This window comes from Bacteroides sp. ZJ-18 (assembly GCF_011038705.2).
GTDB classification, from domain to species: Bacteria; Bacteroidota; Bacteroidia; order Bacteroidales; family Bacteroidaceae; genus Bacteroides; species Bacteroides hominis.
Window position 1 is genome coordinate 4,440,709 of sequence record NZ_CP072198.1, and the last position, 57,671, is coordinate 4,498,379.

Annotated in this window: 44 protein-coding genes and 2 rRNA genes (1 of these 46 running past the window's edge); 14 read left to right on the top strand and 32 right to left on the bottom strand. The window is 43.8% G+C overall.

Features of this window, described 5'->3' with window-relative positions:
* Positions 1-266 precede the first annotated feature (266 nt).
* The 7 genes from G7Y45_RS17925 to G7Y45_RS17955 all read left to right on the top strand — a co-directional run bounded on the left by G7Y45_RS17925 (position 267) and on the right by G7Y45_RS17955 (position 8,383).
* A complete protein-coding gene (locus tag G7Y45_RS17925) occupies positions 267-1,466 on the top strand; it encodes a FimB/Mfa2 family fimbrial subunit (protein WP_165017774.1) in 1,200 nt (399 codons plus the stop codon).
* 33 nt (positions 1,467-1,499) lie between these two features.
* Positions 1,500-2,633 carry a hypothetical protein gene (locus G7Y45_RS17930; protein WP_032529992.1) on the top strand — a complete coding sequence of 378 codons (1,134 nt, stop codon included), beginning with the start codon at positions 1,500-1,502 and terminating at the stop codon, positions 2,631-2,633.
* 13 nt (positions 2,634-2,646) lie between these two features.
* Positions 2,647-3,780, top strand: a complete 1,134-nt coding sequence (locus G7Y45_RS17935; RefSeq protein WP_165017777.1) for a DUF5031 domain-containing protein — start codon at positions 2,647-2,649, stop codon at positions 3,778-3,780.
* A 14-nt stretch (positions 3,781-3,794) separates the two neighbouring features.
* Positions 3,795-4,877 (top strand): hypothetical protein, encoded by a 1,083-nt coding sequence (locus G7Y45_RS17940; protein ID WP_032540254.1) that lies wholly within the window; start codon positions 3,795-3,797, stop codon positions 4,875-4,877.
* 80 nt (positions 4,878-4,957) lie between these two features.
* Positions 4,958-5,776, top strand: a complete 819-nt coding sequence (locus G7Y45_RS17945; RefSeq protein ID WP_005821337.1) for a hypothetical protein — start codon at positions 4,958-4,960, stop codon at positions 5,774-5,776.
* Positions 5,777-5,800: 24 nt separating this feature from the next.
* Positions 5,801-7,837 carry a M48 family metallopeptidase gene (locus G7Y45_RS17950; RefSeq protein ID WP_165017779.1) on the top strand — a complete coding sequence of 679 codons (2,037 nt, stop codon included), beginning with the start codon at positions 5,801-5,803 and terminating at the stop codon, positions 7,835-7,837.
* A gap of 3 nt (positions 7,838-7,840) precedes the next feature.
* Positions 7,841-8,383, top strand: a complete 543-nt coding sequence (locus G7Y45_RS17955; RefSeq protein ID WP_005780814.1) for a DUF3575 domain-containing protein — start codon at positions 7,841-7,843, stop codon at positions 8,381-8,383.
* A 91-nt stretch (positions 8,384-8,474) separates the two neighbouring features.
* Here G7Y45_RS17955 and G7Y45_RS17960 read toward each other — a convergent pair whose 3' ends face one another.
* The 7 genes from G7Y45_RS17960 to G7Y45_RS17990 form a co-directional block, all read right to left on the bottom strand.
* The gene (locus G7Y45_RS17960) at positions 8,475-9,356 is read right to left on the bottom strand and encodes a polyphosphate kinase 2 family protein (protein ID WP_005780815.1); all 882 of its coding nucleotides are present in this window, start codon (positions 9,354-9,356) and stop codon (positions 8,475-8,477) included.
* Between the two features lie 40 nt (positions 9,357-9,396).
* Positions 9,397-9,558, bottom strand: coding sequence for a hypothetical protein (locus G7Y45_RS17965; RefSeq protein WP_005780817.1), 162 nt, complete (start codon positions 9,556-9,558; stop codon positions 9,397-9,399).
* Between the two features lie 129 nt (positions 9,559-9,687).
* On the bottom strand, positions 9,688-10,266 hold the full coding sequence (locus tag G7Y45_RS17970) for a hypothetical protein (protein ID WP_005780818.1): 579 nt from the start codon (positions 10,264-10,266) through the stop codon (positions 9,688-9,690).
* A 9-nt stretch (positions 10,267-10,275) separates the two neighbouring features.
* Positions 10,276-10,749: a sigma-70 family RNA polymerase sigma factor gene (locus G7Y45_RS17975; RefSeq protein ID WP_005780820.1), complete on the bottom strand. Its 474-nt coding sequence runs from the start codon at positions 10,747-10,749 to the stop codon at positions 10,276-10,278.
* 985 nt (positions 10,750-11,734) lie between these two features.
* The gene (locus tag G7Y45_RS17980) at positions 11,735-11,896 is read right to left on the bottom strand and encodes a hypothetical protein (RefSeq protein WP_005780825.1); all 162 of its coding nucleotides are present in this window, start codon (positions 11,894-11,896) and stop codon (positions 11,735-11,737) included.
* 82 nt (positions 11,897-11,978) lie between these two features.
* A complete protein-coding gene (locus G7Y45_RS17985; protein WP_165017784.1) occupies positions 11,979-12,998 on the bottom strand; it encodes a lysylphosphatidylglycerol synthase transmembrane domain-containing protein in 1,020 nt (339 codons plus the stop codon).
* Between the two features lie 30 nt (positions 12,999-13,028).
* Positions 13,029-14,180 (bottom strand): glycosyltransferase family 4 protein, encoded by a 1,152-nt coding sequence (locus tag G7Y45_RS17990; protein WP_165017787.1) that lies wholly within the window; start codon positions 14,178-14,180, stop codon positions 13,029-13,031.
* A gap of 296 nt (positions 14,181-14,476) precedes the next feature.
* Between G7Y45_RS17990 and G7Y45_RS17995 the strand changes: the two genes are divergently transcribed.
* A complete protein-coding gene (locus G7Y45_RS17995) occupies positions 14,477-16,660 on the top strand; it encodes a GH92 family glycosyl hydrolase (protein WP_165017789.1) in 2,184 nt (727 codons plus the stop codon).
* A 23-nt stretch (positions 16,661-16,683) separates the two neighbouring features.
* The gene (locus G7Y45_RS18000; protein ID WP_165017792.1) at positions 16,684-19,221 is read left to right on the top strand and encodes a S9 family peptidase; all 2,538 of its coding nucleotides are present in this window, start codon (positions 16,684-16,686) and stop codon (positions 19,219-19,221) included.
* 255 nt (positions 19,222-19,476) lie between these two features.
* Here the strand turns inward: G7Y45_RS18000 and hisS are convergent, their stop codons facing one another.
* Positions 19,477-20,841, bottom strand: coding sequence for a histidine--tRNA ligase (gene hisS, locus G7Y45_RS18005; RefSeq protein WP_165017795.1), 1,365 nt, complete (start codon positions 20,839-20,841; stop codon positions 19,477-19,479).
* Positions 20,842-20,936: 95 nt separating this feature from the next.
* On the opposite strand from hisS, the gene G7Y45_RS18010 reads away from it, so the two are divergent.
* Positions 20,937-22,325 carry a transglutaminase domain-containing protein gene (locus G7Y45_RS18010; protein WP_165017797.1) on the top strand — a complete coding sequence of 463 codons (1,389 nt, stop codon included), beginning with the start codon at positions 20,937-20,939 and terminating at the stop codon, positions 22,323-22,325.
* A 151-nt stretch (positions 22,326-22,476) separates the two neighbouring features.
* Here G7Y45_RS18010 and G7Y45_RS18015 read toward each other — a convergent pair whose 3' ends face one another.
* From G7Y45_RS18015 to G7Y45_RS18030, 4 genes are all read right to left on the bottom strand, one after another.
* Entirely contained in the window at positions 22,477-23,163 is a 687-nt protein-coding gene (locus G7Y45_RS18015) for a zinc metallopeptidase (protein ID WP_005780840.1), read from the bottom strand.
* Between the two features lie 117 nt (positions 23,164-23,280).
* Positions 23,281-24,585 carry an alpha-L-fucosidase gene (locus tag G7Y45_RS18020; RefSeq protein ID WP_165017800.1) on the bottom strand — a complete coding sequence of 435 codons (1,305 nt, stop codon included), beginning with the start codon at positions 24,583-24,585 and terminating at the stop codon, positions 23,281-23,283.
* 136 nt (positions 24,586-24,721) lie between these two features.
* Positions 24,722-25,993, bottom strand: coding sequence for an adenylosuccinate synthase (locus G7Y45_RS18025; RefSeq protein ID WP_005780843.1), 1,272 nt, complete (start codon positions 25,991-25,993; stop codon positions 24,722-24,724).
* A complete protein-coding gene (locus G7Y45_RS18030; RefSeq protein WP_005780845.1) occupies positions 25,990-26,478 on the bottom strand; it encodes a Fur family transcriptional regulator in 489 nt (162 codons plus the stop codon). Before G7Y45_RS18030 ends, G7Y45_RS18025 begins: the two co-directional genes overlap by 4 nt.
* Positions 26,479-26,573: 95 nt before the next feature.
* On the opposite strand from G7Y45_RS18030, the gene G7Y45_RS18035 reads away from it, so the two are divergent.
* Entirely contained in the window at positions 26,574-28,232 is a 1,659-nt protein-coding gene (locus tag G7Y45_RS18035) for a glycosyltransferase family 39 protein (RefSeq protein WP_165017802.1), read from the top strand.
* A 142-nt stretch (positions 28,233-28,374) separates the two neighbouring features.
* Here the strand turns inward: G7Y45_RS18035 and G7Y45_RS18040 are convergent, their stop codons facing one another.
* The 3 genes from G7Y45_RS18040 to G7Y45_RS18050 form a co-directional block, all read right to left on the bottom strand.
* Positions 28,375-29,037 carry a DNA alkylation repair protein gene (locus tag G7Y45_RS18040; protein WP_165017805.1) on the bottom strand — a complete coding sequence of 221 codons (663 nt, stop codon included), beginning with the start codon at positions 29,035-29,037 and terminating at the stop codon, positions 28,375-28,377.
* 3 nt (positions 29,038-29,040) lie between these two features.
* Entirely contained in the window at positions 29,041-31,092 is a 2,052-nt protein-coding gene (locus G7Y45_RS18045) for a dihydrofolate reductase (protein WP_165017808.1), read from the bottom strand.
* Between the two features lie 94 nt (positions 31,093-31,186).
* Positions 31,187-31,651 carry an AraC family transcriptional regulator gene (locus G7Y45_RS18050; RefSeq protein WP_005780854.1) on the bottom strand — a complete coding sequence of 155 codons (465 nt, stop codon included), beginning with the start codon at positions 31,649-31,651 and terminating at the stop codon, positions 31,187-31,189.
* A gap of 233 nt (positions 31,652-31,884) precedes the next feature.
* Between G7Y45_RS18050 and recQ the strand changes: the two genes are divergently transcribed.
* Positions 31,885-33,690, top strand: coding sequence for a DNA helicase RecQ (recQ, locus tag G7Y45_RS18055; RefSeq protein WP_165017811.1), 1,806 nt, complete (start codon positions 31,885-31,887; stop codon positions 33,688-33,690).
* 394 nt (positions 33,691-34,084) lie between these two features.
* On the opposite strand, the gene G7Y45_RS18060 is transcribed toward recQ, so the two are convergent.
* Together G7Y45_RS18060 and cysK are read right to left on the bottom strand one after the other, a co-directional pair.
* Positions 34,085-34,954 carry a lipopolysaccharide assembly protein LapB gene (locus G7Y45_RS18060; protein ID WP_050550260.1) on the bottom strand — a complete coding sequence of 290 codons (870 nt, stop codon included), beginning with the start codon at positions 34,952-34,954 and terminating at the stop codon, positions 34,085-34,087.
* Positions 34,955-35,086: 132 nt separating this feature from the next.
* The gene (gene cysK / locus G7Y45_RS18065) at positions 35,087-36,037 is read right to left on the bottom strand and encodes a cysteine synthase A (protein WP_165017814.1); all 951 of its coding nucleotides are present in this window, start codon (positions 36,035-36,037) and stop codon (positions 35,087-35,089) included.
* A gap of 90 nt (positions 36,038-36,127) precedes the next feature.
* Here cysK and G7Y45_RS18070 point away from each other — a divergent pair, with 90 nt between their 5' ends.
* Positions 36,128-37,966 (top strand): LTA synthase family protein, encoded by a 1,839-nt coding sequence (locus G7Y45_RS18070; protein WP_165017817.1) that lies wholly within the window; start codon positions 36,128-36,130, stop codon positions 37,964-37,966.
* 23 nt (positions 37,967-37,989) lie between these two features.
* Positions 37,990-38,655 (top strand): phosphatase PAP2 family protein, encoded by a 666-nt coding sequence (locus G7Y45_RS18075; protein WP_165017821.1) that lies wholly within the window; start codon positions 37,990-37,992, stop codon positions 38,653-38,655.
* Positions 38,656-38,812: 157 nt separating this feature from the next.
* On the opposite strand, the gene G7Y45_RS18080 is transcribed toward G7Y45_RS18075, so the two are convergent.
* The 15 genes from G7Y45_RS18080 to G7Y45_RS18150 form a co-directional block, all read right to left on the bottom strand.
* Positions 38,813-40,432: a RagB/SusD family nutrient uptake outer membrane protein gene (locus tag G7Y45_RS18080; RefSeq protein ID WP_165017824.1), complete on the bottom strand. Its 1,620-nt coding sequence runs from the start codon at positions 40,430-40,432 to the stop codon at positions 38,813-38,815.
* A gap of 12 nt (positions 40,433-40,444) precedes the next feature.
* Complete coding sequence (locus G7Y45_RS18085) at positions 40,445-43,624, bottom strand: TonB-dependent receptor (RefSeq protein ID WP_165017827.1); 3,180 nt, start codon at positions 43,622-43,624, stop codon at positions 40,445-40,447.
* 1,017 nt (positions 43,625-44,641) lie between these two features.
* Positions 44,642-44,926 (bottom strand): hypothetical protein, encoded by a 285-nt coding sequence (locus G7Y45_RS18090; RefSeq protein WP_005780879.1) that lies wholly within the window; start codon positions 44,924-44,926, stop codon positions 44,642-44,644.
* Between the two features lie 150 nt (positions 44,927-45,076).
* The gene (locus G7Y45_RS18095) at positions 45,077-46,087 is read right to left on the bottom strand and encodes an NAD-dependent epimerase/dehydratase family protein (protein WP_005780881.1); all 1,011 of its coding nucleotides are present in this window, start codon (positions 46,085-46,087) and stop codon (positions 45,077-45,079) included.
* A gap of 13 nt (positions 46,088-46,100) precedes the next feature.
* Positions 46,101-47,654 carry a glycosyltransferase family 39 protein gene (locus tag G7Y45_RS18100; RefSeq protein ID WP_005807863.1) on the bottom strand — a complete coding sequence of 518 codons (1,554 nt, stop codon included), beginning with the start codon at positions 47,652-47,654 and terminating at the stop codon, positions 46,101-46,103.
* Positions 47,644-48,291, bottom strand: coding sequence for a lipid-A-disaccharide synthase N-terminal domain-containing protein (locus G7Y45_RS18105; protein ID WP_005807865.1), 648 nt, complete (start codon positions 48,289-48,291; stop codon positions 47,644-47,646). The genes G7Y45_RS18100 and G7Y45_RS18105 overlap by 11 nt, the downstream gene beginning before the upstream one ends.
* 4 nt (positions 48,292-48,295) lie before the next feature.
* Positions 48,296-49,030, bottom strand: a complete 735-nt coding sequence (locus G7Y45_RS18110) for a glycosyltransferase (RefSeq protein WP_005807866.1) — start codon at positions 49,028-49,030, stop codon at positions 48,296-48,298.
* 217 nt (positions 49,031-49,247) lie between these two features.
* Positions 49,248-50,309 (bottom strand): 3-isopropylmalate dehydrogenase, encoded by a 1,062-nt coding sequence (gene leuB, locus G7Y45_RS18115; protein ID WP_005807868.1) that lies wholly within the window; start codon positions 50,307-50,309, stop codon positions 49,248-49,250.
* A gap of 12 nt (positions 50,310-50,321) precedes the next feature.
* Positions 50,322-51,851: an alpha-isopropylmalate synthase regulatory domain-containing protein gene (locus G7Y45_RS18120; protein ID WP_005821377.1), complete on the bottom strand. Its 1,530-nt coding sequence runs from the start codon at positions 51,849-51,851 to the stop codon at positions 50,322-50,324.
* Positions 51,830-52,420, bottom strand: coding sequence for a 3-isopropylmalate dehydratase small subunit (gene leuD, locus G7Y45_RS18125; protein ID WP_005780891.1), 591 nt, complete (start codon positions 52,418-52,420; stop codon positions 51,830-51,832). The genes G7Y45_RS18120 and leuD overlap by 22 nt, the downstream gene beginning before the upstream one ends.
* Before the next feature lie 102 nt (positions 52,421-52,522).
* Positions 52,523-53,917 carry a 3-isopropylmalate dehydratase large subunit gene (gene leuC / locus G7Y45_RS18130; protein WP_032535603.1) on the bottom strand — a complete coding sequence of 465 codons (1,395 nt, stop codon included), beginning with the start codon at positions 53,915-53,917 and terminating at the stop codon, positions 52,523-52,525.
* A gap of 47 nt (positions 53,918-53,964) precedes the next feature.
* A complete protein-coding gene (locus G7Y45_RS18135; protein ID WP_005807874.1) occupies positions 53,965-55,461 on the bottom strand; it encodes a 2-isopropylmalate synthase in 1,497 nt (498 codons plus the stop codon).
* 401 nt (positions 55,462-55,862) lie between these two features.
* The gene (locus G7Y45_RS18140; RefSeq protein ID WP_005780897.1) at positions 55,863-56,135 is read right to left on the bottom strand and encodes a hypothetical protein; all 273 of its coding nucleotides are present in this window, start codon (positions 56,133-56,135) and stop codon (positions 55,863-55,865) included.
* Positions 56,136-56,262: 127 nt separating this feature from the next.
* A 5S ribosomal RNA gene (gene rrf / locus G7Y45_RS18145) occupies positions 56,263-56,373 on the bottom strand.
* Between the two features lie 89 nt (positions 56,374-56,462).
* Positions 56,463-57,671: ribosomal RNA gene (locus G7Y45_RS18150) — 23S ribosomal RNA — on the bottom strand; it runs 1,679 nt beyond the window's last position.

Genomic DNA, 57,671 nt, shown 5'->3' on the forward strand with positions numbered 1-57,671 from the left:
CCCGTAAGAGCATATGTCCATAAAATAAATTCTCTTACCTATTAAGTATGAGAAAAGTCTTTTCCTAATCTTTATTATTACGTTATCGTATAACGCCTCTGTAAGAGGTAAGAGCGTAGCGTGCCTTATCAACAAATCATTTTTTAATTTCTTATCAAAACGCTTTGTAACCTCAACATTGCTGTTTTTGTATTACGCCAACTTACACAAGGGGGGAGTATCTCCCATTCGATTATTCATCAAAGCAATAACAAATACTCAACATTATGAAAACATTAAAACTATTGTTTATTACTGCATTGTCTGCAATGACTCTAAGTTGCAGCGAAAAAGCTACAACAGAAATTCCTGAAACAGAATTGAGAAACATCAGTTGTACCACTCAATTAACAACTCATTCTTCCGCCCAAACAAGAGGATCCGCACCAACAAGTCTGGACGAGGACCATTTCGTGCTGTATGCATTCAAAAAAAACGGAGAAGGTAACTTTAGTTATGAAGACGCAAAACACCCAGCAGCTGCCATTAATGGGGAAACCTGGAAATATAATGCTGCATTTCCGGTAGGTACCTATAAATTTATTGCATTTTACAATCTGGACGAAAGCAACCGAACTAATCTCAATGAAATTATAGAAAACATAAAAAATATAAGTTGGGAGACTGTATTAAAAAGTATCGTAATTACCCATTACCCCTCTACCACTTCCCAATACCAAACGGACATGAATGAAATTTTCTGTGGTAATACGGAAGAGATAAATATTTCCAGTGGTGTAGGCGGAGATGACAATGAAATAAAAATAGAATTAACTTTGGCACGTATTGTATCACGCATAGATATTAAGTTTATCAAAGTAGCGTCAAACGATCCCACAATAGAAGTACCATATAAAACAGGTAATATATTTGGAAGTACAGAGGCGAACCCATTGACATCGTTGATCTTCAAGCCAACAAATATCCCTCTCAAATATAACCTTTATGGAGAAAATCCGGACTATACAGCAGGCATCCCATGTGAAGTAACCTACAATACTCCTACATTTCGATATGGAGAATCCGGCGCGGATGCAGTAAAGTCAACAGAGTACCAACCATTCCCTAAAGATGCAGATGCAATCAACCAAAATATGGAAACTAATATCAAAAATGGTATAGCAAACGGTGGAGCCTACTTTATGGGATCTTACTTACTACCATTTTCACCATCTGTTTCTCAAACGCTGAACGCCAACATTCAACTTAACAAAGCAAATCAGGAAAGAACGATCAAAGTCCCTTCGTTCACAGTCACCAAAAACTATGTTTCTGTGATTACCATTAAATTAAATTCTTCGACTGAAGCCGAAAACAATGGTGAAGGTAATGATGACGAACATCTATTCAACCCAAAATCTACTTTCATTGTAGAAATAGAAAAAACTTATGACGGTATCCATCAAACGGATGTTGATGTCGAATAAATCCACTAAAATCCTTCTGCAGAGCCTAATATGATGAAACACTACATCGGACAATTACTTTTGGGAACACTTGTGCTGGGAAGTGCCTGTACTAACCACCGGGAAATAATCGAAGGAGATACTTCCGTCAATGTCACATTTAAGGCCCAACAGTCACCTTCCACCAAAGGAGGAGATGACGACGAAATGTCAGTTCTCATATTTAAAAAAGAAGAGAACCAATTTACCAAAACAGAAAGTATCCAAGAGAGTCCATGGTTTACCGAGAAAGAACACTTGCAAAAAAACATCTTATTGCCAACAGGAATCTATCGATTTCTGTTGGCAAAAGGATTTTCTCAAAATGCGGTAAGTTCTGAAAAAATTTCATTCGTGACCGAAGATAATCCGGAAAATCTAATTTCAACTTCATATGACCGGAACTATTATTTTCAGTATCCTACCCATGTTGTAAACGAACAAACGGAACTCAATCACTGCACAACAGCCCTCTTTACGGACTCAGACCAAGAAGAGATCCAAGACAGTCAGACAGAATATGATTTATCAACAACGAATCAAGCACAAATTTCCCGGAAAATAAACCATTTACAAGGACAATTATGCTTTATTGTGCAAAGAGCCAGAAAAGAAAACGGACAATACATATCAATTGATTCACCTGAAAACACCTTTGATAATGCACTGAAAAAGATTGATGGCATCAATCTTACAATAGAAGGAAGCAGTAGCCGCTGCTATTTAAGTGAAACCGGATTAATCTTTAAAAATCCGATGTCCTACCACTGTTCGGCACGGCTTCAAGACGGAAATTTCTCTTTTAAAAAGTTTGATGTAGACAAATTTGTTTCTCTGTTCAGTCCGGCTATTGAAAAAGCAGACTATCAAAAGTACGAAGGAGCAGCCTATTGCGAAGGTCCGCTACTATTCCCTGCCCCTCTCAATCAAACGATTTGCATAACCATCGATATCGATTACACAGGAACTCTGAAGAGCAAAACTTTCACATTAAAAAATATCACTTTAGAACGCAACAAGATGTACCTGTTCACCCTTTGGATTTTAAATGAAAATATTGATATTTCCATTTCCCCTGACGCCGAACTGAATTTAGAAGAACTAAAATTCAATAGTCAGGTTGCCGGTAACGACGGATTTTGGAACTAACAACACACAGGCAATGAAACCACATACACTTTTTCTGATTTTAGGAATTCTATTGTTGGGGGTCTTTTCGTGTGAACAACCCGAAGGAGCCCCTGAAACTTCAGCCTTCAGCCTTAGTCTGGTGCCTCCTGCCGGAGAGGTAGTCCCCGGTGATAATACAGTATTACCCCAATTGGTTTACCATCTTTTCATTTTCCGTTCCGAAACTTCTACCCCTTCATCCAATGATGGTTCCGATTATATCTTTTGGGAACGGACCGAAGAGAAAGGGCTCGATCTGGAAGAAATCCAAAATTACACATTATCCATCCCGACCGAATATACTGATCGATTTTATCTGTTACTACTCCATGCCACTCCGAAACAGAAACCGGAGTCTGTAGTCTTAAGTGGAGAAGGTATGACTTTCACAGACTCAGAGATCAGTATGGTTAGAGAAAGCGATAACAGCTATATTCCTCTTTCAAAAGATAACTATTATGCCATTCATGCTCTTACCCCGGAAGACATAACACAAGGAAAAACTTCTATCGAGTTCAAATTAAAACGGGCAGTGGGTGAACTGGTTTTTGATGTAATGAAGTGCGATGAAAAGGGTAATCCCATCGATATTGACGCAGAATGCTCCTCAACTTTAGACAGAGTATTTCAAATAGATATGGAGGTAAGCGGAGTGACACCCAAAGTGTCTTTAACCAACGAAACGAAAAAGCCGGAACGAATTGATATTTGTTTCTCTAAAACAGTCACTCTCAAAGAGGATACATACTTCCCTGTTTTCGAAAGCAATAAAGGAATCATAGAGTTACTTAACGATGCTCCGTTGGATATTGATAATAAAGCCGTAAATGGAGCAACGCGCATCTGTGGTCCATACCTCTTCTCCAAGATAACTTTAGATAATCCGGAAACAGGAGTGGCAGAGATAGAAGAAGGAGTCAAAGCTGTCCTCAAATTTTCGTATTATGACACAACTCCATTTCCTCCCGGAAGTTACAATACCCAAAAACTCACTCTATCTCTTACCGACAAACCATTGACTATCGTGAAAGATCATTATACCGTAACCAATATACGCCTTCGAAACAATCGTATCATAGATCTTTCTGTTTCGGGTAATTACGGAATAGACTGGAAATGGGACTAAAAAATAATGAGAATATGATGAGACATAGATTATTATATACTCTATCAGGATGGATAAGTCTATTATTCTTATATACCTCCTGTAGTAATGAGGTGGAATTCCCTGATAGTAAGGATGAACTGGTTACAGTCCGATTAACTGCCACTATAAACAGTAAAGAGTTCTCAACAGACAACGAAATTGTACCGATGAGGACACGAACCAACAGCATAGCAGACTACAATGTGACAGCAATCAACGATAGCCGATTGATCATTATAAAAGAAGTAGATAACTCCACATGGGTGATAGAAGAGATAGAAGATAAGGTTATTCCCCAAGGATACATAAAATCTTCCGATTCATTTAACTATACTCTCCAAAAGACGCTACGCCCGGGAAATTATAAATTTATACTTCTCATTAATGGTCCGAAAAACAATACATTACAACCTAATCAAAGCTTTACAGAAAGCGATATTCCATGGCTAACAAGCCTTGATACAGACTATTGCAGTTATGAAATATTTTTCGCAACATCAGACATTGTTACGATTAAAAAAACTGAAAAACTTGAAGACTCCAGTCATCACCACCCATTAACAGAACAATTAACTCTAAAGCGATATTCTTCATTAATACGCCTATCTACAACAGGAGACGACTTCTGGGGAATCTTCGATAAAGAAACAGAGATTAATTATTCCATAAAAGAACAAAGCATTACTGGAATAAATCTACTTGGTCAAACTGTCACAAAAGACACTGAGTTATCTTTCGGTAAATTAAAAACAATTATAAGACAAGCATTTCAGTATCAAGTCGGTGATCAGACCATGTTTTTCACTTACTTTGGAGTGAGAGAGGAGGATAAATTAAAAAACATATTAACCCCACCCGAAGGTAAAAACATTACTGTAACCATCTTCCAGGACAACGATCAAACACCGCCTACTATTGAAGTTGAAACCCAAGCGATGCGCAATCAAGTGACGACTCTTATCCTAAATAAAGTAGGATCTGCTTTAAACTGTCAATCTCTCATAATAGGTACACCCGATAATTGGGATCCTAATAATATTCCATGGGGACACATAGAACTCAATTTCTCAAAATGAAAACAAACCGTCTTTTATACCTTCTTCCTTTCATTCTACTTTTTAGCAGTTGCTGGAAAGAAGATTTGAAAAACTGCTGGATGGGTGACGTTACCTTGACAATTGCAGCTGAAAAATTCCAGCAGCCGGCTACCGATAAAGGGCAATTGGAAGATAATCTGTCTGCCAGAATCAGTAGCATCCGTTATTATCTCTATAAAGATAACACACTGGTCCAGTCCGGAATTATAGACAATGCAACTGACCTGGACACTGATACGCATCCACTGAGCTTTCCCAAACTGGCATTCGGAGAGTATTGCTTGGGACTTGTTGCCAATGCTTCGGAAGAGGAACTTTCTGACACGACTACCCCCGAGGCACTCAATTTAAACTATCCGGGAGCCGAACAAACAAAAGATTATTTTACATCCTGTTATGATTTTACCGTTGATTGTGAATGCGGTTATCAAGACTTCGTAATTCTTCGACGTACTCAAGCCGTAACTCAATTCCAACTGAAACAGTTACCCGAAAACATTACCGGAATCGCAGTAGAAATGCATAAAGTAGCGGCAACCTGTCAGATTGATACTTTATATAAAGGTGAAACAATAGCCGAATACCATACCACAGTCACAGAAGCCACTAACGCAGAAGGTATCGTTTCTTTCAATATAGGTACCTTCCCAACAACCGGAACAGAGAATGCCAGCATTATCCTTAAATTATATGCCGATGGTAAGTCCGATTCTCCGGTTTACCAGAACACACTAAACAATGTACGCATTCTACGTAACCAACTGACCCGTATCAGCACAGATTTTAACTATACCATTCTGGGGAACTCCGGCTTCTCCGTGACCATCAATCCTGACTGGGATGGTACAAATAATGACGATGAAACAATCATACCCTAACTTTGGACATTAACGCAGTAAATCATGAAAAAGAGAATACGAACTCTGATTATTATCTTATTACAAACTTTCATGCTTGTTCGTCTATCAGCCCAAACATCACATACCATTAGTGGTATCGTGAAAGACAAGGAAGCCGCTCCTATTTCAGGAGTAAGTATTCAGGTAGATGGTCAGAAATGGAAAGCCTCTACGGGGAAAGAAGGAAAATTCACACTGGAGATCCCACAAAATTCCATCATCACTTTTTCCTCCGTCGGTTATGAAACAGTCACTATTCACTCCGGTAAAGAAAAATGGCTGGAGATCATTCTCAAAGAATCACAAAGCCTGTTGCCCGAAATCATGGTTACATCCACATTAAAGAACAGTATGAAATTTGTTTTCGCTCCGTCCGATCTGGAATTAATCAAAGATATGCTCTATCTTAAAACCCGATATAAGATTCCTTCCAAACGATTTCAAAACGACTCCCGGGTTATCATTCAGCCAATTCTGGTAAACAGTAGCCAGGGAACCCGAAAAGACTTTTCCCCCATTGTATACGACGGTAAAAACTACGACATCCTGCTTCGCCGTGGAAATATCTGTGGTGATCCGTCAGAAAAAGAATATTATTCCCGTTTCGCACAAGTCATAAACCCTGACTCGATCTGTAATCAGACATTGACTTATGCCGATTCATGCACAGTAGATAACATCAATGACTTATACACAACAGAAGTGCATATCAAGATAAGTACTTTTTGTAAAGACGAATATCGGGACACAGTCCGTATCACAAACGGCATTATTTATCCGATGCGTTTTTTCAACTATAATCTGAGTGCAATGGATTTGGACAACAGTTATATACCCAAACAAACCCCTCTCAACTTCAATGAGAAAGGAGAAATGCATCTTCGGTTCCGTCCTGAAGATGCGAATATTTACGAAAATGAAGGAAGAAACGCTGAAGAACTCAGGAAAATGAGAAAAGCACTGGATGATATCGATAAAGATCGTACTAAAACACTGACAACTTTTCAGATCACAGGATACACTTCTCCCGAAGGAACGTATGAATACAATCTTAAACTGGCTAAAAAAAGAATGAAAAACGCAGCAGAGAAAGTATTCGAAAATATTTCTGAAGAAACAATCCGGAAGGCCAAAGTTGAAAATGATGCCATAGTAGAATCATGGAATACGGTTTGCGAACTAATGGAAAAAGACAGCATCAAAGAAGTTACCCAACTCAAAGATCTGATCAGACGCGCCCGGGGAAACCATAATGAAATATCCTGGGGGGCCAGACGAATGAAAATTTATCCGCTTATTCGCGACCGCTACCTACCCCGCTTGCGAAGAGTCGAATATTTCTACGAGTATTCTGAACTGCGTACACTCAACAGAGATGAAATCAATACTCTCTATCGGAAAGACCCCAAAAAATTAACGGCAAGTGAGTTCTGGAGTTACATCATGAATCAAAAAGAAATCACTGACGAAAAAAGAGAAGCTTTATACAGAGAAGCCCTCTCGGTACATCCCGACCTAATGATTGCAGCCAACAATCTGGCATCACTCTTAATAAAACAAAACCGTGCCGATACAACTCTACTGAAACCCTTTATCACTCAGGATGCCCCTTCGGCCATACTGGTCAACCAAACTGTAGCCTATCTACAAAAGCGGGATTTCAAAAAAGCAAACCATTTCGCAGAACTTCTGCCTGATAATAAAGAGACCGAAATGGTGAAAGCACTTGCTGCCGCCATGGATGGAAAGTATCAGGCAGCTTATCCCACTTTCGAGAAACAAGGGGGGATCAATCAGGTCATCCTACTGCTGAGCATGAAGCAAAACCAAAAAGCCTGGGAAATCCTGAAAAGCATAGAAGATACTTCTCCCGAGAGCGAATATGTCAGAGCAATCGCTGCAAACAGGTTGGACAACATAGGCGAAGCTGTTACTCACCTGAGGAACGCCATCGCCCAAAAACCGTCTTTAAAAGAAATTGCTTTAAAAGATGGAGACGTATTAGATTTACTGGATTTATTAGATATAGATAAGAAATAATGTATGAAAAAGAAAGCCTTCTTCCTACTTTTGCTATTGCTTATTCCGCTGCCCTCCATACTTTCACAAGAAATAGCATTGAGAACCAATGCCCTCTCCTGGGCAACCACCACTGTAAACCTGGGAGCTGAATTCAAAATCTCACCTCGGCTAACTGCAGGAACAGATATCATGTATAAAGGGTGGACTTTTTTATCCGACAATCGTAAAATGGGTGGTTTCTTAGTTCAACCGGAAATCAAATATTGGTTTTGCATCCCTTTCTATAAACACTTTATGGGACTTCATGCCCATTATGGCCAGTACAATGGAGGATTCAGTAAATATCGCTATCAGGGAGATTTATACGGGATCGGGATATCTTATGGCTACCAATGGATCTGGAAAAAACGATGGAACATTGAAGTATCCGCCGGAATAGGATATGCATCGATGAATTATGATAAATATGAACGTCCCAAATGTGGATTATTCCTTGGACAAGACCATTCCAACTACTTCGGATTAACCAAGCTCGGATTCAGTCTTATTTATATACTCAAATAGCAAGTACTTTCCATAAATAATTTCATAGTTCTCTAAAAATCTAATGTTAAAAAGTAAGCGGATTGTCTGTGACGGATAATCCGCTTTTTATTCATTCATCCAGCAAAGCTTTTTTGAAATCATCAATCTTATGCCGTGCCTCAACAGGCATTTCCGGATAATGCAAATCAAGTTCACCCATGCGTTCACAAAGAATCCGCCCCACAGCATAACGCATGAACCATTTATTATCAGCCGGAATCACATACCACGGTGCATCTTCCGTCGAAGTATGAGTCAGCATATCCGAATAAGCCTTCATATAATCATCCCAATAGCTACGCTCTTTCAAATCGGAAGTAGAAAATTTCCAGTTCTTTGCTTCATCTTCCAACCGTGCCAAAAAGCGTCTCTTCTGTTCATCTTTCGAAACATTCAGGAAGAATTTGATAACAATCGTACCATTCTCCGTCAGATAGCGTTCATAATCATTTATCTGACGATAGCGCTTTTTCCAGAATTTCGGAGTGACATCTTCCAAACTGGTGACACCCGGCAACTTATTAGACAAAATAATCTCAGGATGTACCTTGGCAATCAACACATCCTCATACTGCGAACGATTGAATATGCCGATACGCCCTCTTTCCGGCAGGCATCTGTTGATACGCCAAAGATAATCATGGTCGAGTTCTTCGGCTGATGGTTGTTTGAAAGAGTATACCTGACAACCCTGCGGATTGATACCGGACATTACATGTTTAATTGTTCCGTCCTTTCCGGCAGCATCCATTGCCTGAAAAATGACGAGGACCGAATATCGGTCCTGTGCATACAGTTTCCCCTGCAAAGCAGAAAGTTTCTCAATATCTTCAGCCAGTAGTGCCCCAGCTTCCTGTTTGGTCAAATCGCCTGTAAAGTGAGTATCAAATTCCGAAACGGTATGTTCCGCTCCGGGAGTAGCCAACAGCCTTTTCAAGATTTCTTTTTTCATTTCGCCAATCTGTTTATTATCTTCTTCGGACGTTATTTAGCTAATCACTAACCAATTCGATAATTGAAGTACTTTCCTGAAATCTTCTGGATGAATAGGCCATTGAGAAAGCGATATAGACCAACAGGGCAAGAGCTGTGACAACCAGCAACGTCCTGATTAGAATGAAATGCTGTCTTTGTTTTAACTCGTTTGTATCCATTTCTGATCCTTTCTTTTTAGAGTGCAACCTTTTACAGTGACACCTGTTATAATCCGGTAATAAAGATACAAAAAATCGGGCAAAAAAGTTTCATCCGATTAGCTAATTAAACCAAAGGAGGCTTAAATTCTATTCTTTACCTCCTGACTTTAAATTCTGCAACGAACGGACAGCTTCCCTAAACCCTTTTAACCGGTCACTGGTCTTATGATAAATAAAATAGTCTCCCAAAAAGCCAGCCAGTATCATCACACACAATGTTGTTCTAAAAAGAGGGTTATGCCATATACAGAAAAAGGCAATTATGACGGGAGTGATTGCCACATACGCAAAAATATATGTCAGATTCATCAACACCTTGTAAGATTGTAACCTCCTGTATTGTTGCTCTACATGTTCTGTTACAGTCTTTAAGGTATATACAATCCGAAACATGAGACTTTGCATAACCAAAAGCCATATCACCATTCCCAGCAAATACCATGAAATCCAGTCGGGAGCTACATTTCTCCAAAAGGTATAACATACCACACCCAGAAAGATACCTAAGACACCGAAACCGATCTTTTCCACACGCAATTGTTGCTGCAAATAGGTTTCTTTCTTTGACTGTATCATATCTATAATTATCTGGCGGTTGAGTAATTCATTTTTCTCCACCTGTTCGGAGAGTTCCATCCATTTTTGTTTTAATTCATCCAGTTCCATATTTGTTTTTTATTGGTTCGACATCTTCTTTAATTTCTCTTTGATCCGGTGTAACCTTACAGCCACAGTATTCCGGTTACTTCCGGTGATGGCTGCTATTTCTTCATAACTATTTTCATCCAGCCACAATAAGACAAACATTCGTTCATATTTATCCAGTTGACGTATTAACCGATACATTTCCTTCAACGACTCATAGCGCAAACAATCATCATACACTCCGAGTTCCATACTCAACGGCACATAATCCAATGCTTTCTTTTTTCGTAAATCCGAAATACAAGTATTCAAAGCTACACGATATATCCACGTAGACAACTTGCTTTCATTCCTGAATCCCGGATAAGAGCACCATAAGTTTACTACTACTTCCTGATAGAGGTCGTTCAAATCTTCCTGGTTGGAAGTATACATAAAACAAACTTTATATATAAGAGCTTTGTGTAAAGTCAACAGGTTTATAAAATCCTTTTCTATTTCCATGTTTCTTGTCTCTTTTAATCCATTAGTCGGTAAAAGAAGAAAATAGTTTCAGAGAAAAGAGAAATAAATTAAGATACATTACTTGCTTCCTCTCATACAGAAAATGGTTCTTCTTCAAATTTGGTGGTAAATTCTTTATTTCTTTATTTTCAAGTTGATAATTGTCCTTTTTACTTGCTTTAATAAGAAAAAACAGACACCGGCTGAATAAGATAACTCAAGTTTCGGAAGTGAATTTGCGCCGTCTGAACCGGTATCTTCATCCTTATACCTTTCTTCAATTAACATTGTTAACGCCTTTTGCAGTTTGTCAGGTTCTTATACGCAAATAATAAGGCTTTTGCATTTAAAGAACTTGTTATTCACATCCAAAGAACAAGCTTTAACTCTGTGTTAAAACAAAGCTTTTGAGGATAGAAATCTTACTTTTTAAAGATATTGATTTTCAGATGGTTTATTTTAAAATTTGCTTCTTCACCTCATGGATGGACTCTTCGGGGGAAAGCCGGAATACTTGCTTTTTTGTCAACTATAAACGAGGGCTTACACTTCCGAAAACGGAATTAAATTCCATGAGTAAAAGAAAACTTACCACCAAATTTGAAGAAGAACTCAGAAAATGCATTTCGATCTTCCATCTTCCACCCTTCATTTAAGAGGATTTATTCGTTATAAAGTCCTAATAAACAAGAAAATGACATTAATTACTTATCTCTTTGTATCATATAAAGCATTTTATTCTCCTTAGTATATTAAGCAAAAATGGTTTGAGTATTATCCTGTCCTGGGTACACAAACCCATGGAACCTCGTACCCGGGCTGAGATAAAGACATCGAAAAGAACAGTAATATTCTTATTTACAATGCATTATAAGCAGCACAAAATCGAGTTGTTTTATTAATAATCCGCATGTAGAAAAGGAGGTCCAAAAAATCTCATCAGCCTAAGAACTGATCAAGTAGTCACCGGATACTAAGTAACTAACTATCTGTCCATACACGCTATCTCAATGGCTTGTTCTTTATATTTCTTGGTTGTATTGAGCAGCGAACTGCCTACATAAAACAAAAACACCAGACTGACAATGGTCATCAATGTTCCTATCATGGCGAAACGACTTTTCTGCTGTAATTCTTCTCTACTCATAAGGCTTTTCTCTTTTAATTTTGACAGGACAAAGATAGCGGCAAGAATTTACGTTCTTTTTACAGGCTTGTGACAACATTGTTTAATCTCTCAACTTCTTCACCCAACCGGGAATAATTATAGCACCTATCAGCAAATACATGTAATAGGTAATAATCCGCCAAACGAAAGCAACAACCAAAGCCATGCCTGCCACATCAAAAAAATCGGTATAATATTCACGAAACATATATTCGCTCACTCCGCTGCCGCCGGGAGTAGGGCTGATAGTCATAACTACCCATAGAATCAGCTGACGTACAAAGGCCAACAGTTGGCTGCCCGAAGTGGTAAAGGCTATCAGCAAAGCATTGACTACCAGATAACGTGAAATCCAAGCCAAGCAAGTAATCCCAAAAGCTTTCAACCAAAAGGTAAAAGACTTCTGACTCCTCTCTCTGGAACTTAATACCAGATTGTCCGTAAGTGTTTCGATGGCCTTGTGCCAACGTCGGAGCAGTGGCAAGCGGAAAATAGTGAGTAACAAACGTTTTACCCATTCCGGACGCCGGAACAAAGCAAGATACAACAGGAAAGTCCAGATCGTAACGACCCCATAAACCAGGAAAAACAGAATCTCAATTCCTGACGATAATATAGCCACATTACCAAACAAATCATCAAACGAAAATAAGAGTAAAACCAGCGGACAGCCCAATACAAGAAACAATTCATCCAAAAACAGGCAGGAGATAGTCAAAGCTGTACTGCGTCCGGCATTAATGCCTTCTTTATTCAAAAATAACACAATCAGACTACTCCCTCCCACTGCAGAGGGAGTCACTGCCGATGTGAATTCACAAAGCATATTTACCCGAAATGCCTGACGCCAAGTCAATTCCCTGTCAGTAATAAAGCGGAAACGCCACATCAACCCACCGTCTCGCCCAAACATAAAAAGTATGGCAAGTAGCAATCCGCCTACCAGACGCCAGGAGAAATGAATATCACTGAAAAGTTCCGGATTGAACTCCCGGTAGAACAGCCACCCTACCACTGACAGCCCTATCAGGACGGGAAGCAGGATATAGCCGGCTTTAAAGGTTTTAATAGAATCTGACATAATGGAGGAAAAAAGGTTTCAATGATAATCTTATTTATTTCTGTTTCGCTTTATCAACCGGTTATAGCGATCGTACACCTCACCGGCCACGTCTTCCCATGACCGGGCAATGGTTCGTGATGCCTCCTCTCCCACCTGCTTTATTATGGCAGTACTGCATAATATTTCACGTATGCGATTGGCATAATCCTCTGTGCTATTGGAACTCAGAAAGCCATTTACCGAATCGGAGATTATTTCCGAAGCAGTGGAATCCCTGATCAATACCGAAGGCGTGCCCAATGCAGCCGCTTCACGTATCACCAGCGGAGCGTTATCGTACAAAGAAGGAAAAAGAAACAGATCGGCAGCAACATAATAGCGTTTCAAAATCTCGCGTTCCACAATACTACCTACAAAAGATACTTTGGAAGACAGTCCCAGTCCCACCACCCTTTGTTTCAACTCACAGCTCGCATAGCCTGAACCGATAAAGTACATCCGGAAAGGTACATCGGACAAGAGGACAAGCGCATCGAGCAAAAAGCCGAGATTTTTCTCCCAAATATGTTGGCCGACAAAAAGAAACATAAACTCCCCGGAACGGATACCTAAAGCCTGTCGGGCCTCCCGCCGGACAGATTGCAGAGAAGGCGTACCCGCAAAATCATTTCCGTTATCCACCACTTCTATCCTGCCCTTATACCCATACTCCCGCAACGTCTCTTCGACAGCTGCCTGGGGAATCCACACTTCATCCGCAGCTTCGTAAAAACGAATCACCTTTCGTATCAGATAGTCCACCAACAGACGGGAAGGAATGGCCCTCTCAAAATCCGCCCGGTACTTGGAGTGAAACGTAGCTACAACCGGAACATGTTGTTCTTTGGCAATCTGCATGGCCAGTGCTCCTGAAGAAAAGGGACAATGAGCGTGTACCAATTCGAATGAAAGCCGGCTGATACGCTCGTGAAAAGGCCAGTCGATGCGCGGAAAACCTAATCTGTAAGGCTTTCTCATAGGAATGGGAATAGATGAATACCGATAAACCGGATATTCTTCCGCATCTCTCGCATCAGGCGACTTAGGAGTCACTACACAAACATTCCCCGTCTTCTTATGCAGCCAGTAGGCATAGTTCTGTGTAGTAAGTGATACCCCATCCATGATCGGAGGGAAACAATCATTAAAAAGACCTATCATTGCATTCCATTATCTGTTTGCAAAGAAACAGCTTACATATTACAATTGTTTGACGGAAGTATGACGAGAATATTCTTCTTCAAGTAACCATGAGCCCCCTGGAGATCTGCTCGTCTTCTAAATTCCTTGCTTACAGCCTTCTTCCTTTATTCTGTACGATACTTTCTGTTTTTCCTTATTTTTGCCCGAAAAGTGAAGATAAGTCGCACTTTGGCATAAAAAATGAACGAGTTCATTTTATTCTGCTCTCAGTTTGCTTATCTTTGTCACAAAAATAATTTATCAAGGTCATTGCTATGAAGTTCAAATCAACCTTTATGACTGCATGTCTGGGGATCGGTCTTTGCACATCCTGCACTCCCGAAACTCCGACAGCACCCCAAGACTACACTCAGTACGTAAACACCTTTATCGGAGCAGCCGACAACGGTCACACCTTCCCGGGTGCCTGCCTACCCTTCGGACTGATACAGGCAAGCCCGGAAACCAATGCCATCGGATGGCAGTATTGCTCAGGATACAATTATCAGGATTCACTGATCTGGGGCTTCTCTCAAACTCACCTCAATGGCACCGGATGTATGGATCTGGGCGACCTCCTTATAATGCCTGTCACCGGACAAAGAGTACGGGATGACTACAAAAGCGGTTTCTCTAAAAAGACAGAAAGCGCAACACCGGGATACTATACGGTAGAACTCGATAAATATAAAGTAAAAGCAGAACTGACTGCAACAGATCATGTAGCGCTGCATCGTTACACTTATCAGAATGCCGATTCAGCCTCACTGTTACTCGACCTTCAACACGGATTGGTATGGAATCCCCAACAATATAAATCGCACGTAAAAGCTTGCGAAATCAATTGGGAAGATGCTCAAACACTGACAGGACACGTGCGCAGCAGCGTATGGGTGAATCAGGATTTATACTTTGTAATGAAGTTCAGCAAGCCAGTGACCGATTCCATCTCCCTGCCAATGGAAGAAACTGAAAAAGGAAAACGTCTGTTAATGAGTTTCGACATGAAGCCGGACGAACAACTGCTGATGAAAGTAGCCATTTCTACAGTCGGTGTAGACGGTGCCCGTAAGAATATGGATCAAGAGTTGGCAGACTGGGATTTCGACGGTACAAGACAGAAAGCCAAGGACATCTGGAACAGTTACCTGAGCCGTATCGAAGTGACAGGTACTCCGGACGAATTGGAGAATTTTTATACCAGCTTCTATCATGCACTGATACAGCCTAATAATATTGCCGATGTAGACGGAAGATACCGTAACGCCAAAGACTCGGTAGTAAAATCAGCATCGGGAGTCTATTACTCTACCTTCTCGATCTGGGATACCTACCGCGCTGCCCACCCCTTCTATACATTGGCCGTACCCGAACGAGTAGACGGTTTCATCAATTCGATGATCGAACAAAATCAGGCACAAGGCTACTTACCTATCTGGACCTTGTGGGGTAAAGAAACGAATACTATGATCGGCAATCACTCTGTTTCGGTTATTGCCGAAGCTTATAAGAAGGGCTTCCGTGGCTTTGATGCCGAGAAAGCATTCGATGCCATCAAACAGACACTGACTGTTTCGCATCCGAAATCGGACTGGGAAACTTATATGAAATATGGTTATTATCCGACAGACAAGGTAGATGCCGAATCGGTTTCACGTACACTTGAATCGGTTTACGATGACTACGCCGCAGCTACAATGGCAGAGTTAATGGGTAAAAAGGAAGATGCGGAATACTTCAGTAAACGTTCGGAATTCTATAAGAACCTGTTCGACAAGGAAACACAGTTTATGCGCCCGCGCTATGCCGACGGACGCTGGAAAACTCCTTTCAATCCCAGCGATCTGGCACATGCCGAAAGCCGCGGAGGCGATTATACTGAAGGAAATGCCTGGCAATACACCTGGCATGTTCAGCACGATGTACCGGGATTGATCGAATTATTCGGTGGTAAAGGGCCTTTCCTCAACAAACTGGATTCATTGTTCACTATCAAACTGGAAGGAAGCGGACTGGCAGACGTTACCGGACTGATCGGACAATATGCCCACGGCAACGAACCAAGCCACCATGTCACCTTCCTGTATGCTTTGGCCGGCAAGCCGGAACGCACTCAGGAGTTGATACGTGAAATCTTTGATACCCAATACAAAAACAAGCCCGATGGTCTCTGTGGAAACGACGACTGCGGACAGATGTCAGCCTGGTATATGTTCAATGCAATGGGATTCTATCCGGTCGATCCGGTGAGCGGGCATTATATATTCGGTGCTCCGCAGATGCCGAAAATAGTACTTCACCTGCCGGATGGAAAAACGTTCACAGTCATTGCCGAAAATCTGTCGAAAGAACATAAGTACATCGACAGCATCACACTGAATGGTGAACTTTATACCAAAAACTATATCTCCCACGAAGACATCGTGAAGGGTGGTACGCTGGTATATAAAATGAAATAACCAATTATAAACTCAAAGAAACAATGGACAAAAAGTTACTGATGATGGCGCTGTTGATGACAACAGGACTTGCCACACAAGCACAAGAGAGGCTGACGCAGTATCAGGTAAGAAATGCCATTACTGTACGCACTCCGATCATGAACGACAGTATCAACCCCAAAGGAGAAAAACACACCGCCAAAGCACTGCTGCAAACGCCGGTAATGCTTGACCTTGCCAATGCACCGACACAAATGCTGTCTGCCGATACAGCAGGCTTGGTCACTTTTGCGAAAGCCGATAAAGACAATCTGCTTTATCTGCTGAAGACTCAGCTACGGGCCGAACGCTTCATGAAAGGCAAACTGAAAGTGACCTCTCCGGTCCGGTGGGAGCTTTTCATCAACGGCGAATCGAAAATGGTGAAAGATGCTGCGGAAGACAGTATATCCAAAGCAGCAACCAAAGAAATTGCCCTACGCCTGGAACCGGAAATGGATTATGAAATTGCCATCAAACTACTTTCAACCCCGGACGATAAGACTGCGCCTTCACTGAAGTGCGAACTGGTGAAAGATGATAAATTCAAAGAAGTGGCATGTAGCACCGATCCCGATCAGAAACACCGTTTCGCACTCGACAATACCGTATACGGCAACCGCGCCATTGCTGTTTCCGTATCACCGGACGGAAAATATCTGTTGACCCGCTATTGGGACAATCATTCGTTGAAACGTTCACGCACCTACTGTGAACTGACTGAACTGAAAACAGGAAAAGTACTTCTCACCAATCTGAGGGACGGCATGAGATGGATGCCGAAAAGTAATAAACTGTATTATACGGTAGTGGCATCCGAAGGAAATGACGTCATCACTCTCGATCCCATCACGCTGAAGGAAGAAGTTCTCCTGCAGGGCATTCCCGAGCAGGGTTTCAGCTGGTCGCCCAACGAAGACTTCCTGATATACTATCCTCGTGAAGAAGGCGTGAAAGATGATGGGCCGTTGAAACGCATTGTCAGCCCCGCCGACCGTATTCCGAATACACGCGGACGTAGTTTCCTGGCCAGATATGACATTGCCAACGGAACTTCCGAACGACTGACCTACGGCAATCACAGTACGTATATGCAGGATATCTCACCGGACGGCAAATATTTACTTTACAGCAGTTCGAAGGAAAATATCACGCAACGTCCTTTCTCTCTGAGTTCACTGTTCCAAGTGAACCTTGAAACATTGGCTGTCGATACTCTGTTCTTTGAAGACCGCTTCCTCGGAGGAGCCAGCTACTCACCGGACGGCAGACAATTACTGCTCACCGCCAGCCCGGAAGCTTTTGACGGTATCGGCAAGAATTGTGGTAATCATCCGATCGCCAATGATTTCGACTCTCAGGCATTCATCATGGATTTAGCTACCCGCAAGATCGATCCGATCACTAAAGAGTTCAATCCGTCTGTCAACTTCCTGCAATGGAACAAAGGTGACGGGTGCATCTATTTTAGCACCAATGACGAAGATTGCCGGAACATCTATCGTTACTCTCCCAAAGACCGTAAGTTTGAGAAGTTGAATCTGGAGACTGATGTCACCAGTGCATTTGCCATGTCGGAAAACAATCCGTCGCTGGCAGCCTACATCGGACAAGGATGCTACAATGCAGGAGTTGCTTATGTATACGACCTGAAAAAGAAAACCTCTCGACTGATAGCCGACCCGATGAAGCCTACCCTCGAAAAAATTGAACTGGGTAAAATGGAACCATGGAATTTCACTGCTTCAGATGGCACTGAAATTAAAGGTATGATGTGTTTGCCGCCTTCATTCGATCCTAATAAAAAGTATCCGCTGATTGTGTATTACTATGGAGGAACGACCCCGACAGAACGAGGCATCAGCAATCCGTACTGCGCACAACTGTTTGCTTCACGCGACTACGTGGTATATGTTATCCAGCCGAGCGGAACAATCGGATTCGGACAGGAGTTTTCAGCACGCCATGTCAATGCCTGGGGAAAACGTACTGCCGACGACATCATTGAAGGTACCAAACAGTTCTGTAAAGAACACCCGTTCGTGAATGATAAGAAAATCGGTTGTCTCGGTGCATCTTACGGTGGATTCATGACGCAATATCTCCAGACTCAGACGGATATTTTCGCCGCCGCAGTTTCACATGCCGGTATCAGCAATGTGACCAGTTATTGGGGTGAAGGCTATTGGGGATACGGTTATAATGCCATAGCCGCCGCAGACAGTTATCCCTGGAACAATCCGGAACTGTTCACCAAACAAGGCTCGCTCTTCAACGCCGATAAGATCAACACTCCACTCTTACTGCTGCACGGCACCGTAGATACCAATGTACCTATCGGTGAAAGCATCCAGCTATTCAATGCCCTGAAAATATTGGGTAAAACAGTAGAGTTCATCACTGTAGATGGAGAAAACCACTTCATTGCCGACTATCCGAAACGCGTGCAATGGCATAACAGTATTATGGCATGGTTTGCCCGCTGGTTGCAGGATAGTCCTCAGTGGTGGGAAGATATGTATCCGGAACGTCATTTATAAAACATATTCCACTGAAAAAGACAGGGAGAGCACTGATTTATTATGAAGTTAATCTGAAAACAGTTAAAACTCTGTGATCTTTATGGCGGTGGAATCCGATGAAAACAGCAATCATCAATCCAATCAGTATTGGCGTTGAAAAGACTTATAAAAAAGAACGGGGCCTTTGGTTTTAAACCAAGGTCCCGTTCCTTTTATCTCCCTACCTTTTTTACGCCAACAGTCCCCGGTTTTAAAAAGGTAAGGGCATTTTCCTTATTTTGTTAAAACGCCAATCAGTTCTTCAGCAGTAACCATTTGCTGTTCACCGCTTTCCATATTTTTCAGCATAGCTTTTCCCTCATTCATTTCATTCTCACCTACGATAGCAACGAAAGGAATGTTCTTAACATTTGCATAACTCATCTGTTTCTTCATTTTCGCAGCGTCGGGAAATATCTCGGCACGAATACCGGCTGCGCGGGCCTTAGCCAGAATACCCATAGAAAAAGCAACTTCTTTCTCACCGAAGTTAATAAACAGAAGCTGAGTTCCATTAACAGCCTCCTTCGGATACAGTTCCAACTGGTTGAGCACATCGAAAATACGGTCGGCACCAAACGAAATACCTACGCCCGATACTCCTGCCATACCGAATACACCAGTCAGGTTATCGTAACGACCTCCACCGGTGATACTGCCAATCTGCACATCAAGCGCCTTTACCTCAAAAATAGCACCTGTATAGTAATTCAATCCACGTGCCAATGTCAAGTCAAGCTCTATTTCGTTTTTCAGTCCCATCGTTTGAAGGGTATTCAAAATAAACTCACTCTCTTCCACTCCCTTCAAACCTGTTTCGCTACCGGAAAGTACAGTCTTCAGTGTAGCCAACTTCTCAGCATTGGTTCCACTCAGAAGAATGATAGGTTGCAGTTTGGCAATAGCCTCATCACTAATCCCTTTCTCAGCCAATTCTTTATTCACATTTTCCAAACCGATTTTATCCAGTTTGTCGATAGCTACAGTTATATCCACAATCTTATCCGCCTCTCCGATGATCTCGGCAATACCGGTCAGTATCTTGCGATTATTGATTTTTATGCAGACACGGATACCGAAACGGGTAAACACCGTATCTACTATCTGCATCAACTCTACCTCGTTCAGCAGTGAATCACTACCGACCACATCGGCATCGCATTGGTAAAATTCACGATAACGTCCTTTCTGCGGACGGTCTGCACGCCAGACAGGTTGAATCTGATAACGCTTGAAGGGAAAAGTAATTTCATCACGGTGCATTACCACGTAACGGGCAAAGGGTACGGTAAGGTCATAACGCAACCCTTTTTCACAAAATTTACTGGCCAGTTTAACGGCGTTACGGCTTAATAGCTCTTCGTCTGTAATACCCGAAAAGTAATCACCTGAATTCTGTATTTTAAAAAGTAATTTGTCACCCTCTTCACCGTATTTTCCCATCAGGGTAGAAAGCATCTCCATCGAAGGAGTCTCAATCTGCTGGAAACCATACAGATGATATACGTCACGAATTGTATTGAATATGTAGTTACGTTTCGCCATCTCTACGGGCGAAAAATCACGGGTTCCTTTAGGTATACCTGGTTTTGCTGCCATTGTTTTAACTGTTTTATTGAATTGAGTTGCAAAGTTAGATGAAATAATTGATTATTAAAACAGAAACCACAGACTTTCTGTGAATCTGTAAGCAAATGTATTCGGTGTCCGGTTCCGTTAAGACTGTTCATTTTCGGACAATACTTTTTAATGCCATTCTGCTCAATAAGAGATATTTATTAATTTGGTATACCATTTGCCTTCTGAAAGACAAAGAAATCACATTATCTAACAGGAATCATATGAAAACAGTTTTTTTGATCATTACAATGTTATGCCTTGGACTACCGGGAATGGCACAAAACAACGAAAAAAAAGAATTTGAGAGAAAGTACAGCGCACTCACTCAGGAAGTAGCAAACGCTCGCAAACAGAAAGATTACAAAAAGGCCGAGAAATTAAATTGGGAGAAACTGAAGTTGTATCAAGGATTGCCTCAACAACTTCAGGAAAAAGCAAAAAATATAACAGGACTGGTTTATTACGACCTTGCTTGCTATCAGGCACTTCAGGGAAAGAAAAAGGCAGCCCTGAAAAACTTTGAGAAGGCTTTCAACTCCGGATGGAATGATTACAACCATGCTAAAGGTGACAGTGACATCGACAATTTACGTAAAGAGAAGAAGTATCTGGAAGTAATGGCTAAAATGCGTCTGGACAGTGACTATCTGTATATTCTGCAACAAGCCGAAGGATACAACAGAACTGAAACAAAACCGATATGTTATAATGAATCAGTAACTGACACTCTACCCCGCTTCACCTACATGAATCCTAACGACAGTAATCTGGTACAGTTACGGAAACATTTCAACCTGGATAGTATCGCCGGAAGCGGAGACGAAATCTCCAAAATCAAAAACCTTCTCTACTGGGTTCACAACATAGTTCCACATGATGGCAATTCACGTAATCCGGAAGAGCGGAACACAATAGCCATGGTAGAACTTTGCAAAAAGGAGAACCGGGGCGTAAACTGCCGGATGATGGCACAAATGCTGAACGAGTGCTATCTGGCTATGGGATTCAAATCCCGTTTCATCACCTGTATGCCCAAAGTGATGATCAATGATTGCCACGTCATCAATGCGGTCTACTCCAACACCCTCAACAAATGGTTATGGATGGACCCGACATTCAACGCTTATGTAACAGATGAAAAAGGAAACCTTCTGGGCATTGGTGAAGTGCGCGAACGCCTCCGCAACAATCAACCCGTTGTACTAAACGAAGACGCAAACTGGAATAATAAAAATAAGCAGACCAAAGAGTATTATCTGGATTACTATATGGCCAAGAACCTGTATTACGTAACTTGCCCTCTGCAAAGCGAATATAACGCAGAAACAAACTATCCGGGCAAAAAGTGGTCGATGTATATCTCGTTAGTTCCGGAAGGATACAGTACCAATGGAAAGCCCGGTGCCACCGCCTACGACTCACATAATGACTCTTACTTCTGGCAATCGCCTTATCAAGAATAACTTACGGAAATACGAACAAACACAATATGATGATAGTGCCGTTTACAGTTTGTACACAATACATACTGTAAACGGCACACAAACAGAAAGCTCCGCAAACATATAGAAAGTTTGCGAAGCTTTTCTTTTTATTCCGTATGGGAAGGAGAGATTAATCCCGGCGTCCCATAAATATCATAATGTAGTAAATCAGCGTAGCCAACGAGCCCAACGCAGCAACAACATAAGTGTATGCAGCCGAACGGAGAGCGTCTTCCGCTTTGGCATGATTATACGAGTTAGTAATTCCCGATGCACTGAGCCATACCAATGCACGTTTGCTCGCATCAATCTCTACCGGAAGTGTGATAAAGCTGAATAAGGTGGTCAAAGCAAACAGGATAATGCCGGCAAGCAATAACTGCGGGAACGAATTCAGTAACAAAATGCCGGCAAGCAATAACCACGTCATCCACTGTGAAGCGAAAGAAACCACCGGCACCAGCTTACTGCGGAGCGTCAACGGCGCATAAGCCCGTGCATGCTGAACAGCGTGTCCGCATTCGTGAGCAGCCACGGCAGCAGCCATGATGCTATTACTTTCATAAACTCCTTCACTCAGGTTCACTGTCTTATTGGCAGGATTATAATGATCGGTCAACTGTCCGGGAGTGTGAGTCACCTGAACATCGTAAATACCGTTGTCATGCAACATTTTAATAGCTACGTCGCGTCCTGTCATGCCGTTTCCTGTGGGTATCTTGGAGTATTTCTTGAACTTGTTTTGCAGGTTCATCTGCACCAGCCAGCTAACGAGAGCGATGCCAATAAAAATAATCCATTGAATTCCTATTACCATATTCTTTCTTAATTAAATTGTTATGATAGCTAATATACAAATAGCTTGCCAAAAATAAACAAAAGCGACGGAGAGGAGATTTCCCACACATCGCTTTTATGAAGAATTAGCTAAAAATTAGTCAATTGTAAGTTCCACCACGTAATCTACATCCGTCGGAACTTTAGCGAGTTCCAGTACAATTCCTTCTTTATTCTTTGTGAAGCGTACCGGCGTTTTGTCAGCAAAGACCACTGCCTTTTTCACTTTCTTATCAACGATAGGCAAGAATAAAGCCTTGTCCTGCAAATTAAGAATATGCACATAGAGTTTATTGCCTTTCTGAGTCGTTACTCCCCAATCGTGAGGAGCTACCAGACCACCTCTCGTTCCATAAATGGTCTCACCATACTTTGACATCCAGTCTCCCACCTCTTTCAAACGCTGAACAGCCACTTCCGGAAGTTCTCCATCGGGCTGCGGGCCTATATTCATCAACAGATTGGCGTCCTTACCGGCAGCCTTCACCAGATAATGAATCAAAGTTTTAGTTGATTTATAGTTCTGGTCTGTAATCTTATATCCCCACATGCCATTCATCGTCTCACATGTTTCAAGAGGCAGATGGCTGACACTCTGTCCGGAAAGTCCTGCGGTATTCTCTCCCGGAAGGTCACGCTCGAATATCTGAATATCCTCCCCCGCAAAAGGTACCTGATGATGATTATTACCAACCAGACAAGACGGCTGCAAACGATGGATCAATGCGTATTGTTCCGGAAGTTCCCAGTCGAAATCGGGATTGATATCCTGATCCCACCAACCATCGAACCAAATGGCTCCGATCGGACCATAATTGGTCAACAACTCTGTCAACTGGTTATTCATAAACAGATAATAGCTCTTCCAGTCCCCTTTCGGATCGGGACGTCCGGTTCCGCGTCCGGTTCTTCCCTGAGGAGCGTCTTCACGATACCAGTCTATATGTGAATAGTAGAAATGCAGTTTGATGCCATGTTTGGCACATGCATCAGCCAGTTCCTTTACCACATCACGTTTAAAAGGAGTGGCTTTTACAATATTATAATCGGAATACTTGGTATCGAACATCGAGAAACCTTCATGGTGACGGGTAGTGAAACAGATATACTTGGCACCGGAGGCTTTGATAGCCGCCACCCATTTATCTGCATCAAATTTAGAGGGATAGAATCCTCCAGCCAGTTTGGCATACTCTTTATAATTCAGATTATGGTTCGTCATCGTCCACTCGCCGGTAGCAAGCATAGCATAGAGTCCCCAGTGAAGGAAGATTCCGAACTTATTGTCCTGAAATTCACTCCGGGCTTTCAGGTTAGCCTCTGTCGGTTGGTAATTTTGTTGCGCTGTCAGGGAAGCAGTCATTCCCAATAACAAGAGAAAAGTAATAAAATGCTTCTTCATAAGTATTATAATAAAGGCCTCACCTCGCCCCTCTCTACTTTAGAGAGGGAAGAAGAAAGGCCTCGTTTTGAATTAATTCTTCTATAAAAGTCTACTTCTTCCTCCTTTTAAAAAAGAAGGATACAGATGAGGCTTCTTATTCTTCAGTATATCTTTCAATAGTCTGCTCGCGGTCGGGACCTACAGAAACAATTTTGATTTGTACGCCCAGCTGTTCTTCAAGGAAGGAAAGATAAGCATTGAACTCTTCAGGAAATTCATCTTCGCTCTGCATCTTTGTCATGTCTGTCTGCCATCCCGGAAGTTCCACGTAGATTGGTTCCACTTCGTCGGTAATGTCATAAGGGAAGTAATCGATCTCTTCACCATTCATCTTATAGGCCACACAAGCTTTGATCGTCTCGAAAGTATCGAGTACGTCACTCTTCATCATAATCAGTTTGGTGACACCATTGATCATGATTGAATATTTCAGTGCAACAAGATCCACCCATCCGCAACGACGTTTACGTCCCGTCACCGAGCCAAATTCGTGACCAAGCGTACAGATCTGATCGCCAGTTTTATCGAACAACTCTGTGGGGAACGGACCCGAACCTACACGTGTACAATAAGCTTTAAAAATACCATATACATCGCCGATCTTATTCGGAGCAACGCCCAAACCGGTGCATGCACCTGCACATACGGTATTCGAAGAAGTCACGAACGGATACGAACCAAAGTCAATATCCAGCATAGTTCCCTGAGCACCTTCACAAAGCACGGATTTTCCGGCATCGAGCAAACCGTTTATTTCATGTTCGCTGTCTACCAACTGGAACTGTTTCAGGTATTCGATACCTTCAAACCAGGCTTTTTCAAGTTCAGTCAGGTCGTATTCATAATTCAGACCTTTCAGGATTTGTTCGTGGCGAGCCTTCGCCGCAGCATATTTTTGTTCGAAGTTATGCAGGATATCCCCCACACGGACACCGTTACGGCTTACTTTATCCGTATAAGTCGGACCGATACCTTTTCCGGTAGTTCCTACCTTAGCATCACCTTTGGCAGCTTCATAGGCAGCATCCAGTATACGGTGCGTAGGCAAAATGAGGTGCGCTTTCTTCGAAATGTGCAGTCTCTCCTTCAAGTTGTGTCCCGATGCTTCCAGCGCTTCTGCTTCCGCTTTGAACAAAGCCGGATCGAGCACTACACCGTTACCGATGATATTTACTTTATCTCCCTGGAAAATACCCGAAGGGATAGAGCGAAGCACGTACTTCTGTCCTTCGAACTCAAGTGTATGACCGGCATTCGGTCCACCCTGGAAACGTGCAACTACATCATATCTCGGAGTTAAGACGTCGACTACTTTTCCTTTACCTTCGTCGCCCCATTGCAATCCTAATAGAACATCTACTTTCATTTTTCTTTTTTATTGTTATTATTTACTCTTTTTCTCTTGTTGGCCCTGTCGCATTTGCTACATATACCGTATATATATAAGGAATAATGCGAAAGTTGAAACTTACTTAGTTTGGTATTTTCAATCGCGTTCTGTAAAGCTTCATTCTGAAACTCTGTGACCCTACCGCACTGCGTACATATCTGGTGATGGTGTGTCTCGCGATTATATGATTTTTCGTATTGGGAGGAAGTGCCGAACTGGTGTTTTATCACCAGACGTGCATTGATAAGTAAGATGATGGTATTATACAGTGTAGCCCTACTCACCCGGAAATTTTCCTGGTTCATCATCTGCGAATAAAGCATATCGATATCGAAATGCCCGTCAATGGAGTATATGGTATCCAGTATCGCATAACGTTCAGGAGTCTTGCGATGTCCATTCGCATTTAGATATTCGGTGAATATCTGCCGTACCGTATCTTTCACATTTTGAGTTTCCATATCGGCGCTATTTTAGCGCCAACAAAGTTAATTGTTTTTTGCGGAAAGCAAAAATATATCTGTAAATTTGCACCCAATCACTAAAAAAATGTTTTATGACAAGAGTCCCCTTCACGCAAAATTATCGCTGGCACTTGCCTCTATTACTTCTTGTGTTCTGCTGTTCTTTCTTTATAAACAATGGCGCAATCTTTGCAGACATCATGGAATCAAGAAACATTGTCACTGCACGCGAAATGGTATACGACCATAACTGGCTGGTGCCTACCATGAACGGAGAGTTGCGACTGGAGAAGCCTCCACTTCCCACATGGATTGCTGCCGTGGTAGAAGTGATTTCGCCGGATAATCTTCCCTTGCAACGAGCCATGGCCGGACTTGCGGCCGTCATGTTAGTACTCTTTTTCTATAAGTTTGCTACGAAGCTGACCGGCAACCGAACCTATGCCCTGGTATCTTCCCTGGTCTTGTGCACCTCTTATAATATCATTCTGATGGGACGTACAGCTACTTGGGACATTTATTGCCACGCATTCATGATGGGAGCTATTTATTATCTTTATCTTGCTTTGCGGCAAACTGCCTGCAAGTGGCCTCTTTTCATTGCCACAGGCATTTTTATGGGATTATCTTTCCTTGGCAAAGGGCCCGTATCTTTCTATGCCCTGCTTCTCCCGTTCATTTGTGCCTACCTCTTATTCTATCGCAGGGAAACAAGAATGAAAGGAAAATGGGCCGCACTCTTCACCATGATCTTTATTTGCATCGTGCTCAGCACATGGTGGTATGCCTACACATACATCTGCCACCAGGAGATGGCATCCTATGTATTCCACAAAGAGTCTTCTTCCTGGAGTAACCACAACGTACGTTCCTGGTATTATTACTGGCAGTTTTTCCTGGAAACAGGAGTATGGTCGCTGCTGACACTGACAGCACTGATAGTGCCCTTCTGGAAAAAGCGGGTCGAAGCATCCAAAGAGTACATGTTCTGCCTGAGCTGGATGTTACTGATCCTTTTCTTCCTGTCGTTGCTCCCGGAAAAGAAGACACGCTATCTGCTTCCTATCTTATTGCCGGCCGCACTGACCATGGGATACTTATTTGTATATTGGATTCAACAGGCTAAACAGAAAATGCCGCACCTGAAAGACAGAGTGATTTACCGGATAAATGCTTATTTGATTGTAGTGGCTACATTGGCCCTTCCCGTTGCTCTCTACCTCTTCATGTACCGGGAAGGACGGATAGGTACAGGGATGTTCATATGGTTGGCTGTATTATTCCTGACAGTAGCAGTTTGGCTATTCAGCTCTGCGCTCAAGCTCCGGCCTTTCTCTTTCCTGATGGGAGTCGTAGCGCTATTTGCTGTTGCCGAGTTGTTTGTAATGCCTTATATCGGAAGTTTTGTGAGTAACTCAGATCCCAAAAGCATCAGCGCTACCCAAGAAAACCCGGAGCTAAAAGCTCTGCCATTCTATCACAGCAAAGACGAAGTGCTACGCATCGAGTTGGTATACGAAGCACATAAGAAGATCGGAGACATGGATTTAACCAATAAAGAAGAGATTACAAAAGCCCTGCCGTTTGTTCTGATCTCACAGAAACCGGCGGAACAACTGATTCCGGATTCCATCCGAAAGAATTTAAGTCTTCGCTTTATCGATTGTTATGACAACAATCGCTGGGCAAAAGGGCACAAAAGATATGATAGCGTATTTATCAGCAATGTGACAATAGTCGACGAACGATAAAGACGGACGATGAAAAGGTGTCGAGACTTCACCGCAGAGGGCACAGAGTGACACTGAGTGAGTTTTAAGTCATTGATTATCGATGTTGATAATCCGTGAAAACCTGCGTAATCTGTGGTGAAGTTTCGACACAACCTTATCGTTAATCGCTAATTTCCTCTCTCACCATCGTATACAGCATCTGTTCCGCTTCTTTATCAGAGTTGGCCATGCCTTCTACCAGGCGACATACCTGGAAAGTATGTTCTTCACTATGCTGCATATACTTACGGATAGCAAGCATTGCCGCATTACGGACATGATAACTTCCCGATTGTACAGCACAAATCGCCTGATTGAGCAATTCACCCGCAGGGCGTTCGGCCATATCTCCCTTTTTCATCAACAGACGGGCTATGGTAAGGAAGCCACAAACTTGTGTATATTCCGCCTCATCCGCAATCCACTGGAAAGTTTTCGCCGGGGCATAAGGCAGGTTTTGAAACAGATTCATACACGTAAGTTCTGCTATCTCAATATTGCGGATATCCTCTACCCAGATATCAGCTATCTCGGGAAAGAAGGTATCTATCGGCTGCAATAAACCTGCCAGAATCTTACACTCGCGGATATTCTCTTTCCACAAGGCTTGTGCCAAGTCATGGTTCTTCTCATAAGCAGCGGCGATGCTCTTGATACGGGGCAACTCAACACCAAAGTTCAGTTTATAGTCCAGCCCCTTCTCACGCATGCTTTGTGACACAACTCCGTTCATAGAGAGACGGAGCTGTGTTTTAATATCTTTCAATTGTTCTTTTACATCCATGGGTTAATCGTTTACAGAAGGCAGTGGCGAATAGTCCCTGCTATAACGCAGCATCTGCTCGGCATAGCCTTCATCATAGGTTACTTTTACATCAATTATATTTCCTTTCTCGTCGGTTACCGCATCGTATCTTGGATTCACGAATCCTTTATAAGGCGCCAGGTTCAGTTTCTTATAGCGGGCCAATACTTCGGAGTGAAGTTCGGGGTCTACTTTTACGGCATAGGTTTCTACCAGCGAACGGGCTGCTGCAAAGTCTCCGGTCGACTTGATGCGCTGTATCTCGGCCAGCAATTCGCCAAAGAGATGGCGAAGTTTCTGATAGTCGTTCACCACGACGTAAGTCTTACCGTCTTTCTGCACCATCTCCACCACCTTATCGGCCTTACCCTTCTCAAACACCCAACGGGCAATGAGCTGGCGGTTGCGCATGTGAGCCTCTTCAACACTGTTGCCCGGCTCGATACGCACCAACTGGGTCATCAGGCCATTCATCAGATAGGTATAGTATTCGGCCTTGTAAGCCTCTTCAGCCGGCACCAAGCCCAATTCCAGCAATTTAGGATCGGCTACGTAGTAAAGTCCGAACAGATCGGCACGTGCCTCCTCTATTGTAGATCCATAGGCTTTCAAGGCATCCGGATCAACTCCCGGAAGTAATTTTCCGGAACCGTGACCCAGGCATTCGTGCAAGTCGGTATGCAATTCTCCTGTCAGATCACCATATTTATCGATCAGTTGCTTTTCTGTATCACTGTACACAAACTCTTCGTTGAATCCGTTTCCATGAGCCGCTTTGTTATAAGCGTCGGTGATATTCCCGATAGTGACCGACTTGGAGCCATGATGGCTGCGAATCCAGTTAGAGTTAGGCAAGTTGATTCCGATAGCCGTCGCCGGATATAAGTCTCCGCCAAGAATGGCAGCAGTAATCACTTTGGCAGTCACCCCTTTCACCTTTTCTTTCTTAAATTGCTTGTCCACTGGGGAATGATCTTCGAACCATTGGGCATTGCCGCTTATCAGTTCAGTACGGCGCGTAGCCTCCAGGTCTTTAAAGTTCACGATGGACTCCCAGCTGGCCTTCATCCCGAGCGGATCACCGTATGTTTCAGTAAATCCGTTTGTAAAGTCAATGCGTGAATTCAGATCTTTCACCCAAAGGATGGCATATTCGTCAAACGTCTTCAGGTCACCGGTCTCGTAGTATTCAATCAGCTTGCCGATGGCAGCCTTCTGAGCTTCGTCTTCTGCCACCCCTTCAGCTTTCTTCAGCCAATACACAATCTTTTCGATGGCCTGTGTATAAAGCCCTCCTACTTTCCATACCTTCTCGACGATCTTTCCGTTCTCTTTAACCAGACGGCTGTTCAGTCCGTAAGAGACAGGGGTTTCATCTTTGGGGTCCTTCATCGCATTATAGAAATCCTCAGCTTCCTGCTGGGTGACCCCGTCATAGTAATTGCTGGCCGAAGTCAGCACCAAGTCTTCGCCGTCCGCCTGATTCACTCGCTTAGGCATCACCTTCGGATCAAAAATAACGGGTGACAGCTCCTCATACAGTTGTTCTACCGTCTGTCCTTGAGCCAACGGCAGCCCGGAAGCATCTACACTGAGCAATGCTTGTTTCAGAAACTCCGGCGTAAAGCCCGGAACAAATTTCTCCGAACCATAATGGTGGTGAATACCGTTTGAGAACCATACGCGTTTCAGATAGGTGGTCAGATTCACGAAGTCCGGGCTGTTTCTGTCACCGGCATAATCCGTATAGATCGTCTCAAGCGCCCGACGGATGGTAAGATTGTACTTTCCGTTCTGATCAAACAGAATATCTCTTCCTTCCAACGCAGCCTGAGTCAGATAATAAACCAACTCTTTCTGTTTGAGAGTTAAATTCTCAAATCCGGGTACGCGATAGCGTAATATCTGTAAATCTGCAAATTGTTCCACTGTATATTTAAAATTATCTGCCGCAGCAGGGTTTGTTTTTTCGGCTCTGCCGCAAGCAGTCAGTAAGATTGCGGCCGCAGCCATTGAAATAAAATGTTTCTTCATACCTTTAGACGTTGAGGTTATAAAACATAAAAAGGAAATACCTCAAAGCCGTACTCTGAGATAATTCCTTTTTATTCCGTTTCAAGAAATGCAATTATTTCTTTTTTTCTGCGTGTTTTTTACGATATCCGTTGGGTGTTTCACCTACGTTTTTATAAAATGCAGCGTAAAAAGACTGACGGTTAGCGAAACCAACCATCGCACTGATTTCCTCTACATTCTTGTCGGCATATCTTTTATCCGTCAACAAGTGCAAAGCATCTTTTACTCTGTACTCGTTCAGCAGGCAAGAATAGTTCATACCAAAGCGAGAATTAACTACAGCCGAAAGATAACGGGTATTGGTTTTCAGTTCCTTCGCCAAATCTTTAGCCGAATAGTCAGGGTCTCTGTACTTCTTCTGTACAACAATGATGTTCAGAATCTTGTCATACAACTCATCTGCCAATTCTGGTCTGATTAAAGACCGGTAAGCAGCTTTCTTTTCTTTCTTCTCCCTTAAATTGTAAGGGCGTTTTTTAGGAGTTTCTTCCTGGGTTTTGTTTTCTAAATCACTCATTGAATTAACTGGTTAGGGTTTGTTTTTAAATATCACTATTAATTTGTAACTTTAGATGTCACAAATTTCATACATTATTTTGATATACACAACTTTTTCGTATATATTTTTGATATAAAAACAATCAAAATCGTCGAAAAGTGGGTAAAAAGGGGCGTTAATAAGAATATTTAACTTTTAATAACCCGGAAATAAAGCGTACCTTTGCCCGAAAGATGAATGAAAAATATCAAATGATACAAACCCTCAAAACTTATTTCGGTTATGACAGCTTCCGTCCCCTGCAGGAAGAGATCATCCGAAACCTGATGAGTAAGAGAGACGCGCTGGTTCTGATGCCCACGGGGGGAGGCAAATCAATCTGTTATCAGCTTCCGGCCTTGCTGATGGAAGGCACTGCAATTGTTATTTCACCTCTTATTTCACTGATGAAGGATCAGGTAGAATCCCTCTGTGCCAACGGAATACCTGCAGGTGCACTGAACAGCAGCAACGACGAATCCGAAAATGCCAACTTACGCAGGGCCTGTATCTCAGGCAAGCTCAAGCTGCTCTACATATCACCGGAGAAACTGCTCTCCGAAGCCGACTATCTGCTGAGGGATATGACCATCTCACTGTTTGCGGTAGACGAAGCCCACTGTATTTCGCAATGGGGACACGATTTCCGCCCGGAATATGCCCGGATGGGATTCTTACGTACTCAATTCCCCAACATCCCCATGATTGCCCTGACTGCCACGGCAGATAAAATCACAAGGGAAGACATTGTCCGCCAACTACAACTGAAGCAGCCGGAGATATTTATTTCATCATTCGACCGCCCTAACCTGAGCCTGTCTGTAAAAAGAGGCTACCAACCCAAGGAGAAGAGCAAAGCCATCGTAGACTTCATTGCCCGCCACCGGGGTGAAAGCGGAATCATTTACTGCATGAGCCGCAGTAAAACTGAAACAGTGGCACAGATGTTGCAAAAGCATGGCATCCGTTGCGGCGTCTACCATGCCGGACTGTCTGCCCGCCAACGGGACGAAGCACAAGACGACTTCATCAACGACCGGATCGAAGTGGTATGTGCCACCATCGCTTTTGGGATGGGCATTGACAAGTCGAATGTCAGGTGGGTGATACATTATAACCTGCCGAAAAGCATCGAAAGTTTTTACCAGGAAATCGGCCGTGCGGGGCGTGACGGTATGCCCAGCGATACGATTTTATTCTATTCATTGGGCGACCTGATTTTGCTGACAAAGTTTGCAACAGAAAGCAACCAGCAGAATATCAATCTGGAAAAATTAAACCGGATGCAACAATATGCCGAAGCCGACATCTGCCGGCGACGTATCTTATTGAGCTATTTCGGCGAAACGGCTACTGAAGATTGCGGCAACTGCGATGTATGCCGTAATCCGCCCGAGCGCTTCGACGGAACTGTCATCGTTCAAAAAGCCTTAAGCGCCATAGCCCGTACCAACCAACAGGCAGGCATAACTCTCCTGATAGATATCCTGAGAGGGAACCCGACTGCTGAAATCACCGAAAAAGCTTATACGGAGCTGAAAACGTTTGGAGCCGGAAGAGAAATCCCGGCGCGCGACTGGCAGGACTATTTGCTGCAAATGCTGCAAATGGGATACTTTGAGATAGCCTACAACGAAAACAATCACCTGAAAATAACAAAGAGCGGAAGTGACGTCCTTTTTGGCCGTGAGAGGGCAATGCTGGTTGTCATCCGGAGAGAAAAGCCTGCTACCGCCAGAAAGAGAAGAAAGACCGTAAACGTCCATGCACAGGCATGGGACGGAGAAAGCAGAAGCAAGGAAGAAGACCTCTTCGAGGCCTTGCGCGCGTTGCGCAAGCAACTGGCCGACCAGGAAGCACTCCCGGCATACATCGTGTTATCGGACAAAGTGCTGCACCTGCTCTGCCTGTCGCGTCCCACAACCGTCGAAGCATTCGGCAACATCAATGGGATTGGCGAATACAAAAAGAAAAAATACGGAAAAGAATTTGTCGCGCTGATCCGCCAGTTTGTATGACCGGAAGAGAAACCGCAACCGGATTTTGTCAAGAGCAGTTTTATGTTTTATTAACCGGGTAGGCTACCGGCCGATAACAATAGGAGATATTTTCATAACACATATTGTAATGCACCGGAACAAAGCTTCATCCGGGTCGGAAGACGGTGTCTGTCCGAGTCGGAGCAACCGTCTGTTTGGGTCGAAAAGCCGGGCTTTCATCATCCGAAAGCCGGGCTTCCCCCCATATACCCCGGCTTCCCGTGCCGATGAACAGAAAAGGCATAAAAAAAGGGAAAAGCTTTCAACTTCTCCCTTCTACCGTATTTTAATCTGAATATAGTTTATGATTACGCTTACAAAGATACGATAATCAACAGCAAAAGTCAAGCTTCCGGACTATTATTTTCCGAAATTATTTGCATTGTTGCATCTGTTCGTGAACATCGGCAGGGGGCACTCCCAGCGAAATAGCTTTCTCGAAATCTGCCTTCGCCTGCGACTTCTTTTTCTGGTCCAGATAGATATCCCCCCTCAGCAAATAGGCATCGACGGAGTTAGGCGCCAGGCGGATGGCTTCGTCCAAATCCACCAGTGCCAGATCTTCATGTTTCATATCCCGCTCTACATCGGCACGGGCCACATACAAAACGGCATCTTCGGGAAATTCCACCAACAATTGGTTCAGGAGATCGAGCGATTCACGAAATTTGCCCTCTTTCTGTTCCAAAGTTGCCAAGCCGAGGCGTCCGTTATAATTCTTCGGATCAATTTCCAGCAAACGCTGGTAGTCCAGACGAGCCCCTTTATAATCCCGCCGCAACATATAAATATACGCCCGCATCAGCAAGGCTTCCGTATTCTTCTTGTCCACATCCATCACCTGGCAATAATCCACATAAGCCTTGTCCTGCATACCCTGCTCCAGATAGATGGCGGCACGGTTCAGCAAAATGGGTACGGCGAGTGGCGCAATGTTGAGTGCATAAGTATACGACTCGACAGCATCATTATAACGTCCCAGCTTGCGTTGCACCAAGCCGAGATTAGAAAACAACAGAGCATTATGGGGATTCTTCGGTTCCAGTCTCAATGCCTGCTTCAAAAGATCCTCGGCTTGCGCCAGACTGTCTTTTCCAACACACTCGACGGCCTTCTCAGAAAGTTCCTGATAGGTCTGAGCGGAAAGGGATATGGAAAAGATGGAGAAAAGAAGGAGAAAAAGATACTTCCTCCCTATCCCCTCTCCCAAAGGAAAGGGAACAATGATAGTTTTTCGATTCATAAATAATCTATTAAAAACGAACCGGTAATGGGGAGTATACGCTGAACATACAGTTTCTTTCTCCACAGATCGGTCAGAGGCCGATCCCCGGTTCATATATATTAAAATGTCAGACAAGCACGAGTGTGCTTTTTAATCCAGAGGATAAGCGTCAAACGCAAATAACTCGGTAGAGAGATAACGCTCGCCGGTGTCGGGCAATAAAGCCACGATCCTCTTTCCTTTAAACTCCGGACGTTCGGCCAGCTTGCGGGCTGCATAAACAACGGCTCCGGAAGAAATCCCCGCCAACAGTCCTTCCGTAGAAGCCAATTCACGCCCGCCACGGATCGCCTCATCGTCAGGCACAGGCATGATTTCGTCTACAACCGAAGCATCGTAAATACCGGGAACAAAATTCGCCCCAATCCCTTGTATACGGTGGGGAGCGGCCTTCCCGCCTTCAAGTACGGGAGACGACGCCGGTTCCACAGCTACTATATATACATCCGGATTATACTTTTTCAGTGCACGGGCCACCCCGCAAACGGTTCCGCCCGTTCCTACTCCCGCTACAAACACAGCCACCTGGCCGTCAGTGTCCTGCCAGATCTCTTCGCCGGTGAAGCGTGTGTGCACCTCCGCATTCGAAGGATTCTCAAACTGTTGCAGAATGACCGAACCGGGGATCGAATCTTTCAGTTCCTCAGCTTTGGCTATGGAACCGGCCATTCCTGCCAACCCGTCAGTCAATACAATTTGTGCTCCCAGTGCTTTCAACAGATTGCGACGTTCCAGACTCATCGTTTCGGGCATGGTCAGTATCAACTGATACCCTTTAATGGTAGCCACCATGGCCAGTCCCACACCGGTATTTCCGCTGGTCGGCTCGATGATCGTGGCACCGGGCTTCAGAACTCCTCTCTTCTCGGCATCCTCAATCATCGAAAGTGCCACCCGGTCCTTTACGCTTCCGGCAGGGTTAAATGACTCCAGTTTAGCGATAATATTCTCTTGCAGGCCGTATTTACGACTATAACCGGACAACTCCATCAACGGAGTATGGCCTATCAGTTCGGTAAGTTTCTTTGCGATTTTTGCCATATAGCTCTCTGTTTTACCACAGTTAATGCGCAAAGATAAAGAAAAGAATCGTACCTTTGTGACCGTTCAATCTTTTTAAGTATAGAGTTTATGAAGAGAAGACTTATCCAATTCGTCACGACTTATTTTCTTTTTGTCCTCATATTCGTCCTCCAGAAACCAATTTTCATGGGTTACTACCATACCTTATATAATAAGGTGTCATGGACTGATTATTTCTCCGTGATAGGGCACGGGCTTCCGTTGGACCTTTCGCTTGCCGGTTATCTGACCGCTATTCCCGGACTACTGCTGATCGCTTCGGTCTGGATACAACCTTCCATTATCCGCCAGATACGCCGGGTATACTTCATGATCATAGCCATCCTGCTATCCTGTATCTTTATCGGTGACTTAGGGTTATATGAATACTGGGGGTTCCGTCTGGATGCCACCCCGCTTTTTTACCTCTTTTCTTCTCCCAAAGACGCATTGGCCAGTGTCAGCATTTGGGTCGTAATAGCCGGACTGGCCGCAATCGCCGTTTATGCAGCCCTGCTTTACTGGATATTCTATCGGGTGCTGATTTATCAGAAGCAACCTCTGAAAATACCTTTCCACCGGTTAAGCGTATCCGGAGTTCTGCTGCTCGTCACCGGACTCCTGTTCATCCCGATACGGGGAGGCTTCACGGTGTCGACCATGAATCTGAGCAAAGCTTACTTCAGCAGCAACCAGCGACTGAACCATGCAGCCATCAATCCTTGTTTCAGCCTGATGGAGTCGTTGTCGCGACAGGATAATTTCGACAAACAATACCGGTTCATGACGGCTGAGGAGGCCGACAAACTCTTCGCGGAACTCAAGGATAAACCGGTTACTCCGTCCGACAGTGTTCCTCAGCTTTTCACTACCGAACGCCCGAACGTAGTATTAATCATACTCGAAAGCTTCTCGTCCAAACTGATGGAAACCCTTGGAGGAGAACCCAACGTAGCTATCAACATGGATCAGTTCGGACGTGAAGGGGTCTTGTTTACCCACTTCTTCGCCAACAGCTTCCGTACCGACCGCGGCCTGGCAGCCATCATCAGTGGTTATCCGGCACAACCGACCACCAGCATCATGAAGTACCCGAAGAAGACGCAACACTTGCCTTCGATCCCCGGCAGCCTGAAAAAGGCAGGATACGACTTGCAATATTATTACGGAGGAGATGCCGACTTCACCAATATGCGTTCTTACCTGATTCAGGCAGGAATCGACAACATTGTTTCCGATAAGGATTTTCCTCTTTCCGAACGTCTCAGCAAATGGGGAGCACACGACCACGTGGTATTCAACCGACTGCTGAACGACCTGGAACAGAATCCTCCCAAAGAACCTTTTATGAAAATAGTACAGACTTCGAGCAGTCACGAACCTTTCGAAGTTCCGTTTCAACGGCTGGACAATCCGAGACTGAATGCTTTTGCTTATGCGGACAGTTGTGCCGGCGACTTTGTACGTCGGTTCAAAGAGACTCCTTTATGGAAGAATACGGTCATCATTCTTGTACCCGATCATCTGGGAGCCTATCCGCAGGATATAGATAACCTGACCGTAGACCGTTACCGGATTCCGTTGATTTTCATAGGAGGAGCGGTGAAAGAACCGAAACATATCGATACTTACGGTTCACAGATCGACATTGCCGCCACACTGCTGGGGCAACTGGGACTTCCGCACAAAGAATTCGCTTTCAGTAAAAACATGCTTAACCCGGCCTCTCCTCACTTCGGATTCTTCACTTTCCCGAACGCTTTCGGAATGATGACACCGGAAAATGAAGTCGTATTCAACTGTGAATCGAACTCTGTCGTTTCGGACGAAGGAGAACATAAAGGAGAGAATTTACCCAAAGCTAAAGCATATTTGCAAAAGCTGTACGACGACCTCGCTAAAAGATAATCACCCCATAACCCAACAACGATATGACTAACGACCTTATCCAGTCACTGGCCAACGTAGACCAGAACCTGCTGCTATACCTCAACGGTTTTCATAACACCTTTGCCGACTATTTTATGAGTACCTTCACCGGGAAATGGATCTGGGTGCCGATGTATGCCAGCATCTTGTATGTACTGCTAAAGAATTTCAACTGGAAAATAACTTTGTGCTGTCTGGCTGCCATCGCGCTGACCATTACTTTTGCCGATCAGGTTTGTGCCGGCCTGATACGTCCCGTCGTAGAGCGCTTGCGCCCGGCAAACCCGGAGAATCCGATCTCCGACCTCGTTCACGTAGTAAACAACTACCGGGGCGGACGCTACGGGTTTCCATCCTGTCATGCCTCCAACTCTTTCGGACTTGCCTTCTTCCTGGTTTTCCTGTTCCGCAAACGGTGGCTGAGCCTTTTCATTCTCCTATGGGCCACACTGAACTGCTATACACGCATCTATCTGGGAGTACACTATCCGGGCGACCTGATTGTAGGAGCTGTCATAGGATACTGCGGAGCTACACTGATGTGCTATCTGTTGAAGAAAATAGCCAAAGGCACTTCCTTCGGCAAAGTGAAACATACGGAAATCACGATCTATGCCGGTTTGCTGACCACGTTGGGAATTCTGATTTACGCTTTCATCATGGCATAATCATTCTTACTTTCGGAGTTCTGGAAAAGACCTCCTCTTTTAAAATACAAAAAGCCGACGGCAACGCGCTTCTTCCTTATGAAGCATGCGTTCCGTCGGCTTATCATCTTTATTACCAACCGTGAATCCGGCTACCGGTCATGTCTTCTTCGTACCCTTACTCATAGGCCGGATCTTGCTTCAGGACACCGCCTGCCTTGTCTATTTCGGACTGCGGAATGGGGAAGAATTCAAATGCAGGTTTATACACCTTGATATATCCCGGATAGGCGGGATCTTCCGCTCCGTTCACCAGTTTATCCATCAGCTTCCATCGTTTCAACTGGAAGTAACGTAAACCTTCAAAACAAGTCTCAATACGCCATTCGTTCCGGATACGTTCGCGAAGGTCGTCCTGTGAAATACCTGCCCCGATAGCTGGCTGACCGGAGCGTGTCCTTACTTTGTTTATAGCATCCAGAGCTGTCGTAGTGGGTCCATGGGCTTCATTCTCCGCCTCGGCTATCATCAGCAATACATGAGCATAGCGCAACACGATTACATCTGCATCCGAAACAGTACTGTATCCGGGTGTCACATCCGTAGGCTGAATGTATTTGAGGGCACTGAAACCGGTAGGTCCTTTATTGTTCGATTCGTTCACCTGTACCTCTTCGTCTTTCCATCCGTCACCGGCAAAGTTAGCCATCATGGAGTGATTGACCGACTCATACAGACGGCGGTCCCTGTTCATGAACATCTTGGCACGTTCTGCTTTCTTCAGCGCATCATTGTTACCATACAATATGCTTTCGTCAGGACGTACGGTCAGAGGCGACTCTCCCCACGGTTTTCCATCCGTACATTCAAATGCATCCACCATATTGCGGGTCGGATCGAGAACAGCCCAGGCACCATAATACAAGTCCATGGAGTGAGTCAGGTTCGGACGCAGGAAGCGGACGGAGAACATGATTTCCGGTGATGCCAATTGTTTCTCAGAGATAAAATTGTCACGTACACGTGCTGCCAGGCTATATCCTTTGATACTCTGCAACAAAGTCAGCACCTCTTCCATCTTCGAAGGGATGGCCTTCCCATTGCTATCGTAGGCATCGAACAACAGAATTCTCGCCTTCAGAGCCTTGACAGCCGAAACGGTAAATCGTCCGGATGTCTGTGAGTCGGAATACAGTTTATCGGGCAATTCGCTGATAGCCTCGTCATAGTCGGTCATCACACGGTTCAACACTTCGGCACGGGGGGCCTTAGGCTGGTACATTGTGTTCAGATCGAGTGACTGGGTCACGACAGGCACTTCTTTGTAACACTGATACAACCATGAATAAAAGTAACCGCGCAACGCTTTACACTGTGCGAGCATAAACTTCTTATCGTCTGCACTGATATCCGATCCGGTATACTGTTCGAGTTGTTCCATCAGGATATGTACACGGGCAATGCCTTTATAGCAATTACCATAAATGTCGGTCACGAACCCGCCCTGATTGGGAGTAAGGTCTCCCTGGGCGATGGTCTTGGCCCAACCGTAGGTACCTTCACTGTGTTGCACGATTGCATTATCGGTCAATCCGTCCAGACAAGGCATAATCTGAGAGAATACACCGGAGTACATGACCGAATAGGTTCCGGCCAAAGCTGATTCAAAGTCACTCTTCTTCTGCCAGAATACGCTTTGCGAAGGACTTGACGGAGGATCTTTCTGAAGAAAGTCTTCACACGAGGTGGCACCGAAAAGTAATGTGGCAGCTAACAATATATGAATATTCTTTTTCATTGCATGTCCTAATTAAAATTCAACATTTAAACCAAACGAGTAGATTCTGTTTTGTGGATAGATGGCATCTCTTCCGTCACCGTTACGTTCGGGGTCGAGTCCTTTGTAAGGGGTCAGGGTCAACAGGTTGTCACCGGAGAAGTAAATACGTACTTTGGAGATATTTGCCTTTTCGGTCCATACCCGCGGTAACGTATAGCCAAGTGTCACATTCTTCAACCGGAAGAAAGAAGCGTCTTTCAGATAATAGCTGTTGGGACGTGTATTCTTGCCTCCGCCCATATCCTGCCAATAAAGTTTGGGATGTTTGGCTCCATACGGGTTTTCTTCCGTCCACATGTGCTTGATATAGTCTTTGTTGGGAGAAGCGCCTTGCATGAAAGGCTGCACTCCCCAGTCAGTGGTGTAATATTTCTTATCAGCTACTCCCTGACCGATCAACGACAGGTCGAAGCCTTTCCAGGTGGCACTGGCATTGATGCCATATTCAAAGCCGGGGAAGCGTCCGGAGAAAGTACGGCGGTCGTAATTATCGATCACTCCGTCCGGTTTCCCATCAGGGCCGCTGATATCCTTATACTTCAGGTCACCCGGCTGGGTGTTGTCATTAAACTGCTTCGGCGAAGCGTCAATCTCGGCCTTGTCGGCAAATACACCGATGCACTCCAGCATGTAGTATTCATCGTAAGGCAATCCCTCACGTTTGATACTGTAACTTCCGATCTCCTCTGCGCCAAATTCAGTCAGTTTGTTGCGCGAACGGTCAAAATAAACACCGGCATTATAACGGAGTCCCTTGAGTGTGCCTCCCTTTACCATATTGGCATAATTCAGGGCAACCTCTATACCTTTATTCTCTACCGAGCCATTGTTTACAGTCGGAGCCGAAAGTCCGAGCAAACTGGACACCTGTGAAGAGCGCAAAATGTCATCGGTGGTCTTTTTATACCAGTCGAAGGTCACACTCAAACCGTCAAACACCTGTAAGTCAAAACCGATATCGGTAATGGTAGTCGTCTCCCACTTGATGTTACGATTGGCATAAGCCGTCTGCTGATAACCGATAACCACTCCGTCCGAAGTTTTGGTAAACGGATAGTCATTTACCCCGGAGATCATGGCCTGATAAGGATAAAGCCCGATATTCTGGTTGCCCAACTGTCCCCATGAGCCTCTCAGTTTGAAGTTATTCAGCCAGTTGAGGTTCATTTTTTTTATGAACTCTTCTTCCGTAGCACGCCAGGCGACTGAGAATGACGGGAACACACCCCAACGGTTTTCATCGGAAATACGCGAAGTTCCGTCATAGCGCATATTGGCTTCAAACAGATAGCGCTCCTTGAAATTATAGTTGAAACGTCCGAATAAAGACTGGATAGCCCATTCTTCTTCACCTCCGCTGTTGCTCCAATCGGCCGTACCACCGGCATTGAGCACCGGCAGGTCAAAGGCAAAGTCCTTACGGTAAGCGTTGAGCGTTTCATATTTTTCCGATTCCTGATTATAACCTACCATCAAAGAGAAATTGTGTGCATTCTCCGCCAGTGACAGGTCATATTTCAAGTAACTATAAAGATTGGTATAGAAACGGCGGCTATCGCCCACGCTCAGCCCCAATCCTCCTTTATCAAGCTCGGACGACTTCTCTCCGGTGTGGTAATCGTAAGTATAAGTCGTACTCCCTCTCCAGTCTTTACTTTTGTTCGACTGAAGACGGGCAGCACCCTTGGTGTACCATGTCAATCCCTTAGCCAAGTTAATCTCTAACCACAGTTGGGCATTAATATCGAAATTGTTGTCACGTTTCATCGCATTCTCTCCGATAATGGCAGGCATATTCTTGTTATGGCTTTCGAACGAATAAGCCGAACTTGTCCAACGACGAATCCCTGTTCCGTCGTCCGGCAACCAAGGCATATAAGTCGGTGCTTGCGAAAGAGTAGAGAGGAATGCATCGTTCTGGCCTTGACGGGGTTGTTCCGTTTCACCATACATCAGGTTGGCATAGGTTCCGACTTTGATGAAATTGGTAATGCGTGCGGTAAGGTCGATTGTGGCGTTATACTTTCTATATTTGAATCCACGCATAGTACCCGGCTGATCTACAAAATTCAAAGCCACGTTATAAGTAGTTTTCTCTGTACTTCCGGCCATCGAGAGATTATGTGTCTGCACTACGGCCGTACGGAACATATAGTCCTGCCAATCGAAATTGGGATATTGGGGGTCACCGACATTATTCCGATAGAGGTTGATCTGATCTTGGGTGTACTGCTTTCCGGTTCCGGAGTTCTTCCAGGCCAGATTTGCCAACTCCATATATTCTGCCGAATTGGTAATCCGGTCGTAGAGTTTGGTCGGTGTATGCAAACCAATATTCCCATGATAACTAATGCTCACCTTATCTCCCACGGCACCCTGCTTGGTAGTAACGAGAATAACACCGTTGGCGGCTCTTGCTCCGTAAATGGCTGCCGAAGCAGCATCTTTCAAAACGGAAACACTCTCGATCACACTGGGGTCGAGGTTGGTCATACTACCCGGTACGCCATTGATCAAGATCAAAGGATCTGATCCGGCAGAAGAGAAAGTCCCCTGACCACGGATACGGAAAGAAGTCCCTTCGCCACCGGGCTGTCCAAGCCCCTGATTGACACGCAATCCCGGAATTTGTCCTTGCAACAGGATAGCGGCATTGGCAACCGGTCGTTTCGAAATATCGTCACCGGTCACAGCCGATACCGCCCCCGTCAAGTTAACCTTCTTTTGGGTACCAAAGCCCACTACAACAACTTCATCCAGCTTCTGAGTATCCTCCTTCAGAACAATATTCATCGGAGTTCTCTCCGCTTTGACAATCTGTGTTTTATAACCAATATAAGAAATCTCAAAAGTGCTTCCTTCCGGAACATCCAGAGAGAATCTTCCTTTCAGGTCGGTAATACTTCCCAAAGTAGTCCCTTTTACCAATACGGATACACCAACGAGAGGTTCGCCGGCTTCATCGGTAACAATGCCGCTGGCTTTTACATTGTGCTGTTGTGTGACGGTAACTGCATCTTGCTTTAGGCTATCGGCCACAGCAAACTGGGGTGACATACATAATAGCAGCAAACTGGCACCTGCTATTTTGAGGCAATTCATTTCACGAGCTTTGATCAAACTCGGAAACAGGTTAGTTCTTTTTGTCATACATTAAATTTTTCGGTTAAACATAAAAAAAAGGAATGTTCCATCCGGAAGATGTATAAATCCGGAATCAGTTTGGTCGTTCTTCTAAGTCTTCATAGGCCTTTTAGTTTTGATTATTAGTTTTCTGTCGACATTAAAACTTTGCTGAACTATGCTGATATCCTATTCCGAAAAACAATTCATTGGGGAGTAGTCCTTTCAGGACTTGGAAAGACAGGAATTTTGTACAGTTTATCAGAGTAAAAGCAAGAAATGCAGATGCTTTTTTGAAGGAACAACCGTATCATTTATACTTATTTATACCCATATTCTACCAAACTAAAATATAATACACTGAATATATGTAACTTATATCTATAAGATAGAAATTAAGGATGCCGTTTCGATTTACTACAAAAGATTGGTTAGTCTAAGTTCTCTGGTATTTATTAAAAAAAAGATTCTATTTTTGCATTTTATTAATTTTTATTCTTATCTTTGCTGCATAACATCTGCCAAAGACTTAAGAGATGTGAATTATTTGTTAGCCTTAAAAGCTCCGAATTGCGTTTTCCACACTGCGGATATAGTCCTGAAAGAACTTAGCAATCCAATACGTACTCCAATCCTCCTCATATTTCTCTTACCGGCTCATCCGGGTGTAATCCAAGTTCTATGCCTAACTTTCCTCATCTTAGCGGCGAAGATATACATCTCCGCAGGCAAGATGTATATCTTGGCGGCGAAGACACACATCTTGGCTGCAAAGATGAAGTTTGATTGCCCTTTCAAGCAGATTTTCTTTCTATGCCTTAGGACTTTGGGCGAAATGAAATCTTATTTAAAATAGTGATTAATTTATGCCGACTATTTGAACATTAATTGTTTTATCGTGGTATTGTAGAAAAAGAAGTAATGTTTTAGCAATTGTCCTATTTTCAAGTATTTGCACGGCATTACTATCAAAAGAACTCTTTCAAAGGCAAAGGTATCCCCAAAACATGAAATTCAGGCAGATGCAGAAAGGCATCCCGACAATTACAGGTCGTAAAACATCATTCTTAAATAAGTAACAAATAAAGCCAAAAGGAACATACCTGCATTTTTGAGGAACATCCCCCAATAGCTACTATTCCAAAAATAGTGCGCCAGTAAATAGCTAAAAGTACTTATCCCTAAGAAAATAAGCACAGCAAAAAGTATCCAATATTCAAAACCGGCAGCTACCACCCCAACACACAATGTATTGACTCCCCACCACATCAGAAGATGATATAAGGCTAAGTTTGATAGATAAAAAATAATCTTTCCAAGTGTTTCCATAATCCGGCATTTATCATTTCCTTTTCATTTATTTGTCCCGAGGATATACTGCCACCGCTTCATTTTCTTTTTGTTTTCTGTCTGCGTGCGATTATCCACTGAGGACCGTCAGGAAATATTTTCAGGTTATCAAAGGTAAGATTTTGTACGTTACTTATTGAAATACTTTATATACCAGTCATAGAATTTTCGGATTCCTTCTTCTATGGAAGTAGAAGGCTTATAGCCAAAATCATTTTCCAACCGGCTTGTATCGGCATAAGTACATACCACGTCTCCCGGCTGCATCCCCATCATCTGCTTAACTGCCGTCTTACCCGCTGTTTTCTCAATCACAGAAATGAAATCCATCAGTTCCACAGGAGCGGAATTACCGATATTATAAATATAGAAAGGAATAGGATCGGCAGAAGGATGGGCGATGATCTTCATCAACCCTGCGATGATATCGTCTATATAGGTGAAGTCACGACGCATCTGCCCATTATTGAATACTTTAATGGGATCTCCGTTCAGGATTGCTTTCATAAACAGGCATGGAGCCATATCCGGACGTCCCCACGGACCGTACACTGTAAAGAAACGCACACCGGTAGTCGGTATACCGTACAGTTTGCTATAAGCATGGGCCATCAGTTCATTCGACTTTTTCGTCGCTGCGTATAAACTTACCGGTGTATCGGCCTTATCCGTCTCAGCGTAAGGCACCTTGTCATTCAGGCCATAAATACTGCTTGAGCTGGCATATACCAGATGGTTCACCGGGTAATGACGGCAACACTCCAGCAAATTCAGGAAACCTACAACATTCGATTCGATGTACGCATAAGGATTTTCTATCGAATAGCGCACACCCGCCTGGGCTGCCAGATTAACCACAACATCAAAATGTTCGGATTCAAACAAGTGGTTCAGTCCGTCACGATCAGTCAAATCGATCTTAATAAAGCGATAAGAAGGGTATTTAGAACTTGGTAACAATATACCATCTTCTATCGAGTCTTTTGCTATACCAGTATCAGCAAGGCGGTCGTACTTCAACTGCACATCATAATAAGAATTGATTATATCCAACCCTACAACTTCGCAACCCTGTGCTATCAATGCTTTTACTGTATAAGAGCCGATAAAACCGGCAGCTCCTGTCACTAATACTTTCATGATTCAATCTTATTTAGAGTACCATTACGGAAAAACGGCCTATAACATAATGTTCCTTACCGTCAACAAATTTCTGCAGTTCCTTGTTCGAACGTATTTTCTTGTTCGAAATCATCAGGATGGTATTCTGACATTTATTATCCAAAACTTCTTCTTCAGTCACTTCTTTCACCCCTTCGTGCAGGTAGACATCCATATTCTCAGGACGACGTACATTCAGGACACAATAACCGGAAGTCCCTTTTTCTTTGGAAAGTTCCACTGCTTTCCGGCATAATTCGGAATAACCCAATTCACTGTTAATGGCAGGTACATCCCAACCGCCCACAAAGATAGCACAAAACAATCCGAAGGCAAGCGTATTGATAGTCTTGTTCAACGATTTCTTCCGATAGAGGAAATACAGAGCCGCACAACCACTAACTGTCAACACTCCACCGGCCACGTAAAAAAGCTTCTGTCCCAGAAATTCGGTGCCCGGCATTCGTCCCAACACGATAAGAGCGGGCAGGCCTGCCACAAAAACAACGGCAGGAAGAACCAACGTCAACGCCAGCCATTGATTCCATCGGAAATGTGATAGCAAAAGTACGGCCAGATAGACAAAAAATGGGAAAGTCGGTGCCAAATAGACGGCAAGTTTACCACTGAAACAAGACAACATCAGCAAAGTACTGAGGATGATTACCATAAAGAAACGCTCCAGATCTGAACGGATTAACCGACGACATGCCCCGGCCACAATCACCCCTATCAGCAATAACGCCCAAGGAGCCAACGAATACCAAACGGAAATAAAATAATAATAGAAGGGTGCACTATGGTCGAAAGCATTGACAGCCCGTCCTACAGTCTGGCGGAATAGCAGATCATGCAGATAGTTCAAACCTCCCTCTTCCCAACAGACACCACCAAACCAGATGAAACATCCTAACAGTAGCACGGCAAATGTCTTCCATCCCCAATAGCGTCCGAAGGTTTTCACACGCCCGGTGATAAGCAGAAAGACAAAAGTAGACAGCAAGGGTACCAGTATACCGACCGGACCTTTGGAGAAAACAGCCATAAAAATATAGAAGGGAAACAGAAAGGCATTCCGGTTCTTGCTGCCCTGCCCTTTCAACATCCGGTAGAAAGTACGGAGGGCAAGAACGATGAACATACACATCAGCATATCCATACGCAAAACAACTGCCAACCCTAAAAACAAGCCGCAACTCATCAACATTAGCTGTGCCGAAAGACGATTGGCCGCAGATGTTTCACGTTCTACCCACCGATCCATTACCAGCATAATCACCAGAGCAGGAATGAAAGAGAAAAGTGACGCAAACCACATGGCATGACTGCCCAGCAACCATTTGCCCAGCATCAGAATCCAGAAATACAAAGGAGGCTTATCGGCATATTGCACACCGTGATTGGTGAACGTAAAAATATCACCATTGCGCAGTGCCTCATCGACAATGCTCAGATAGCGTAACTCATTGGAGGGAGTATAATCCCGGAAAATCAGCACCGGCAATACTGCCAGCAATAATAAAAACGGAAGAAATTTACTTTTCATAGGCAACTGATTGCTTGGAGCTTTTACGCCCAATCATCAGATTGCGAAAATAGGCTACGAAACCGACCGACTGACCCAAAATCAGAACCGGATCGAGACGGAATACACCGTATGCCACAATAACCGATGAACCGACCAGACTGATAATCCAGAAACCGGCAGGCAGTAAAGACTCTTTATGATGGAATGAATAAGCCCATTGATATACAAAACGAAGAGTGAAAATGACTTGCCCCATTGAACCGAAGACCAACAGCCAGAGAGGCACCTTTTCATTTCGGAAAAAACTATCGATAAAGTGTTGTGCATCATGCAGCATAAAAGCTGCTGCAATAATGGGGGTAATTACCAGCAGAGTTTTCAGTACCCCGTGTAATTTATTCCAAATACCCTTCTCGTTCAGATTCCACAAATAGATATAATAAGAAATAAACTGTCCGAAGATAATAGAAAAATCATCACGCAACCACCCATAGATACACAACAGATAAGAACCGGCAATGCTCAGAATCCAAAATATGGAAGGAGATACTACCTTCTTTGCTTTTTCCGATAGTACCCACTGGAATATGATGCGCGCAGAGAAAAAAGCCTGCGCCAAAAAACCGATTACATAAATAAAACCGTTACCTCCCACAAGACTACTCCATTAAGTTATTGTCGCCGACACGATAATTAATATATCTCTTCTTCATCCAACGGTACGCAAAGCAATCGAGGAAAGGAGAAACCAGTCTGTTCCACAAATGATACTTGGATGTACCTGCTACACGCGGGAAATGACGGACAGGAATCTGTTTGATCTTAGCATCCTGCAATAAAATCAACGCGGGAAGAAAACGGTGCATACCCGTAAAGAACGGAATACGTTTGGCATAGGCCGTATGCAACACTTTAAGAGGGCAACCTGTATCCTGAACACCATCATGGGTCATCATCCGCCGGAAACCATTGGCAATCTTGGACTGGAGGTTTTTAAAAAAGGAGTCTTTACGATTGGCACGGATACCCATCACCAACTGATAGTCGGCAATATCCTTCAATAACAGGTTGAAATCCTCGGGAGTAGTCTGAAGATCGGCATCCATGTATCCCACATATACCGACTCAGCGTAGTCGATACCCGCTTTCATGGCGGCACTCAATCCGGAATTTTTCGCCAGATCCATATAAAAGAAATCCTTATTGCGCGCGCATACCTCCATGATACGTTGCTTACTGTTATCACGTGAACCATCGTTCACGAACAATACACAAGCCGTACAAATAGAGTTGGGCAAAAATTCTCCCAATTTCTGTTCCAAAGAGTAGATATTGTCTTCTTCGTTGTATACCGGAACAACGATAGTCAGTTGATAATTGATCGTTTTATTCATTGCCTCATTGTAAATATCCTGCAAAAATACAAAAAATAAGAAATAAAACAGGGGTATTGAAACAACAAACCAAATCTAATTTATGTTTTTATAGCACAAAAAGAAAAAATGAAACCGGATTATAACATTCATACAGACTTAAAACAGAAAAAGAATGCCGGAAAGAATATCACTCCTCTCCGGCATTGTCTGTTGTTTTATAAATATAAAAACGAAATCAGGCTTTCCGGATGTAATCAACAATCCATGCTCCTACTTCTTTCGTGCCAAACTTATCACCACCTTCTACCTGAATTTCGGGGGTACGTACATTTGCATCCAAAGAAGCATCGACAGCCTTACGGATCAAAGCGCCTTCGGCTTTGCAATCGAAGTATTCGAACAACATTGCTACCGAAAGGATTTGTGCCAGTGGGTTAGCAATATTCAAACCTTTTGCCTGCGGCCATGAACCGTGAATCGGCTCGAACACCGGAGTACTCTCGCCCGTAGAAGCAGACGGGAGTAATCCCATAGAACCGCTAATTACAGAACCTTCGTCGGTCAGAATGTCGCCAAAGGTATTCTCCGTCACCATTACGTCAAAGAACTTAGGCTCCTGGATCATCTTCATTGCAGCATTATCCACAAACATATAATCAGTAGTCACCTCCGGATACTGCGGGGCCATCTCTTGTGCAATTTGTCTCCACAAACGACTGGAAGCAAGCACATTGGCTTTATCGACTACAGTAAGGTGTTTGCGACGCTTCATTGCGTATTCAAAACCGACTTTCAGGATACGTTCAATTTCGGGACGTGTATACATATTCGTATCATATGCTTTATCATTATCCTGATATTTCTCACCGAAATACATACCACCCGTCAGCTCACGGATACACAGGAAGTCGGCTCCCTCTACTAACTCTGCACGAAGAGGCGACTTATGAACCAGACATTTAAAGGTTTGCACCGGACGGATATTGGCAAACAAACCGAGTTTCTTACGCATAGCCAGCAGCCCTTGTTCCGGACGTACCTTGGCAGTCGGGTCATTGTCAAACTTAGGATCACCTACAGCCGAAAAGAGAACTGCATCGGCATTCTTACACACCTGATAGGTTTCTTCGGGGAAAGGATCACCTACTTTATCAATAGCATCCGCACCACAAATGGCATATTCATAGTTTACTTTATGTCCAAACTTCTCACAGACGGCACTCATCACCTCTACACCTTGTACAGAGATTTCCGGTCCGATGCCGTCACCGGCTAATACAGCAATTTTAAAATCCATATTGTTCAATAATTAATATTCTTCTATTATATTCAGCATTTTAATAGTAGCTTTGATGGCAGCCTCTGTCTGGTCGGCATCCAATCCACGGGTACGGAACACCTTTTCACCAAAACTCCAGGTGATGACTGTCTGTACGAAGGCATCGGTACGGCCTCCGGGAGGGATACTTACGGCATAATTAATCAGCATCGGGAACTTACGCCCCAAAGTCACCTTATATACTTTACGCAAAGCGCGTACGAAGGCATCGTACTGTCCATCACCGGAAGAACTTTCTTCGTAAACCTGACCGTCGATTTCGATACTCAGTGTTGCCATCGGCTTCAATCCGTGTGCTAAAGTGACAAAGTAGCTTTTCAATTTTACTTTATTGCTCATGCCATCGTGCTTCAACACATCAGAAATAATATAGGGCAAGTCTTCCTGAGTAACCAACTCTTTCTTATCACCCAACTCAATGATTCGCTCCGTAACCTTCTTCATGGACTCTTCATCCAGTTCCAGTCCCAGACTTTCAAGATTCTTGCGAATATTGGCCTTACCGGAAGTTTTCCCCAAAGCATACTCGCGTATACGCCCGAAACGCTCGGGAAGCAGATCATTACAATAAAGATTACTTTTATTGTCTCCATCGGCATGTACGCCGGCCACCTGAGTAAATACATTCTCACCTACAATCGGTTTGTTGGCGGGTATCACAATGCCCGAATACGATTCGACCACACGACTCACATCATTCAGCCGGCTCTCATCGATATTGGTTATGGCATTGAAATGGTCTTTCAAGATGGCCTGTACACTCGCCAAAGGAGCATTTCCGGCACGTTCACCCAAACCGTTGATAGTGGTATGGAGCCCTTTTACCCCACTCAGCACGGCAGCAAGCACATTACTTACAGCCAGATCATAATCATTGTGTGCGTGAAAGTCGAAATGTGTGTCAGGATAACGCTTTTTCATCTTCCGCATAAACTCAATCACCTGAAGAGGGTTCAGGATACCCAATGTGTCGGGAAGCATAAACCGTTTGATAGTGGTCTCCTTCAATGCATCCACAATCCGGAACACATATTCGGGAGAGTCCTTCATACCATTACTCCAATCCTCCAGATATACATTAACCTCAATATCGAGTTCATTGGCATAATCCACTACGGCAAGAATGTCTTCGATATGTTCTTCGGGCGTTTTCTTCAACTGGCAGGTACAATGTTTCAGCGAACCTTTGCACAGCAGATTGATGACACGACATCCGGTAGCATGAATCCAATCCAATGAAGTATGTCCGTCGACGAACCCCAATACCTCTACTTTTTGCAGTAGATTCCTTCGGGCAGCCCAGTCGCATATCATTTTCACCGCATCAAACTCTCCATCGGACACACGTGCCGAAGCTACCTCCACACGATCTACTTTCAACTCCTCCAGCAGAAGTCGGGCAATCATTAGTTTTTCATGGGGTACAAACGATACTCCGCTGGTCTGTTCACCGTCGCGGAGAGTCGTGTCCATGATTTCTATTTTGACGCCTTTTCCCATTGTTCTATTTTATCTTTATTAGTCAACAAAAAGTCGATGTCGTCAAGTCCATTCATCAGACAGTGCTTCTTGTAGGCATTGATTTCAAAATGTTCACTCTTTCCGGTAGCTTTGTTAGTGATGGTTTGTTCCGGCAGGTTAACTTCCACTTCCATCTTCGGATTCTTAAAGATGGAATCGAACAACTCTGCAAGGAATTCCTCGGTTACCACAACCGGAAGAACGAAATTATTCAATTCATTATTTTTATGAATATCTGCAAAGAAACTACTCACCACTACACGGAAACCATAATCAGCAATGGCCCAGGCAGCGTGCTCTCGGCTGGATCCCGAACCAAAATTTTTTCCGGCTACCAAAATTTGTCCTCCATATGTAGGATCATTCAACACGAATGATTCTATTTTATTCCCTTGTTTATCGTAACGCCAGTCCCTGAACAAGTTCTCTCCAAACCCCTCCTTGGTTGTAGCTTTCAAAAAACGTGCGGGAATAATCTGGTCTGTATCCACATTTTCTAATGGAAGAGGTACACAAGTACTTGTAAGTATATTGAATTTTGCTTTCATCTTTTTATTTTCGATTTAAATAATTGCGATTTACAGTGCAGGCGGACAATCTCCGTTCACAAACTCCTTGAGCAGTAAATCCCCGATCGTCCTATAGCTCTATTACATCAGTTCTCTCGGATCGGTAATCACTCCCGTTACGGCAGCTGCAGCCGCCACAAGCGGGCTGGCCAATAGCGTACGGGCTCCCGGCCCCTGACGTCCTTCAAAATTACGGTTACTGGTGGAAACTGAATATTTACCGGCAGGAATCTTATCATCGTTCATGGCCAGACAAGCCGAACATCCCGGCTGACGAATGGCAAAACCGGCATCTTCCAGAATCTTATCCAATCCTTCTTCACGGATCTGGGCATCAACCATCCAAGAACCCGGCACTAACCATGCAATCACATGTTCAGCTTTCTGACGCCCTTTCACTATGGAAGCGAATGCGCGGAAGTCTTCGATACGCCCATTAGTACAAGCACCCAGAAATACATAATCAATCTTTTTACCCAACAATGATTCACCCGGCTGAAATCCCATATAGTCCAGAGATTTCAAGAATGAAGTTTTCGTTGTTTCATTCATACCCTCGGTTGTAGGAATATGCTGCGTGATGCCCATACCCATCCCCGGATTAGTTCCATAAGTGATCATCGGCTCGATATCGGCTGCATCAAAATGGATTTCTTTATCAAAAACCGCATCTTCTTCACTCTTCAAAGTTTTCCAATACGCCATTGCTTTATCCCACTCTTCGCCCTGAGGAGCATTTTCACGCCCTTTGATGTATTCAAAAGTCACTTCATCGGGAGCAACCATACCGCCACGGGCTCCCATCTCAATAGAAAGATTACAGAGTGTCAACCGGCCTTCCATTGTCAGACTGCGAATTGCCTCACCGGCGTATTCTACGAAATAACCGGTTGCACCGCTGGTCGTCATTTTCGACATCATATAAAGAGCAATGTCCTTGGCTGTAACTCCCTTACCCAATTCGCCATCTACCGTGATACGCATAGTCTTGGGACGTGACTGCAAAATACATTGTGAAGCAAGTACCATTTCAACCTCACTTGTACCGATACCAAAAGCAACCGCTCCCATCGCACCGTGAGTAGAAGTATGTGAATCGCCACAGACAATCGTCATTCCGGGTAAAGTGAGTCCCCGTTCGGGACCTACCACATGAATAATACCATTTCTTTTATCCATCATCCCATAATGCGTCAGCCCAAAATCGGCTGCATTCTTAGTCAATGTATCCACCTGAGTTTTTGAGACAGGATCTTCAATAGGCTTATCCTGATCGTGAGTCGGTGTATTATGGTCCGGCATGCAATATACCTTCTCCGGACGGAGTACTTTAATCCCGCGTGCGCGTAAACCGGCAAAAGCTTGAGGACTGGTTACTTCGTGACAATATAATCTGTCGATATAGAGTTGTGTAGGGCCATCTTCCACCGTAGTCACTACGTGTGCATCCCATATTTTATCAAATAATGTATTCATCTTTTTATTTATTATTTTACGATTTACAAATTACGTTTAGAGTCACATCACTTAGTAAACTTGTTGATACAGTCGATATAGGCTTCTACCGATGCAGCTATGATATCTGTATTTGCACCAAATCCGTAATACATCTGGTTATCATACTCAACCTGCATGTGTACCTTACCCACATCATCACTTCCTTTGCTAATGGCTTGAATCGTGAATTCCTTCAAAGTCATATGACGGTCAATAATACGCTTCAGAGCCTTGATGGCAGCATCCACCGGACCATTACCACTGGCAGCCGCTTCAAATTTCTCTCCGGCAATATTCAATCCGAGGCTGGCAACGGAACGGACTCCTACTCCACTGGTCACCTGAAGATATTCCAATTTGATGCGATGGTTACCACTTCTGTCCGCACCCGCCAATACCAGAATATCATCATCATGAATATCTTTCTTGCGGTCGGCAAGTTTCAGGAATTCTTCATATACTTTATCCAGTTTTTCCTGATCCAGTGTCACACCCAGAATGGAAAGGCGATTTTTCAAGGCAGCACGTCCGCTACGGGCTGTCAATACGATAGAGTTATCGTCGATACCCACATCGTGCGGATCAATTATTTCATAAGTCTGCACATTCTTAAGTACGCCATCCTGGTGGATACCCGAAGAATGCGCAAATGCATTGCGTCCAACAATGGCCTTATTAGCCTGTACCGGCATATTCATCAGGCTCGATACCATACGGCTGGTAGGATAAATCTTCTGAGTATTGATATTCGTCTCAATATCAATCTCGTGATGGCTTTTAATAATCATTGCTATCTCTTCAAGGGCCGTATTTCCCGCACGTTCACCGATACCGTTGATGGTAACCTCTACCTGGCGGGCACCATTCAGAATACCTGCCATCGTGTTGGCAGTAGCCATTCCCAAATCATTATGACAGTGGGTAGAAATGATTGCATTCTCAATACCTGTTACATGATCTACCAGATATTTGATTTTCGCGCCATACTCGGAAGGCAGGCAGTAACCTGTTGTATCCGGAATATTCACTACTGTAGCACCAGCCTTAATAACCGCTTCAATCACACGAGCCAGATATTCATTATCCGTACGTCCTGCATCCTCTGCATAAAACTCTACATCATCCACAAAACGACGGGCATATTTCACTGCCGCCACAGCACGTTCGATAATCTCTTCCCGATTAGAATTGAATTTATATTTAATATGTGAATCTGAAGTACCGATTCCTGTATGAATACGCTTATGTTTAGCAAACTTCAGGGCATCCACTGCCACATCGATATCTTTTTGTACCGCACGCGTCAATGCACAAATCGTCGGCCAGGTCACAGCCTTTGATATTTCAATCACCGAGTTAAAATCGCCCGGGCTGGAAATAGGAAAGCCTGCCTCAATTACATCTACACCTAAAACTTCCAATGCCTTTGCCACCTGAATTTTTTCCACTGTATTCAACTGGCATCCCGGTACTTGTTCACCATCGCGAAGGGTGGTGTCGAAAATAAATAATCTGTCGCTCATATTCTATTTTTTTAATCTGATTATACACCATCAAAAAAGCCTTTCACACAAGGAAGTGAGAAAGGCTTTCGTATATTTTCATTATACACATTTACGCGCGACACTCACTTCCCCCGACCTTTGCCAGCAGAATAATAATACCACACAGTAGAATATGTATAAATGATTGATTCATGTTTATTGTCTCTTTTATTGTTTGACGATGCAAAGGTATAGATTATTTCTTAGCCTCCAAATAAAACGTTACTTTTTTATTCATAAAAATATCATTTCATAAGAAGAACTACTGTATAATAACAAATATATCACAATCAAAGTTCATATATCTGCCTACAAAAAATGGGAATAAAGTACTGTTAGATACCTTATTCCCACTCAATTATAGCTTTAATGCCTGTTGATTACTTCTTATCACAAGCTTTCTTTTCACAATTTGCATTCTGAGGGCATTCTGTTTTCTGATCGCATGCAGCTTTATCTTTGCAACAAGCCTTGGTAGAGTCACAAACAGCAGAGTCACCTTTGCAACAAGTTGCAGCAGATTCCACTGCTTCTACAGCAACTGAAGTAGAGTCTGTAGCAGCTTCCGAATTAGCTGTTTTATTACCACCACAAGAAATCATCGCAAAAGAGAATGCCACCATTGCAGCAGCTAAAAAGAATTTTGTCTTCATACTTTAAATATTTGCTTTAAACGTTTATATAAATACTCATTTGCAAATATAGATAAAATAAATGAATCTCCCAAAAACAAGTCATCCCCTCGTGTCTTCTGACCCAAGGGGATGAACTCTCTGAAAAAAACGGCGACTACCTACTCTCCCACTGTTACGCAGTACCATCGGCGTGATCAGGCTTAACTTCTCTGTTCGGAATGGGAAGAGGTGGAACCCTGATGCTATAGTCACCTGAATAAGGTAGACATAATGTACAAAAGTAAACTTAGCTGTCTATCAAACCGATAGTAAAGCTAAACGGATATATAAACCATAAAAGACAATAAAAGAAAGTCATCGGGCAATTAGTAACGCTCGGCTGTGATGTTACCACCTGTACACCTGCGTCCTATCAACGTTGTAGTCTACAACGACCCTAAAAGAAATCTAATCTTGTGGCTGGCTTCGTACTTAGATGCTTTCAGCACTTATCCAATCCCGACTTAGATACCCGGCAATGCACCTGGCGGCACAACCGGTAAACCAGAGGTCAGTCCAACACGGTCCTCTCGTACTAGTGTCAGAGCCACGCAAATTTCATGCGCCCACGATAGATAGAGACCGAACTGTCTCACGACGTTCTGAACCCAGCTCGCGTGCCACTTTAATGGGCGAACAGCCCAACCCTTGGGACCTTCTCCAGCCCCAGGATGTGACGAGCCGACATCGAGGTGCCAAACCCCTCCGTCGATATGAGCTCTTGGGAGGGATCAGCCTGTTATCCCCGGAGTACCTTTTATCCTTTGAGCGATGTCCCTTCCATACGGAAACACCGGATCACTATGCTCTAGTTTCCTACCTGATCGACTTGTAAGTCTCCCAGTCAAGCGCCCTTATGCCATTACACTCTGCCGCCGGTTACCAATCGGCGTGAGGGCACCTTTAGAAGCCTCCGTTACACTTTTGGAGGCGACCACCCCAGTCAAACTACCCACCAAACAGTGTCCTCGCGACTGCGAGTTAGAACTCAAATAATCAAAGGGCCGTATTTCAACAGCGACTCCACAAATACTGGCGTACCTGCTTCAAAGTCTCCGGCCTATCCTACACATCAATTACCCAAATTCAATGTTAAGCTATAGTAAAGGTTCACGGGGTCTTTTCGTCCCATCGCGGGTAATCGGCATCTTCACCGATACTACAATTTCACTGAGCTCACGGTTGAGACAGTGTCCAGATCATTACACCATTCGTGCAGGTCGGAACTTACCCGACAAGGAATTTCGCTACCTTAGGACCGTTATAGTTACGGCCGCCGTTTACTGGGGCTTCAATTCAATGCTTCTCTTGCGATGACATCTCCTCTTAACCTTCCAGCACCGGGCAGGTGTCAGGCTGTATACGTGATCTTTCAATTTTGCACAGCCCTGTGTTTTTGTTAAACAGTTGCCTGGACCTATTCTCTGCGCCCTCCCGTCACCGGGTAGGGACCCTTTATCCCGAAGTTACAGGGTCAATTTGCCTAGTTCCTTAACCGTGATTCACTCAAGCGCC

Bases quoted from the DNA above. Each gene is read 5' to 3' on its own strand.
- G7Y45_RS18010 (WP_165017797.1), top strand. From the start codon at position 20,937: ATGTATTCGGTGTCCGGTTCCGTTAAGACTGTTCATTTTCGGACAATA.
- leuB (WP_005807868.1), bottom strand. From the start codon at position 50,309: ATGGATTTTAAAATTGCTGTATTAGCCGGTGACGGCATCGGACCGGAA.
- G7Y45_RS18075 (WP_165017821.1), top strand. From the start codon at position 37,990: ATGACTAACGACCTTATCCAGTCACTGGCCAACGTAGACCAGAACCTG.
- G7Y45_RS17985 (WP_165017784.1), bottom strand. From the start codon at position 12,998: ATGTCAGATTCTATTAAAACCTTTAAAGCCGGCTATATCCTGCTTCCC.
- G7Y45_RS18095 (WP_005780881.1), bottom strand. From the start codon at position 46,087: ATGAAAGTATTAGTGACAGGAGCTGCCGGTTTTATCGGCTCTTATACA.
- G7Y45_RS17935 (WP_165017777.1), top strand. From the start codon at position 2,647: ATGAAACCACATACACTTTTTCTGATTTTAGGAATTCTATTGTTGGGG.
- G7Y45_RS17950 (WP_165017779.1), top strand. From the start codon at position 5,801: ATGAAAAAGAGAATACGAACTCTGATTATTATCTTATTACAAACTTTC.
- G7Y45_RS18045 (WP_165017808.1), bottom strand. From the start codon at position 31,092: ATGAAGAAACATTTTATTTCAATGGCTGCGGCCGCAATCTTACTGACT.
- G7Y45_RS17975 (WP_005780820.1), bottom strand. From the start codon at position 10,749: ATGGAAATAGAAAAGGATTTTATAAACCTGTTGACTTTACACAAAGCT.
- G7Y45_RS17995 (WP_165017789.1), top strand. From the start codon at position 14,477: ATGAAGTTCAAATCAACCTTTATGACTGCATGTCTGGGGATCGGTCTT.
- G7Y45_RS18030 (WP_005780845.1), bottom strand. From the start codon at position 26,478: ATGGAAACTCAAAATGTGAAAGATACGGTACGGCAGATATTCACCGAA.
- G7Y45_RS18100 (WP_005807863.1), bottom strand. From the start codon at position 47,654: ATGAAAAGTAAATTTCTTCCGTTTTTATTATTGCTGGCAGTATTGCCG.
- leuC (WP_032535603.1), bottom strand. From the start codon at position 53,917: ATGAATACATTATTTGATAAAATATGGGATGCACACGTAGTGACTACG.
- G7Y45_RS17945 (WP_005821337.1), top strand. From the start codon at position 4,958: ATGGGTGACGTTACCTTGACAATTGCAGCTGAAAAATTCCAGCAGCCG.
- G7Y45_RS18120 (WP_005821377.1), bottom strand. From the start codon at position 51,851: ATGGGAAAAGGCGTCAAAATAGAAATCATGGACACGACTCTCCGCGAC.
- G7Y45_RS18015 (WP_005780840.1), bottom strand. From the start codon at position 23,163: ATGGTAATAGGAATTCAATGGATTATTTTTATTGGCATCGCTCTCGTT.
- G7Y45_RS18140 (WP_005780897.1), bottom strand. From the start codon at position 56,135: ATGAAGACAAAATTCTTTTTAGCTGCTGCAATGGTGGCATTCTCTTTT.
- G7Y45_RS17960 (WP_005780815.1), bottom strand. From the start codon at position 9,356: ATGAAAAAAGAAATCTTGAAAAGGCTGTTGGCTACTCCCGGAGCGGAA.
- G7Y45_RS17930 (WP_032529992.1), top strand. From the start codon at position 1,500: ATGAAACACTACATCGGACAATTACTTTTGGGAACACTTGTGCTGGGA.
- G7Y45_RS18070 (WP_165017817.1), top strand. From the start codon at position 36,128: ATGAAGAGAAGACTTATCCAATTCGTCACGACTTATTTTCTTTTTGTC.
- G7Y45_RS17940 (WP_032540254.1), top strand. From the start codon at position 3,795: ATGATGAGACATAGATTATTATATACTCTATCAGGATGGATAAGTCTA.
- G7Y45_RS18025 (WP_005780843.1), bottom strand. From the start codon at position 25,993: ATGAAAGTAGATGTTCTATTAGGATTGCAATGGGGCGACGAAGGTAAA.
- G7Y45_RS18035 (WP_165017802.1), top strand. From the start codon at position 26,574: ATGACAAGAGTCCCCTTCACGCAAAATTATCGCTGGCACTTGCCTCTA.
- G7Y45_RS17980 (WP_005780825.1), bottom strand. From the start codon at position 11,896: ATGAGTAGAGAAGAATTACAGCAGAAAAGTCGTTTCGCCATGATAGGA.
- G7Y45_RS18085 (WP_165017827.1), bottom strand. From the start codon at position 43,624: ATGACAAAAAGAACTAACCTGTTTCCGAGTTTGATCAAAGCTCGTGAA.
- G7Y45_RS17925 (WP_165017774.1), top strand. From the start codon at position 267: ATGAAAACATTAAAACTATTGTTTATTACTGCATTGTCTGCAATGACT.
- recQ (WP_165017811.1), top strand. From the start codon at position 31,885: ATGATACAAACCCTCAAAACTTATTTCGGTTATGACAGCTTCCGTCCC.
- G7Y45_RS17955 (WP_005780814.1), top strand. From the start codon at position 7,841: ATGAAAAAGAAAGCCTTCTTCCTACTTTTGCTATTGCTTATTCCGCTG.
- G7Y45_RS18000 (WP_165017792.1), top strand. From the start codon at position 16,684: ATGGACAAAAAGTTACTGATGATGGCGCTGTTGATGACAACAGGACTT.
- G7Y45_RS18050 (WP_005780854.1), bottom strand. From the start codon at position 31,651: ATGAGTGATTTAGAAAACAAAACCCAGGAAGAAACTCCTAAAAAACGC.
- G7Y45_RS18040 (WP_165017805.1), bottom strand. From the start codon at position 29,037: ATGGATGTAAAAGAACAATTGAAAGATATTAAAACACAGCTCCGTCTC.
- hisS (WP_165017795.1), bottom strand. From the start codon at position 20,841: ATGGCAGCAAAACCAGGTATACCTAAAGGAACCCGTGATTTTTCGCCC.
- G7Y45_RS18110 (WP_005807866.1), bottom strand. From the start codon at position 49,030: ATGAATAAAACGATCAATTATCAACTGACTATCGTTGTTCCGGTATAC.
- G7Y45_RS17990 (WP_165017787.1), bottom strand. From the start codon at position 14,180: ATGATAGGTCTTTTTAATGATTGTTTCCCTCCGATCATGGATGGGGTA.
- G7Y45_RS17970 (WP_005780818.1), bottom strand. From the start codon at position 10,266: ATGGAACTGGATGAATTAAAACAAAAATGGATGGAACTCTCCGAACAG.
- G7Y45_RS18020 (WP_165017800.1), bottom strand. From the start codon at position 24,585: ATGAAGAAGCATTTTATTACTTTTCTCTTGTTATTGGGAATGACTGCT.
- G7Y45_RS18080 (WP_165017824.1), bottom strand. From the start codon at position 40,432: ATGAAAAAGAATATTCATATATTGTTAGCTGCCACATTACTTTTCGGT.
- G7Y45_RS17965 (WP_005780817.1), bottom strand. From the start codon at position 9,558: ATGGATACAAACGAGTTAAAACAAAGACAGCATTTCATTCTAATCAGG.
- G7Y45_RS18060 (WP_050550260.1), bottom strand. From the start codon at position 34,954: ATGAATCGAAAAACTATCATTGTTCCCTTTCCTTTGGGAGAGGGGATA.
- cysK (WP_165017814.1), bottom strand. From the start codon at position 36,037: ATGGCAAAAATCGCAAAGAAACTTACCGAACTGATAGGCCATACTCCG.
- G7Y45_RS18090 (WP_005780879.1), bottom strand. From the start codon at position 44,926: ATGGAAACACTTGGAAAGATTATTTTTTATCTATCAAACTTAGCCTTA.
- leuD (WP_005780891.1), bottom strand. From the start codon at position 52,420: ATGAAAGCAAAATTCAATATACTTACAAGTACTTGTGTACCTCTTCCA.
- G7Y45_RS18135 (WP_005807874.1), bottom strand. From the start codon at position 55,461: ATGAGCGACAGATTATTTATTTTCGACACCACCCTTCGCGATGGTGAA.